The organism is Staphylococcus simulans (assembly GCF_003043455.1).
Lineage (GTDB): Bacteria > Bacillota > Bacilli > Staphylococcales > Staphylococcaceae > Staphylococcus > Staphylococcus simulans_A.
In genome coordinates this window covers 1-51,826 of record NZ_PZGG01000013.1, presented here as the reverse complement: position 1 = coordinate 51,826, position 51,826 = coordinate 1, and the positions used below count along the sequence as shown (strand labels likewise).

Here is a 51,826-nt window from a genome sequence, read left to right as displayed (position 1 = left end):
TTGCTATACTAAATGGTACAAAACTTTGCTATAATGAGTCGAATGTGAGAGAAAAACAAACATTTTGAAACATTATTATTTTATGTACAAAAGTACTAAACGGAGGACATCATGAAAAAATCAGGCAACAAGCGTTTAGACTTCTTACCGAATATTCATAATAAATATTCAATTCGTAAGTTTACAGTCGGCACAGCTTCTATCTTACTCGGAACTACTTTATTGTTCGGCGCAAGTCGTGACGCAGAAGCATCAGAAACTGATGCACAACAAGCAGAGGAACCTGCCGAACACGGAGCAGATCAAGCAGCTTCAGCTGAGGCCCCTGTTGTAAATCAAGAAACTCAAACGCAACAATCAACACCAGAAGTTTCAACAGCACAACCAACGAATGAATCAAATCAAGCAGCTGTAACATCGGAAGCAAAACCTTCAGATAATACAGCACAAGTAGCACCAACAAATCAAGAAGGTGTTCAAAAGGTAGAAAAAGCTGAGGCAACTTCGCAAACTGAAGCGACTCCTAAAGCTGACTCAACGACAAAAGAAACAGCACCATCTAATGAAGTAAAAACTTCAGAAACAGCTCAAGTAAGCAGTGTACCTGAAAGTACAGTAGATTACTCAAGCTTAAACGATGGCGCAAAAGCACCTGTTGAATTTGTTGAACAATATTTACACTCATCAGATAAAGAAGGTTTAGTTCGTAATCTATTATCTGAAACATATAAGGCACAAGATGTAGACGGCATCTTAAGTAAGTTGAATGTTGATTATAATGCAGTATCAGCAGAAGACTTATTCCAAGATGTCCTACGTGCAGGCATTGAGTATGCCAATGAACAAACATCTAAATATACGGTGTATGCGGTGCGTGCAGCAGCAGATGATCCTAATGCACCGACTGCGGCAGATAGTTTAGCACCTCAAACAAGTCGTGTAGGAGATCCTAATACATCTTCAAATATCGAAATTCCAACAAACGCTTCAGCACCTGAAGCAATCGGTGCACTTAAAGCAAGTGCTTCAATTGATCCGGAAAGAGGGATCATCATCACTGGTTATGGTAAAACGTATATGGGACAAAAACCAGCGAGTTATATTGTTACGGCAAAACCAGACAGAGTTAACAATAAAATGGACTTTGAGATTAAATATTATGCGACCGCTAATACAGGACAAACTCATGCTATTGATTTAGGTGGATTTAGATTTGGTGATGCTTTCCAATTACCAACAAACGTAGAAGGCATCCCAGCAACCGTAGAGATGGTCGGTACTAATGGAGGCCCTACAAAGTCAGTGTTAAAAGAAGGTCTAGCTAAACCTGGTTATCCAGAAGGTTATGCATTAAATGGCCGTCCTTTCCTTACTGATACAGCAATTAAAAATAACGGGTATGCGGATGTTAAATTCAGCTTGCCAGTTAAAAACTGGAATGGTGATTTAAGTGTAGATGGATTTGTAATGATGTTCCCAAATGGAAGTAACTATAGTTCAACACCGGATCCATATTCAACAGCCAACTATTTCAATGAAAAAATGGAAATTGTTTTAGATGGTAATGTTGATTTTTTATATCAGACAAGAGGATCAAAAAATCCAAGAAGCGATTCCTTTTACTAAAGAATATAGAACATCCACAAAAATTCCGGCGGGTACACAACGTGTAGCAAGACCGGGTGTTAACGGTATTAATGAGATTACCAGTACAAATTGGTACTACAAAAATGTTCAATTAGGTAGTACTGTTAAAACCGAAACAAAAATTAAAGATGAAATTCCTGAAATTATTGAATTAGGCGTGGCTGCACCTGCAGATGCAGCTAATAGTTTTATTTTACCTCCGGTTGTAGATCCGAAATTATCTGGAGAAACTGTTGTCACAGGTGAAACAATGCCTTATGCCCCTGTAACAATTACAGTAGGTCTTACAACTTATCAAACAACAGCAGACGCACAAGGTAAATTCACTCAAACTTTAGCTGCACCGTTAAAACAAGGTGAAGTTATTTCAGCAATTACTACTAAGGATGGAAATACAAGTTTACCAGGCAAAACAATTGTGCCTAGAGATGGTCATACACCAGAACTTGCCTATTCTAGCTTGAAAACAGAACAAAATGGTCAACCAGGTACTTTAGTAACAATCACTAATAAAGCAACTGGTGAAAAACTTGGTGAATTCTTTGTTGCAGATGGTACTTCTGTAACTGTTAAGTATACTCAAAGATTACCAAATGGTGATACTAAAGTTACCTTTAGTGATAATAACTCAGTATCTGTTCCAAAGGGAGACCCAGGTGAAAGAGGTCCAGTAGGTCCGATGGGCGATTCAATCACTGTTAAAAGCCAAACGAAATTACCTAACGGTGACACTCTAGTTACATTTACTGATGGTAAAACAGTCACAATCCCGAAAGGAGACAAAGGTGATTCAATTAGAGTAGTTGCAACTCCTGAATCTGATCTTGGTACTACTGTAGAGTTTTCAGATGGCAGTTCAATATTTATCCCTAAAGGTGAACAAGGCCAACCTGGTAGAGATGGTAGAAACGGTAGAGATGGAAGACCTGGAACATCAATCACTGTAGTTTCAATTGATGATTTACCGAATGGTGATAAACAAGTAACATTTTCAGATGGTAACACAGTTGAAATCCCTAAAGGAGATAAAGGTGACACAGGTGCTCAAGGAGCTAAGGGTGACAAAGGTGATACAGGAGCTACAGGTGCAGCCGGAAAAGACGCCGCACCATTAATAGTGACTGGTGAAACAAAAGATGCAGCTGGCAATACAGTTGTTCACTTCAGTGACGGTTCACAAGCTACAATTTCTAAAGGCGACAAAGGGGATAAAGGGGACAAAGGTGATGTTGGTCTTACAGGTGCAGCTGGAAAAGATGCCCTTCCATTAAAAGTAGTAAGAGAAACAAGAGATAGAGACGGTAATACAGTGGTACATCTCAGTGATGGATCATATGTAACAATTTCTAAAGGTGATAAAGGTCAAGATGGTTTAAACGGTGCAGACGGCCAATCAATCACAATCACATCAACAGAACCGCAAGCGAATGGTGATATCAAAGTCAACTTCAGTGACGGCAAATCAATCGTAGTACCAAAAGGTGCTAAGGGTGACAAAGGCGAAGATGCCGCACCGCTAACAGTTGTCAATGAAACAAAAGATGCAAACGGCAATACAGTGGTACACTTCAGCGATGGCAAAACAGCTACAATCTCTAAAGGAGATAAAGGTGATACTGGTCTACAAGGCGCGAAAGGTGAAACAGGCGCAACAGGCGCTGCAGGTAAAGACGCCGCACCATTAACAGTAACTGGTGAAACAAAAGATGCAGCTGGAAACACAGTCGTTCACTTCAGTGACAATTCAACAGCTACTATCTCTAAAGGAGACAAAGGTGATACGGGAGCCACAGGTGCAACTGGTGCTAAAGGTGAAGATGGCAAATCAATCACAATCACATCAACAGAACCGCAAGCGAATGGCGACATCAAAGTCAACTTCAGTGACGGCAAATCAATCGTAGTACCAAAAGGTGCTAAGGGAGATAAAGGCGAAGATGCTGCTCCATTAACAGTTGTCAATGAAACAAAAGATGCAAATGGTAACACAGTGGTACACTTCAGCGATGGCAAAACAGCTACAATCTCTAAAGGTGACCGTGGTGAAACAGGGGCAACAGGTGCTGCAGGTAAAGACGCCGCACCATTAACAGTGACTGGCGAAGCTAAAGATGGCCAAGGCAATACTGTTGTTAGCTTCAGTGATGGATCACATGTAACTATTTCTAAAGGAGATAAAGGCGACAATGGAGCTCAAGGAGCTAAGGGGGACAAAGGTGATACAGGAGCTGCAGGTGCAACAGGTGCTAAAGGTGAAGATGGCAAATCAATCACAATCACATCAACAGAACCGCAAGCGAATGGCGACATCAAAGTCAACTTCAGTGACGGCAAATCAATCGTAGTACCAAAAGGTGCTAAGGGCGACAAAGGCGAAGATGCTGCTCCATTAACAGTTGTTAAGGAAACAAAAGATGCAGCTGGCAACACAGTGGTACACTTCAGCGACGGCAAAACAGCTACAATCTCTAAAGGCGATACTGGCGCAACAGGTGCTGCAGGTAAAGACGCTGCTCCATTGACAGTAACTTCATCTGAAAAAGATGGTCAAGGTAATACATTAGTTCACTTTAGTGATGGTTCTACAATTACTGTAGATAAAGGTGACCGTGGTGAAACAGGGGCACAAGGTGCTAAAGGAGATCCAGGTAAAGACGGTACTTCTATTGGTATCGATAAAATTGAAACATTAGCGGACGGTACAACTAAAGTAACCTTTACTGATGGAAAATCATTTGAAATTCCTAAAGGTCAAGATGGTACTTCAGTTACAATTACTGAAACTAAAACACTTCCTAATGGAAATAAAGAAGTAACATTCTCAGATGGTAAGAAACTTGAAATTCCTAAAGGAGATAAAGGCGATACTGGTGCAACAGGTGCTGCAGGTAAAGACGCCGCACCATTAACAGTAACTGGTGAAACAAAAGATGCCCAAGGTAACACAATTGTGAACTTTAGCGATGGTTCTCATGCGACAATCTCTAAAGGTGACAAAGGTGATACGGGTGCAACAGGTGCTACCGGAGCTACTGGTGAAAAAGGCGGCAAAGGTGATTCAATTTCAATCACAAGTATCACACCACAAGCGAATGGCGATACAAAAGTAGTCTTCTCAGACGGTAAAGAATTAACAATTCCTAAGGGTGCGAAAGGTGACACAGGTGCAGCTGGCGCAGACGCCAAACCACTTACAGTTACAAGCACAACTAAAGATGCAGAGGGTAATACAGTCATCCACTTTAGTGATGGTCAAACAGCGACTGTTTCTAAAGGGGATAAAGGTGAAACAGGTGCGACTGGTGAAAAAGGTGCAGATGGTACTTCAGTTACTATCACAAACACTGAAACAACACCAACTGGTGATACAAAAGTTACATTCAGCGATGGACATGTGATTACTATTCCAAAAGGTAAAGATGGTCAATCTGTAACAGTTGAAAGTTCTGCTCCAGATAAAGACGGTAACACAGTTGTACACTTTAGTGATGGCAGTAACGTTACAATCCCTAAAGGCGACAAAGGTGATACAGGTGTAGCAGGTAAAGATGCAGCCCCATTAACAGTTACAAAAACTGATAAAGATGCAGCTGGCAATACAGTTGTTCATTTCAGTGATGGTTCACAAGCAGTTATCTCTAAAGGAGATAAAGGTGCTACAGGTGCAACTGGCGCTACTGGTGAAAAAGGTGAATCTGTCTCAATTAAGAGCATCGAACCACAAGCGAATGGCGATACAAAAGTCATCTTCTCAGATGGTAAAGAATTAACAATTCCAAAAGGTGCGAAAGGTGACACAGGTGCAGCTGGTAAAGATGCTGAACCACTTACAGTTACAAGCACAACTAAAGATCCAGAAGGTAATACAGTTATCCACTTCAGTGACGGTCAAACAGCAACTGTTTCTAAAGGGGATAAAGGTGATACAGGCGTAGCTGGTGCAAATGGTAAAGATGCAGCACCATTAACAGTAACTGGTGAAACTAAAGATGAAGCTGGCAATACAGTCGTACACTTTAGTGACAACTCAACAGCTACTATCTCTAAAGGAGATAAAGGTGATACAGGTGCGACAGGCGCAACTGGAGCTACTGGCGAAAAAGGTGAATCGGTTTCAATTAAGAGCATTGAACCACAAGCGAATGGTGATACAAAAGTAGTCTTCTCAGATGGCAAAGAATTAACCATCCCTAAAGGTGAAAAAGGTGACACAGGTGCAGCAGGTAAAGATGCTGAACCACTTACAGTTACAAGCACAACTAAAGATCCAGAAGGTAATACAGTTATCCACTTCAGTGATGGTCAAACAGCGACAGTCTCTAAAGGGGACAAAGGTGATACAGGTGCTACGGGTGCACAAGGTGAAAAAGGTGAAACTGGCGCAACTGGTGCAGCAGGTAAAGATGGTACATCTATCACAATCGCAAGTATTGAACCACAAGCAAATGGTGATACAAAAGTTACCTTCTCTGATGGTCAATCTATCACAGTACCAAAAGGTAAAGACGGTACATCTGTGACAATCACAAAAACAGAAACATTACCTAATGGTAATAAACAAGTGACATTCTCAGACGGTAAAACACTAGAAATTCCTAAAGGAGATAAAGGCGATACTGGAGCTGCAGGTGAAAAAGGCGCAGACGGTACTTCAGTGACTGTTCAAAGTTCTGAACAAACACCAGAAGGCACAAAAGTGACATTCAGCGACGGTAAATCAATTACAGTTCCTAACGGTAAAGATGGTGCATCTATTACAGTAAAATCATCTGAACCAAATGCGAATGGCGATACAGTTGTGACATTCAGTGATGGTTCACAAGTTGTGGTTCCTAAAGGCGCGAAAGGTGACACAGGCGCTCAAGGTGAAGCTGGTAAAGACGGTGCTTCAATCACTATCACAGGTACAGAAACTACACCTGAAGGTAACACGAAAGTGAACTTCTCTGATGGTCACTCTATTACAATCAACAAAGGCGACAAAGGTGAAACTGGCGCAGCTGGTGTAGATGGAAAAGACGGCCAATCAATCACAATTACTTCAAGTAAAGTACTTGATAATGGTGATAATGAAGTCACATTCTCAGATGGAACTAAGATTACAATCCCTAAAGGTGCGAAAGGTGATGCAGGTGACTCAATCACAGTTCAAGGCACTAAACCTTTAGAAAATGGCGATATCGAAGTGACATTCTCAGATGGAACGAAAGTAACGATTCCAAAAGGTGCTAAAGGGGATAAAGGTGACACAGGTGCACAAGGTGAAAAAGGTGCAGATGCTACACCATTAACTGTTCAAAGTACTGAAAAAGATAAAGACGGTAACACAGTGATCCACTTCAGTGATGGCGGAACTGCGACAATCTCTAAAGGAGATAAAGGCGACGTTGGTGAAAAAGGCGCGGATGGTACTTCAGTAACTGTTGATCAAATCAACAAATTACCAAATGGTGATTCTGAAGTTGTCTTCAGCGATGGTAAAAAAGTAACAATTCCTAAAGGGGACAAAGGTGATGCTGGACAAGATGCTAAACCTCTTACAGTCACTGGTTCTGAAAAAGATGCTGATGGTAACACAGTCATCCGCTTCAGCGACGGCAGCACTGCCACTGTTTCTAAAGGAGACAAAGGCGATACAGGTGCCGCAGGTGCAGACGGTAAAGATGGTACATCTGTCACAATCACAAGTGTGACACCACAAGAAAACGGTGATACAAAAGTTGTCTTCTCTGATGGCAAAGAAGTAACTATTCCTAAAGGGGCAAAAGGTGACACAGGTGCAGCTGGTAAAGATGCCGCACCATTAACAGTCACTGAAACAACAAAAGACGACGCTGGTAATACAGTCGTTCACTTCAGCGATGGTTCACAAGCTGTCATCTCTAAAGGAGATAAAGGTGAAACTGGCGCAGCGGGTGCGAACGGTAAAGATGGTCAATCTATTACAGTTCAAAATGTTGCTCCTGATAAAGATGGCAATACAGAAGTTACATTCTCAGACGGATCTAAAGTCGTGATTCCGAAAGCCAAAGACGGTGTAGATGGAAAAGACGGTAAAGCAATCACAATTACTGCTACTGAGACAACACCAGAGGGCAATTCTAAAGTGACATTCTCTGATGGTACATCTATCACGATTGCGAAAGGTGAAAAAGGAGATAAAGGTGAAGCTGGTAAAGATGCCGCACCGCTTACAGTCACTGGTACGTCTCAAGATCCTGAAGGCAATACAATCTTAGACTTCAGTGATGGTTCACATGCGACAATTCCAAAAGCCAAAGATGGTGTGAATGGTAAAGATGGACAATCAATCACAATCACTGAAACAGCTGTTCAACCAGATGGTTCAACAAAACTTACATTCAGCGATGGTCATCAAGTCATCATTCCTAAAGGAGAAAAAGGCGACAAAGGTGATCCAGGTACTTCAATCACTATTACAAGTACTGAAACAACACCTGAAGGCGCTACAAAAGTCACATTCTCTGACGGTAAAGTCATCACAATTCCTAAAGGTGCTGATGGTCAATCTGTAACTGTAGATAGTTCAAAACCTGATGCAGATGGCAACACAGTTGTGACATTCTCTGATGGCAAAACAGTTACAATACCTAAAGGTGTGAAAGGTGATACTGGTGCACAAGGTGAAGCAGGTAAAGATGCGGCTCCATTAACAATCACAGGTTCAACGCAAACACCAGAAGGTAATACAGAAGTCACATTCAGCGACGGTTCTAAAGTTGTCATTCCGAAAGCGAAAGACGGTGTAGACGGTAAAGACGGTCAATCCGTTACAGTGACTGGCAGTGAAGTTCAACCAGACGGTTCAACGAAAGTTACATTCAGTGATGGACGTGAAATTGTGATCCCTAAAGGAGAAAAAGGCGATAAAGGTGATGCAGGACAAGATGGTAAGTCTATTACTGTAGAAAACTCTGCACCAGATGCCGATGGTAATACTGTCGTTAACTTCTCAGACGGATCTAAAGTCGTGATTCCGAAAGCCAAAGATGGCGTAGATGGCAAAGACGGCAAATCTATTACAGTCCAAAGCACTGAAACAACACCAGAAGGCGATACGACAGTAACGTTCTCTGATGGTACTGCAATCACAATCGCGAAAGGTGATACAGGTGCTGCTGGCCAAAATGGCGCTGACGGTAAATCAATTACTGTTCAAAGTGTCCAACATGATAAAGATGGCAACACAGTTGTGACATTCTCAGATGGATCAAAAGCTGTCATTCCAAAAGCGAAAGATGGCGTAAATGGTGTAGATGGTACATCAGTTACAATTACTGGAACTGCTATTCGACCAGACGGTTCAGTGAAAGTGTCATTTAGCGATGGTCATGAAGTTGTGATTCCGAAAGGTGCGAAAGGCGACAAAGGTGACGCTGGCCAAAATGGTGCAGATGGTCAATCAATTACAGTCGCAAAAGTAGAACCGCAACCAGATGGTTCAACTAAAGTAATATTTAGTGACGGTAAAGAAGTTACTATTCCTAAAGGAGAAAAAGGAGATGCTGGGGCTCAAGGTGAAGCAGGTAAAGATGCGACACCATTAACAGTTACAGGATCTACACAAACTCCAGATGGCAACACTGAAGTCACATTCTCAGACGGCACTAAAGTTGTCATTCCTAAAGGTGCGAAAGGCGATAAAGGCGATACTGGTGAAGCAGGCGCTGCAGGTCAATCTATTACAGTTCAAGGCACTGAAAAAACACCAGAAGGCGATACAAAAGTAACATTCTCAGATGGTACTACAGTCACAATCGCAAAAGGTGACAAAGGTGACACAGGTGCACAAGGCGTCGCAGGACAAGATGGTAAAGATGGCCAATCAATTACAGTTGCGAAAGTAGAACCACAAGAAAATGGTGATACAAAAGTCATCTTCTCAGATGGTAAAGAAGTCACTATTCCGAAAGGTGCGAAAGGCGACAAAGGTGATACGGGTGCGAATGGCGCAGACGGTACATCTGTGACAGTTAAATCTTCTGAAGTCCAACCAGATGGCAGCACGAAAGTAGTGTTCTCTGATGGTCATGAAGTGACTATTCCTAAAGCACAAGACGGCAAATCAATTACGGTTGATAAAACTGAACCTGATGCTGAAGGTAATATTGTTGTGACATTCTCAGATGGTTCATCAGTCACAATTCCAAAAGGTGCGAAAGGTGATACTGGCGCTCAAGGTGAGGCAGGTAAAGATGCAACACCATTAACAGTTACAGGCTCAACACAAACACCAGACGGCAATACAGAAATCACATTCAGTGATGGATCTAAAGTCGTGATTCCGAAAGCAAAAGATGGTGTAGATGGTAAGTCAATTACAGTTCAAAGTACTGAAAAAACACCAGAAGGCGATACAAAAGTAACATTCTCAGATGGTACTGCAATCACAATCGCTAAAGGCGATAAAGGTGACGCTGGTGCGCAAGGTGAAGCAGGTCAAAACGGTGCAGACGGTAAATCAATCACTGTACAAAGTGTTCAACCTGATAAAGATGGCAATACAGAAGTTACCTTCTCAGATGGATCAAAAGTTGTCATTCCAAAAGCGAAAGACGGCGTAAATGGTATAGATGGAAAATCTATCACAATTACTGAAACAGCTGTTCAACCAGATGGTTCAACAAAAGTGACATTCAGCGATGGACATGAAGTTGTCATCCCTAAAGGCGCAAAAGGCGATGCTGGCGAAGCAGGCCAATCAGTCACAATCGCTAAAGTAGAACCACAAGAAAATGGCGATACAAAAGTCACATTTAGTGATGGTAAAGAGCTTACTATTCCTAAAGGTGAAAAAGGAGACAAAGGTGATACGGGTGCGAATGGTGCAGACGGTAAATCCGTTACAGTACAATCATCTGAAGTCCAACCAGATGGCAACACGAAAGTAGTGTTCTCTGATGGTCATGAAGTGACAATTCCAAAAGCACAAGACGGTAAATCAATTACAGTTGAAAAAACTGAACCAGATGCAGACGGTAATACAGTCGTGACATTTAGTGACGGTTCAAAAGTAACGATTCCAAAAGGAGACAAAGGTGATACTGGTGCAACAGGTGAAGCAGGACAAAATGGTGTAGATGGAAAATCTATCACAATTACTGAAACAGCTGTTCAACCAGATGGTTCAACGAAAGTGACATTCAGCGATGGACACGAAGTTGTCATCCCTAAAGGCGAAAAAGGCGACGCTGGCGAAGCAGGTCAATCAGTCACAGTTGCGAAAGTAGAACCACAACCAAATGGTGATACAAAAGTCACATTTAGTGATGGTAAAGAACTTACTATTCCTAAAGGTGAAAAAGGTGACGCAGGCGCTGCAGGTCAGTCTATAACTGTTCAAGAAACAGCTCCTGACGCTGATGGTAATACAGTAATCACATTCAGTGATGGTACTAAAGTTGTTGTTCCTAAAGGTGTGAAAGGTGATAAAGGTGATGCTGGCGAAGCGGGTCAAAACGGCACAAATGGTCAATCTATCACAGTTCAAAGCACTGAAAAAACACCAGAAGGCGATACGAAAGTAACCTTCTCAGATGGCACTACAGTCACAATCGCAAAAGGTGATAAAGGCGATAAAGGTGATTCAGTTACAGTTGCGAAAGTAGAACCACAACCAAATGGTGATACAAAAGTCACATTCTCTGACGGTAAAGAAGTTACTATTCCTAAAGGAGAAAAAGGAGACAAAGGTGATACTGGAGCACAAGGTGAAGCGGGTCAAAATGGCGCAGATGCGAAACCATTAACAATCACAGGATCTACACAAACACCTGATGGCAATACTGAAGTGACATTTAGCGATGGCACAAAAGTCACAATTCCGAAAGCGAAAGATGGCGTAGATGGTAAGTCTGTGACTATTACTGGTAACGAAACATTACCAAGCGGTGATATCAAAGTTACATTCAGTGACGGACATGAAATCATTATTCCTAAAGGCGCTAAAGGAGATGCAGGTGCATCAGTTACTGTAGTTAAAACTACAAAAGATCCAGATGGCAACACAGTAGTTGACTTCAGTGATGGCAGCAGCGTCACAATCCCTAAAGGAGACAAAGGTGATAAAGGTGAAGACGGTACATCAGTGACTATTACAGGCACAGATGTACAACCTGACGGCTCTACTAAAGTAACCTTCTCAGATGGTCGTGAAATCAACATTCCTAAAGGATTAGACGGTAAATCAGTCACAATCACTAAAGCTGAACCAGATGCAGATGGTAATACAGTGATTGAATTCAGTGATGGTTCTAAAGTCACTGTGCCGAAAGGTAAAGATGGTGTAGATGGCAAATCAATTACTATCACAAATACTGAAAACTTACCTAATGGCGATGTTAAAGTGACATTCAGTGATGGACACGAAGTTGTAGTACCTAAAGGTGCTAAAGGAGATAAAGGTGAAGATGGACAATCTATCACAATTACATCTTCTACAGTTCAACCAGATGGTAATACGAAAGTAGTCTTCAGTGATGGACATGAAATTGTCGTACCAAAAGGCCAAGATGGTAAATCAATCTCTATTGTTTCAACAACGAAAGATCCTAACGGTAATACAGTTGTAGAATTTAGCGATGGTACTTCAGTCACAATTGCGAAAGGCGATAAAGGTGATCAAGGTTTACCTGGTAAAGACGGTATAGACGGTAAATCAGTTACAGTAACAGGTCAAACAATTGATCCGAATGGCAACACAGTTGTGACATTTAGCGATGGCAATACAATCACAGTACCAAAAGGTAAAGATGGTACTTCAGTAACAGTCAAAGACTCACATCCGGACGCAGATGGTAATACAGTTGTGGAATTCAGTGATGGTTCAACGACTACAATCGCGAAAGGAAAAGACGGTCGCGATGGCAAAGATGGCCGTGACGGAGTAGACGGCAAATCAATCACAGTGACTGGCCAAACAATTGATCCGAATGGCAACACAGTTGTGACATTTAGCGATGGCAATACAATCACAGTACCAAAAGGTAAAGACGGAACTTCAGTAACAGTCAAAGACTCACATCCGGACGCAGATGGTAATACAGTTGTAGAATTCAGTGATGGTTCAACAGCTACAATTGCGAAAGGTAAAGATGGCCGAGATGGCAAAGACGGACGTGATGGAGTAGACGGCAAATCAATCACAGTGACAGGCCAAACAATCGATCCAAACGGCAATACAGTCGTGACATTCAGTGACGGCAACACAATTACAGTACCAAAAGGTAAAGACGGCACTTCAGTGACAGTTAAAGGTACAAGCCAAGATCCAGAAGGTAATACAGTAATTGAATTTAGCGATGGCTCTAAAGTGACTGTTCAACGTGGTAAAGATGGCCGAGATGGCAAAGACGGTAAATCAATCACAGTGACAGGCCAAACAATCGATCCAAACGGTAACACAGTTGTGACATTCAGTGACGGCAACACAATTACAGTACCGAAAGGTCAAGACGGTATTTCAGTAACTGTTAAAGGTACAAGCCAGGATCCAAATGGTAATACAGTGATTGAATTCAGCGATGGCTCTAAAGTAACAGTTCAACGTGGTAAAGATGGCCGAGATGGAAAAGACGGTAAATCAATCACAGTGACAGGCCAAACAATCGATCCGAATGGCAACACAGTTGTGACATTCAGTGACGGCAACTCAATTACAGTACCAAAAGGTCAAGACGGCACTTCAGTGACAGTTAAAGGTACAAGCCAAGATCCAGACGGTAATACAGTAATTGAATTCAGCGATGGCTCTAAAGTGACTGTTCAACGTGGTAAAGATGGCCGAGATGGTAAAGACGGCAAATCAATCACAGTAACAGGCCAAACAATTGATCCGAATGGCAACACAGTCGTGACATTCAGTGACGGCAACACAATTACAGTACCGAAAGGTCAAGACGGTATTTCAGTAATTGTTAAAGGTACAAGTCAAGATCCAAACGGTAATACAGTGATTGAATTCAGCGATGGCTCAAGAATTACAGTTCCAAAAGGCCAAGATGGTAGAGACGGTCGAGATGGTCGTGACGGCAGAGATGGTCGCGATGGAAGAGACGCTCAACCAACACAACCGGTATATATCATCAATAACTACATTGATAAAGATAATACGAATGTGATTATCTTCAGCGATGGTCAACGTGTTGATATTCCTTGTGATGTGAACGGTAATGCGATTGTGATTATTGGATATAATCATGATGTGAAAGGTAATGTAATATTACAATGTGCAGATAATACAAGAATTATCGTACCTTGCAGAAAACCAGACACACCAAAAGTAACGATTCCAATGATTCCTTTAGTTCCAGCACAACACAATACTGTGACACCACCAGTACCAACACCAACACCGGTACCAGTACCGAACACAGTGCCAACACCAAATACAGTGCCGGTACCGAATACAGTGCCAACACCAAATACAGTACCAGTACCGAATACAGTGCCTGTATCAACACCAGATACAGTTACACCTGGTGGAAACAGTGGTACACCAACATCGGATACTCATGGTCATACTGGATTCATTGATGTAAATAATGAACATAGTCATAAATTCGTAGGTAAACAAACTACGCATAAAGTGGTTTATCATAATGTAGAACAACCACAACCTAAAGCAACAACAAAACCTAAACAAACAGCTAAAGCTTTACCTGAAACAGGTTCAGACGATACAGCAGCATTAGTTTATGGTGCAATCATGGCTGGTTTAGGTGCAACAACAGTACTTGGATCAAGACGTCGTAAAGAAGAATAAGATTAAGTTCTAAGTATTTAAGAACCGGGCTTCGGCTCGGTTCTTTTTGTTGTAGATAATGTAATCGCTTTCTTATTTTAGATTTTTTGAATTGAATAAATTTATCTAAATTTCTGAAAAATAATGTTGACTTTTTCTGTCAGAGTTTGTAATATATGGAATATAAATGAATTGAATAAAACTATCTTATCCAGAGAGGCGGAGGGACAGGCCCTGCGAAGCCTCGGCAACAGGATTAATTATGAAGATTAATTACTGTGCCAATTCCTACAGTGAAACACTGTGAAGATGAGACGAGCCGATATATGTATCCCGTGGACTTGTTTCATCAGTCCTCGGGATTTTCTTTTTATAAAATTATCTCAAAATAGTTAAGATTCATTTATTTCAAATTATTAAGGGGGATTTACCTATGATTGAGTTCAAGGATGTCAATAAAACATTCCGTAAACGCTCAACGGAAATTCAGGCTTTGAAAGATGTCAGCTTTACTGTAGAACGCCAAGAAATATTTGGAGTTATCGGGTATAGTGGCGCTGGTAAAAGTACGTTAATCCGATTAGTCAATAAGCTTGAAAATGTGACATCAGGAAACATTATTGTGGATGGTCATGACATCAATCAATACAGCAAAAATGAATTGCGTAAAGTGAAGAAAAATATAGGCATGATTTTCCAGCATTTCAATTTATTAAATTCTAAGACAGTATTCAATAATGTTGCGATGCCGCTCATCCTTGAAGGTAAGGAAAAGTCATACATAAAAGAGAAAGTTGACGAAATGCTTGAGTTCGTAGGTTTAGGAGATAAAGGTTCACAGTATCCTAATGAGTTGTCGGGTGGTCAAAAACAAAGAGTTGCGATTGCGAGAGCTTTAGTTACAGATCCTAAAATTCTATTGTGTGATGAAGCAACAAGTGCGTTAGACCCAGCAACCACAGATTCAATCTTGCGATTGTTGAAGAAGGTCAATCGAACATTTGACGTTACGATTTTATTGATTACCCATGAAATGGGCGTGATTCAACAAATCTGCGATAAAGTTGCGGTTATGGAACAAGGTTGTGTTATTGAAATCGGAAGCGTGTTAGAGGTGTTCAGCCATCCTAAAACGAAAACTGCAAAAAGCTTCGTATCTACAGTTATCAGTACAGATATCAGTGATAAGATGATTCATCAATTACCGACTGATGCGGATTATGTGGATGTCAAAGTGTATCTAGAAGGTTCGCAAATTGGATTGTCAGTGATCCAAACATTGATTAAAGACTTCAACTTAGATGTAAATGTTATTTATGCATCGATGTCCGATATTCAAGATACTTCAGTCGGTTATTTAACATTGCGTATCAAAGGTTCAGATGAAAGTAAGCAACGTGCATTTGACTATATGAAACAAAATCATATTGAATTTGAGGAGGTCGTATAACATGCTTGGATCTACATTAGATTCGTCTCTATTAATGGAGGCGCTGTATCAAACGTTATTGATGGTCTCCATTTCATTAGTAATTGGTTCTTTAATCGGGATTCCACTTGGTGTACTGCTTGTAGTCACTAAGAAAGATGGCATTTGGGAAAATGTAGTGATTTATCACATTCTCAATCCTGTCATTAACGTATTGCGTTCGGTACCCTTCATTATTTTATTAATTGCGATTGTACCGTTCACAAAATTAGTGGTAGGTACTTCGATTGGGACAGCAGCCGCAATCGTACCGTTAACAGTTTATGTCGCACCTTATATTGCGAGATTAGTTGAGAACTCATTGTTAGAAGTGAATTCAGGTGTGATTGAAGCTGCGAATGCGATGGGTGCATCACCCCTTCAAATTATCCGTTACTTCTTATTACCTGAAGCATTAGGTTCATTGATTTTAGCATTAACAACTGCAATTATCGGTTTAATCGGAGCAACTGCTATGGCCGGCGCTGTCGGCGGAGGAGGTATTGGTGACTTAGCACTTGCTTATGGTTATCAACGTTTCGACACAATCGTCATTGTGATTACAGTAGTAATTTTAGTTATTATGGTTCAGCTGATTCAATCTTTAGGGAACGTATTAGCTAAGAAAATTCGTAGAAATTAAACAAGTAAAGGGGAAGTCATTGAATGAAGAAATTATTAGTATTAGCAATCGCATTTGTAGTGCTTTTAGCTGCATGCGGGAAGAAAGATGATAGTAAAACAGTTACAGTCGGCGTAGCATCTAACGAAACAAAAGTATGGGATAAAGTTGCAGAACTTGCGAAAAAAGATGGTATTACAGTGAAAGTTAAACAATTCTCTGATTACAACGTACCAAACAAGGCGCTAAACGATGGGGATATCGAAATGAACGCATTCCAACACTTTGCATTCTTAGATCAATATGAAAAAGCGAATAAAGGTACAAAAATCACACCGATTCGTACAACAGTATTTGCGCCATTAGGTATTTATTCTAAAAAGATTAAAGACATTAAAGACTTAAAAGACGGTGCGAAAGTTATCATTCCAAACGATGTTTCTAACCAAGCACGTGCATTAAAATTGTTAGAAAAAGCAGGTTACATCAAACTTTCTAAAGACTTCGGCTTAAAAGGCGGCATTAAAGATATTGAAGAAAACAAAAAGAACTTAGATATCAAAGCAGTAGATGCACAACAAACAGCACGTGCATTAGATGATGTAGATATCTCAGTTATTAACAATGGTGTGGCAACTAAAGCAGGTTTAGATGCGAAAAAAGACCCAATCTACTTAGAAAAAGATGATACAAAAGCATCACAACCATACATCAACATTATCGCAGTGAACTCTAAAGACAAAGACGATAAAACATTGAAAAAAGTTGCGGCGCTTTACCACTCTAAAGAAGCTCAAAAAGCTCTAAAAGAAGAAGTTAAAGATGGCGAAATCGTTGTTGATTTAAAACAAGATGAAATCAAAAAAATTCAAGACAGTTTAAAATAATAACATAGCTATCATTTAAATGGTCGGCAAATCTTCTAGGTTTGTCGGCTTATTTTATGTGCGATTAATTCAGAAATTAGAATTAATTGATACATAAGTATGGCCAATTCAGTGAAGTGTGGGTACTGACAAAAGGGGGTAAAGAGTTAGTGCTAGAAAATCACATTCACTTAGGAGTGATTATCAATGGAAGTATTATATTATGGAGACCATGAAGAACAACTAATTGATGTTTATGCATCAAATGATAAAAATGGAAAACATGCTGATAAATGGCTTGTGTTAGTTCATGGCGGTTATTGGCGCCAAAAATTTGATCGTTCATTAAATGATAAAATGAATGAAGTTTTAACAAACAAAGGCTATAACGTCGCAAATGTTGAATATCGTCGTGGGGAACATAAATGGCCTATACCAGAAGAAGATGTTAAAAAAGCAGTTCAAACATTTAGAAATTCTGAATTTGTAGGTGAAGGTGAATCATTAATTCTTATAGGACATTCCGTGGGTGGACAACTTGTATTAAATAATGAAGATGAAGCGGATAGAATTGTCGCATTATCACCTGTCACTGATGTGCCTTATACAAAAGCGAAAGAATTAGGACGAAACGCAGCAGAAGAATATTTTGGAGATGTGTCAGAAGATATATTATATGCGGCATCACCAATTTCACGTTTACCATTGAATACGAAAACACTAATCATTCAAGGCTTTGATGATAAACAAGTGGAAATTGACACAACGATAGATTATGTTTCAAAAAACACTCAAAACACGATAGATTTATACGCATTTTCAAGCTTGTCTCATATGGATAATATTGAACCTGAAGGTAGACATTTTGACCTCATGTTAGAGTGGATTGATCAAGAACAAGAAGATGAGGCAAATTAAATTGATTTAAGACAATTTTAAAAGTAGTACATGTTAGGAATGGAGAGATCCATTCCTTTTTTATGTGATGTTATTTATACTTCAAAATTCATAGGTAGACATTTTTTATAAAATAACATAAGGAAAACGAACCAAAATTTTTGTTACGTACAATTAGATAAGTGATATAATTAATTTGGTGCTATGTAGAATGATAAGAAGAATTCGAATCTGTAATTTTCAAAGAAAGCAAGAAGGGGTGAATTGGATTATTCTTGTTATTATTTTGCATGCCTAAATTAAAATTAAGGAGTGTCTAGGTTGAAAGATGAACACACATCTAAGAACAAAGCATCTTTCCAACCGGATAGAAAAAACAAATATTCTATTCGTAAATTCACTGTAGGTACTGCTTCTATTCTAGTAGGAGCTATCTTACTATTCGGGGTGAATACACAAGATGCGAAAGCAGCTGAAACATCAACCACATCTACAGTTAACGCAACAACACCAGACAAAGACACTAATGTTGAAGTGAATCATGCAGATGCAGTTGTTAATGAAACTGCAGTAACTACATCATCTGAAACAACAAAAACAGATGAAACAAAAGAAGTATTACAAACTGAGGTTGAAACAACACCAACAAATGAAAGTAAAGTTTCAACAGAAAAAGTAACTTCTGCTAATCAAGAAGTTGTAGCTCCAACAGTTGAAAAAGAAGCAGCTTCAACTCCGAAACCACAAGAAGTTTCGACAGAAAAAGCCTCAGTTGAAACAAACACAGCAGTTCAAAAAGTAGCTGAAACACCTAAAGTAGAAGTACCTCAATCTATTTTAGAAATTCAACAAGTTCAAGATTTGAATACAGCTGCTGAATTTTATGCGCAATCTTCAGGTGTTTCTATAGAAGAAGCGCAAACTTTGATTCAAGAATTGAATTTAGATAGTCAAGCAACACCAGAAGAAATTCAACAAGCTTTACTTTATCAATTATCTCATGAATATGAAACTTGGTATAAACCTGCTGTACGTGAAGATTTAACTACAGAAGCAGAACAAGTGGCAGATAATCCAGACTTTGTAAAGTATGCGGTAACACTTCCAATTGAACCAATAATTATTGATGCAGATGCGATTAAAAATGGTTATGTCCGTTCAGGTTCAGATGAATTGAGTAAAACTAACTTGATTTCCGGTCGTGCTTGGATGGCTGATCAAGGTATCCCATCTGTAGGTACGAATGGTTTAGCACCAGTACCTGTTAATACACCAGTATATTTACAATGGATGGATAAAGATGGATCAATCTCACCAATTTATCGTGCTTATACACATAATAGAAACCGTGATGATAGTGCTCAAGATGGTCCAGGTGCCTATGCCTTTGACTTAAGACAAGGTTGGACAGATGCGACAGGTAAACACCATGTATATAAAGCTTTTAAAGGACAAAAATATCGTTTTGCAATTCCAGATTTCACATTACCTAACGGCAACAGAGCAACAATGTTACGACAAGCTGGTGGTTTCTATCCAGGTGTGTTTGTAGACACATTTACTGATAACAATATGGGACAAACTCCAGTAGTAGGTAAAAACATAGGACGTACAGGTATCTTTATGGCTGAAGTGCCAGTCGGTAATTACATGACGAAACCTAAAAATCAATGGATTACAAGCGAAGGTAACCATAGTTTTCCAGAAATATTAGCTATTGATGGTTATAATGTCGTTCGCGGTAAAGTTTGGATAGAAAGTTCAGGTGGAGATAGAGCTAACTCAGCAACCGGTCCTAACTATAACCCGAACTTAGGAGATAGAGTTGCAGCGGGTTATAAAGTTGTATTAAGCTCATTAACTTCACAAGGCGCAGCAGCTTATAGAAATGAAGTACAACGTGTACCTGTACATGAACGTGCTGCAGCTGCGAAAAGATTATTAACTGAACATCCAGAATATATTTCAGCTACTGTTGTTTCAGTGGTTGATGGAAATGGGGTTTACGCAGCTAAATTCCCTAACGGTACTTTGGATGTGGATCATATTTATGGTTTTGTTTTAAACACTAAAGGTAAACTCGTCCAAACTTATTCAGGATTTACCTCACCAGAGTTTAGAAAAGCAAACCAAAACATATCTTTCGCACCAATTTCAGCACCTTATTCAGGGGTACAACAATGGGCGAATGTCAACTTCGCAGTAGTATTGAGTCCATCAGATACCATTGATCTTCACACTGTTCCGTATAATGCGACAAACAACCCAGCAGCACCAGGCAGTCGTGTTAATGTTAAATTGCCTAATGGTGATGTACCACCAATGCCTACACACATAGAATGGAGAGATCCTAGCGGACAAACAGTGCATAGAGGTCCGGACTTTACAACACCAAAACGAGGAGAACAAGTAAGCGGATTTACTATTCCTAAAGAAGCTCAGGAAGGTGATATTTATACTGCAGTACTTGTTTCTGGTGGTAACGATATCGCTGGTTCATCTGTAATTGTTCATATAACAGAAGCTAATAAATATCCACCAAAAGCACAAACAGTAACTAAAGAATTCGGACAACCAGCAACTGAAGAAGATGTTATGAGTCATGTCACATTCCCTAAATATCCGACTCATCTTAAAAAACCAACAATCACAATAGATCATCCTGACAAATTACCAGATGGAAATACGCCTGGTAAAGTTCTAGTACCTGTTACTGTTACGTATCCAGATGGTTCTGTTGCACACGTTAATGTACCGGTAGTCACAAAAGCACAACTTGATAAAGACAAATATACGCCAACTGCAGGTTCAATTGAAAAAGACTTCGGTCATAAAGCAACTGTTGATGAAATCAAAGGAAAAGTATCTGTACCGGACTTCCCAGCTGGTGGTAATCAACCAACTTATACAGTGGATGAAACAAAAATTCCAAATGGTCAAACACCAGGTACAGTGAATGTACCAGTGACTGTACACTATCCTGATAATTCTACAGAAGTGATTGAAGTACCAGTTACCACAAAAGCACAACCTGATAACGATAAATATCAACCGACAACAGAAGCAATTCATAAACCATTTGGACAAAAAACGGATGAAAACGAAGTGAAATCAAAAGTCTCAGTTCCTAATTTCCCAGGAAATGTGGATCAACCGACTTATGCAGTGGATACTTCAAAAATTCCAGATGGTCAAATACCAGGTACGGTAAATGTACCTGTTACAGTGACATATCCAGATGGTACAAGTGAAGTTGTTAACGTGCCTGTTATTACAGGACCAAAAGATTCAGATACGTACCAACCAACAACAGGAGAAATCACTAAACCATATGGTCAAGCAACAACTGAACAAGAAGTGAAAGCCAAAGTCACAGTACCAAACTTCCCAGCAGAAAAAGGCACACTGACAATTACAGTTGATACAAGCAAGTTACCAAATGGTCAAACAAGCGGTGAGTTCCAAGTTCCCGTTACAGTGACTTATCCAGACAAAACAACGGACACAGTGAATGTCAAAGTGACAGTAGGAGTTCAACCTGATAACGATAAATATCAACCAACAGCGGGAGAAATCACAAAACCTTATGGAACTCCGACTACTGAAGAAGAAGTCCAAGGTAAAGTAAGTGTTCCTGACTTCCCTAAAACAGGTGAACAACCAGTAATTACTGTAGATACAAACAACTTACCAAATGGTCAAACAAGCGGTGAGTTCCAAGTTCCCGTTACAGTGACTTATCCAGACAAAACAACGGACACAGTGAATGTCAAAGTGACAGTAGGAGTTCAACCTGATAACGATAAATATCAACCAACAGCGGGAGAAATCACAAAACCTTATGGAACTCCGACTACTGAAGAAGAAGTCCAAGGTAAAGTAAGTGTTCCTGACTTCCCTAAAACAGGTGAACAACCAGTAATTACTGTAGATACAAACAACTTACCAAACGGCCAAACAAGTGGCGTATTCCAAGTGCCTGTCACAGTCACATATCCAGATAAAACAACAGATACAGTGAATGTGAAAGTCACAGTCGGACCGAAAGACTCAGATACGTACCAACCAACAACAGGTTCAATTACGAAACCATTTGGTCAAGGCACAACCGAACAAGAGATTAAAGCCAAAGTCACAGTACCAAACTTCCCAGTGGAAAAAGGCACACCAACAATCACAGTTGATAATCCAGGCCAAATTCCAAACGGCCAAACACCAGGAACAGTAGATGTCCCTGTAACCGTAACGTATCCAGATGGTACAAAAGATCATGTGACAGTTCCGGTGACTATAGGAGAACAACCACAAAAAGATAAATATGAACCGGCAACAGGAGAAATCACAAAACCTTATGGAACTCCGACTACTGAAGAAGAAGTCAAAGGCAAAGTAAGTGTTCCAGATTTCCCTAAAGAAGGCACTCAACCTGTAATCACAGTAGATACAAGTAAATTACCAAATGGCCAAACACCAGGAACAGTGGATGTCCCAGTAACCGTGACATATCCAGATGGCACAAAAGACAATGTAAAAGTTCCGGTAACTGTAGGAGAACAACCACAAAAAGATAAATACGAACCAACAGTGGGAGAAATCACAAAACCTTATGGAACTCCGACTACTGAAGAAGAAGTCAAAGGCAAAGTAAGTGTTCCAGATTTTCCTAAAGAAAAAGGAACACCAACAGTCACAGTCGATAATCCAGCCCAAATTCCAAATGGCCAAACACCAGGAACAGTGGATGTCTCAGTAACCGTGACATATCCAGATGGCACAAAAGACAATGTGAAAGTTCCAGTGACTGTAGGAGAACAACCACAAAAAGATAAATACGAACCAACAGTGGGAGAAATCACAAAACCTTATGGAACTCCGACTACTGAAGAAGAAGTCAAAGGCAAAGTAAGTGTTCCAGATTTTCCTGAAGAAAAAGGAACACCAACAGTCACAGTTGATAACCCAGCCCAAATTCCAAATGGGCAAACACCAGGAACAGTAGAAGTCCCTGTAACCGTGACGTATCCAGATGGTACAAAAGATCATGTGACAGTTCCGGTAACTGTAGGAGAACAACCACAAAAAGATAAATACGAACCAACAGTGGGAGAAATCACAAAATCTTACGGAACACCAACAACTGCGGAAGAAGTTCAAGGCAAAGTAAGCGTTCCTGACTTCCCTAAAGAAAAAGGCACACCTGTAGTAACAATAGCTGATCCAACAAAATTACCAAATGGTCAAACTAGTGGTGTATTCCAAGTTCCTGTCACAGTCACATACCCAGATAAAACAACAGACACAGTGAATGTGAAAGTCACAGTCGGACCAAAAGATTCGGATACGTACCAACCAACAACAGGAGAAATTACTAAACATTTCGGTGAAAAAGCAACACCGGATGAAGTGAAATCAAAAGTAACTGTTCCGGGATATCCAGAAAATGGCCAACCATATACAGTGTCAGTAGATGAATCGAAAATTCCAGATGGTCAAACACCAGGAGAGGTAGAAGTTCCGGTTACAGTCACATATCCGGACAAAACAACAGATGTTGTAAACGTGAAAGTGACAACTGGACCGAAAGACTCAGATACGTATGAGCCAACAACACAACCAATCACAAAACCATATGGTACACCGACTACAGCGGAAGAAGTCAAAGGTAAAGTAAGTATTCCAAACTTCCCTAAAGAAGGGGACCAACCAGTTATTACTGTAGATACAAACAACTTACCAAACGGCAAAACAAGCGGAAAATTTGAAGTGCCGGTAACAGTAACTTATCCAGATAAAACAACAGATACAGTGATTGTGAAAGTAACAGTAGGTCCGAAAGATTCAGACACTTATGAACCAACAGTTCAATCAATTAAAAAACCATACGGTCAAAATACAACAGAACAAGAAGTCAAAGATAAAGTTACAGTTCCAAACTTCCCAGTGGAAAAAGGAACACCGACAATCACAGTCGATAATCCAGCACAAATTCCAAACGGCCAAACACCAGGAACAGTAGAAGTCCCTGTGACAGTGACATATCCAGATGGCACAAAAGACCATGTGAAAGTTCCGGTAACAGTAGGGGAACAGCCACAAAAAGATAAATATGAACCGACTGCAGGAGAAATCACAAAACCATATGGTACACCGACTACTGAAGATGAAGTCAAAGGAAAAGTGAGTGTTCCGAACTTCCCTAAAGAAGGTGTTCAACCAGTTATTAGTGTTGACACAACGAAAGTACCTAATGGTAAAACGAGTGGAGAATTTGAAGTACCAGTTACAGTAACTTATCCAGACAAAACAACAGACACAGTTAATGTGAAAGTCACTGTTGGACCGAAAGACTCAGACACTTACGAACCAAAATTTGAAAATATCACAAAACCATTTGGTCAAAATACAACAGAACAAGAAGTAAAAGATAAAGTCACAGTACCAGATTTCCCAACGGATAAAGGTACACCAGTGGTAACGGTGGATGATCCAACTAAGATTCCGAACGGTCAAACACCTGGCGTATTTGATGTTCCTGTAACAGTCACTTACCCAGACAAAACAACAGATAAAGTCACAGTTAAAGTAACAGTCGGTGAACAACCGGATAATGTAAAATATGATCCTAAAGCAGGAGAGATTAACAAACACTTTGGTGAAAAAGCAACACCGGATGAAGTGAAATCAAAAGTAACTGTTCCAGGTTACCCAGAAAATGGTCAACCATATACAGTAACGGTAGATGAAACGAAAATTCCTGATGGCCAAACACCAGGAGAAGCAGAAGTTCCAGTCACAGTGACATATCCGGACAAAACAACGGATGTTATCAATGTAAAAGTGACAACAGGACCAAAAGATTCAAATGTTTATGAACCAACTACAGGAGAGATTAACAAACCATATGGTACACCTACAACTGAAGACGAAGTCAAAGGTAAAGTAAGTGTTCCGAACTTCCCTGAAGAAGGCACTCAACCAGTTATTACTGTGGACACAAGTAAAGTACCAGATGGTCAAACAAGTGGAGAATTTGAAGTTCCAGTTACAGTAACATATCCAGATAAATCAACAGATGTTGTGAAAGTTAAAGTAACAGTTGGACCGAAAGATTCAGTTACGTATGAGCCAACAACACAACCAATAGTAAAACCTTTTGGTACACCAACTTCAGAAGATGAGGTTAAAGGAAATGTTACAATTCCTAACTTCCCTAAAGAAGGTACTCAACCAGTTATTACTATCGATGACGAAACAAAAGTACCAAATGGTCAAACACCTGGCGTATTTGATGTTCCTGTAACAGTTACTTACCCAGATAAAACAACAGATAAAGTCACAGTTAAAGTTACTGTAGGCGAACAACCGGATAACGTGAAATACGATCCTAAAGCCGGAGAAATCATTAAACATTTCGGCGATAAAGCAATACCAGATGAAGTGAAATCAAAAGTGACTGTTCCAGGTTACCCAGAAAATGGTCAACCATATACAGTGACAGTAGATGAAACAAAAATTCCAGATGGTCAAACGCCAGGAGAAGTAGAAGTTCCAGTCACAGTGACATATCCAGACAACACAACAGATATTGTCAATGTAAAAGTTACAACTGGACCGAAAGATTCAGATACGTATGAGCCAACAACTCAACCAATCACAAAACCATACGGTCAAGGCACAACAGAACAAGAAGTTAAAGACAAAGTAACAGTACCAAACTTCCCAACAGATAAAGGAACACCGGTAGTAACAGTTGACGATCCAACGAAATTACCTGATGGAAATACTCATGGCGTATTTGATGTTCCAGTTACGGTTACTTATCCGGACAAAACAACAGACAAAGTAACAGTTAAAGTCACTGTAGGCGATCAACCTCAAAAAGATATATATGAACCAACAGCGGAAGAAATCACAAAACCATATGGTAGCGCGACTACTGAAGACGAAGTCAAAGGTAAAGTGAGTGTTCCGGACTTCCCTAAAGAAGGTGACCAACCAGTTATTACGGTTGACACAACTAAAATACCTGACGGTCAAACACCAGGTGAATTCGAAGTTCCAGTGACAGTTACTTATCCAGACAACACAACAGATACAGTGAATGTGAAAGTAACAGTAGGTCCGAAAGATTCAGACACTTATGAACCGGTAACACAACCAATCACAAAACCATACGGTCAAGGCACAACAGAACAAGAAGTGAAAGATAAAGTTACAGTACCGAACTTCCCAAATGATAAAGGCACACCAGTGGTAACAGTGGATGACCCAACTAAATTACCTGATGGAAATACACATGGCACATTTGATGTTCCAGTTACGGTTACTTATCCAGACAAAACAATAGACAAAGTAACAGTTAAAGTCACTGTAGGCGATCAACCTCAAAAAGATATATATGAACCAACAGCGGGAGAAATCGTAAAACCATACGGAACTCCAACTACTGAAGACGAAGTCAAAGGTAAAGTGAGTGTTCCGAACTTCCCTAAAGAAGGCGATCAACCTGTAATCATAGTGGATACAACAAAAGTACCTGACGGTCAAACACCAGGTGAATTCGAAGTTCCAGTGACAGTTACTTATCCAGATAAAACAACAGACACTGTTAATGTGAAAGTCACTATTGGACAAAAAGATTCAGACATTTATGAACCAACAGTTCAACCAATCACAAAACCATTTGGTCAAGGCACAACAGAACAAGAAGTGAAAGATAAAGTTACAGTACCAAACTTCCCAGCGGATAAAGGTACACCAGTAGTAACAGTAGATGACCCAACTAAGGTTCCGAACGGTCAAACACCGGGTGAATTCGATGTTCCGGTGACAGTAACATATCCAGATGGCACTAAAGATCACGTAACAGTCAAAGTTACAGTGACTCCGCAACCGCAAAATGATAAATATGAACCGACTGCGGGAGAAATCACAAAACCATACGGAACTCCAACTACAGCGGGTGAAGTCAAAGGCAAAGTAAGCGTTCCAGACTTCCCTAAAGAAGGTGACCAACCAGTTATTACGGTTGACACAACGAAAGTACCTGACGGTAAAACAAGTGGCGAGTTCGAAGTTCCAGTGACAGTCACTTATCCGGACAAAACAACGGATACAGTAATTGTAAAAGTTACTGTTGGACCAAAAGATTCAGACACTTATGAACCTAAATTTGAAAACATTACAAAACCATTTGGTCAAGGAACAACAGAACAAGAAGTAAAAGATAAAGTTACAGTTCCTAACTTCCCAGCGGATAAAGGCACACCAGTAGTAACAGTGGATGAACCAACTAAATTGCCTGATGGAAATACTCATGGGGTATTTGATGTTCCAGTGACAGTAACATATCCAGATGGTACAAAAGATCACGTGGTAGTTAAAGTGACTGTAGGTGACCAACCAGAAAACGTAAAATACGATCCTAAAGCAGGAGAAGTAACTAAACATTACGGTGAAACAACAACACCTGATGAAGTGAAAGAAAAAGTTACTGTCCCAGGATATCCAGAAAACGGTCAACCATTCACAGTGACAGTAGATGAAACAAAAATTCCAGATGGCAAAACAAGTGGAGAATTTGAAGTGCCGGTGACAGTTACTTATCCAGATAAAACAACCGATGTTGTGAATGTGAAAGTAACAGTAGGTCCGAAAGATTCAGACACTTATGAACCAACAGTTCAACCAATCACAAAACCATTTGGGCAAGGAACAACTGAACAAGAGGTTAAAGACAAAGTGACAGTGCCGAACTTCCCAGCGGATAAAGGCACACCAGTAGTAACAGTGGATGACCCAGCCCAAATTCCTAATGGTCAAACACCAGGAACAGTGGATGTCCCTGTAACAGTGACTTATCCAGATGGTACGAAAGATCACGTGATTGTTAAAGTTACAGTGACTCCGCAACCGCAAAATAAAAAATACGAACCGACTGCAGGAGAAATCATAAAACCATACGGAACTCCGACTACTGAAGATGAAATCAAAGGTAAAGTAAGCGTTCCGGATTTCCCTGAAGAAGGAGATCAACCAGTTATTACGGTTGACACAACGAAAGTACCTGATGGTAAAACAAGCGGCGAGTTCGAAGTTCCAGTAACCGTCACTTACCCAGACAAAACAACGGATACAGTAAATGTGAAAGTAACAGTAGGACCGAAAGACTCAGACACTTACGAACCAATAACTCAACCGATTGAAAAACCATTTGGTCAAGGAACAACTGAAGAAGAAGTGAAGGATAAAGTCACAGTTCCTAACTTCCCAGCGGATAAAGGCACACCGGTAGTCACAGTGGATGATCTAACTAAGGTTCCGAACGGTCAAACACCGGGTGAATTGGATGTCCCAGTGACAGTCACTTATCCAGATGGCACAAAAGACCATGTAACAGTCAAAGTTACAGTGACTCCACAACCGCAAAATGCTAAATATGAACCGACTGCGGGAGAAATCGTAAAACCATATGGTAGTGCGACTACTGAAGACGAAGTCAAAGGAAAAGTAAGTATTCCAGACTTCCCTAAAGAAGGCGACCAACCGGTTATTACTGTAGATACAACTAAAGTACCTGACGGTAAAACAAGCGGCGAGTTCGAAGTTCCAGTGGCAGTCACTTATCCAGACGGTACGAAAGATCACGTAACAGTTAAAGTTACAGTGACTCCACAACCGCAAAATGATAAATACGAACCGATTGCAGGAGAAGTCGTAAAACCATACGGTACACCGACTACCGAAGACGAAGTCAAAGGAAAAGTAAGTATTCCAGACTTCCCTAAAGAAGGCAATCAACCTGTAATCACAGTGGATACAACGAAAGCGCCTGACGGTAAAACAAGTGGTGAGTTCGAAGTTCCAGTGACAGTCACTTATCCAGACAAAACAACTGATGTTGTGAATGTGAAAGTAACAGTAGGTCCGAAAGATTCAGACACTTATGAACCGGTAACACAACCAATCACAAAACCATTTGGTCAAGGAACAACTGAACAAGAGGTTAAAGACAAAGTCACAGTCCCTAACTTCCCTGCTGACAAAGGTACCCCAACAGTCACAGTGGATGATTCTGCTCAAGTTCCAGATGGACAAACACCAGGAACATTCGAAGTTCCAGTGACAGTGACATATCCAGATGGCACAAAAGATCATATGGTAGTGAAAGTAACAGTAGAACCGAAAGAATCAGACACTTACGAACCAACAGTGAAACCGATTGAAAAACCATTTGGTCAAGGAACAACAGAACAAGAAGTTAAAGATAAAGTCACAGTCCCTAATTTCCCAGCGGACAAAGGCACACCAGTAGTAACAGTGGATGATCCAACTAAGGTTCCGAACGGTCAAACACCAGGAACATTCGAAGTTCCAGTAACCGTCACTTATCCAGATGGTACGAAAGACCACGTAATAGTCAAAGTTACAGTGACTCCGCAACCACAAAATGATAAATACGAACCGATTGCAGGAGAAATCACAAAACCATATGGAACTCCAACTACTGAAGACGAAATCAAAGGTAAAGTAAGCGTTCCAGACTTCCCTAAAGACGGCGACCAACCAGTTATTAGTGTAGATACAACGAAAGTACCTGACGGTAAAACGAGTGGTGAGTTCGAAGTTCCAGTTACAGTCACTTACCCAGATAAAACAACTGATACAATAACTGTGAAAGTTACAGTAGAACCAAAAGATTCAGATGTATATGAACCAGTAGTGGAAGAAATCACAAAATCTTATGGCACACCGACTACTGAAGACGAAGTCAAAGGAAAAGTAAGTATTCCAGACTTCCCTAAAGACGGCGACCAACCTGTAATCACAGTGGATACAACGAAAGTACCTGACGGTAAAACAAGCGGTGAGTTTGAAGTTCCAGTGACAGTGACATATCCAGATGGCACAAAAGACCATGTGGTAGTGAAAGTAACAGTAAATCCGAAAGACTCAGACACTTACGAACCAATAGTGAAACCGATTGAGAAACCATTCGGTCAAGGTACTACAGAACAAGAAGTTAAAGATAAAGTTACAGTACCGAACTACCCAGCGGATAAAGGCACACCGGTAGTAACAGTGGATGACCCAACTAAAGTTCCGAACGGTCAAACACCGGGTACATTCGAAATTCCAGTAACAGTCACTTATCCAGACGGTACGAAAGATCACACAACAGTCAAAGTTACAGTAGAACCAAAAGATTCAGATGTATATGAACCGGTAGTGGAAGAAATCACAAAACCATATGGCACACCAACTACTTCAGAAGAAGTTATTGGTAAAGTAACTGTTCCAAACTTCCCAACAGATGGTGGTAAAGTTGTAGTTACAATTGATGACCCAACGAAAGTACCTAATGGAAGCACATCAGGGGTCTTTGAAGTACCAGTAACGGTTACTTATCCAGACGGTACAAAAGATCATGTAACAGTTAAAGTTGTTGTAACACCACAACCGGAAAATGATAAATATGAACCAGTATCAAAAGATATTGAAAAACCATATAATCAACCAACAACAGAAAGCGAAATTGTTAATCAAGTAACTGTACCTGGTTACCCAACAGAAGGTAACCAACCAAAAGTTACCGTAGACAACCCAACGCTAATTCCTGATGGCAAAGTTCCGGGTGAATATGAAGTACCAGTTACAGTGACATATCCAGACGGTACAAAAGATCATGTATCTGTGAAAGTAGTCGTTGGTCCGAAAGATTCGGATGTCTTTGAACCAGTTGCTGGAAAAGTAGAAAAACCATATGGTGCACCAACTACAATTGATGATGTTGTTTCAAAAGTAACTGTACCTGGTTACCCAACAGAAGGTAACCAACCAAAAGTTACCGTAGATAATCCAACGTTAATCCCAGATGGTAAAACTCCGGGTGAATATGAAGTACCAGTAACAGTGACTTATCCAGATGGCACAAAAGATCATGTATCTGTGAAAGTAGTCATTGGTCCGAAAGATTCAGATGTCTTTGAACCAGTTGCTGGAAAAGTAGAAAAACCATATGGTACACCAACTACAATTGATGATGTTGTTTCAAAAGTAACTGTACCTGGTTATTCTAAAGTGGATAATCCTTATAAAGTTACCGTAGACAACCCATCTGTATTACCTAATGGAAACACACCAGGTGTATACGATGTTCCGGTTACAGTCACATACCCAGATGGTTCGATAGACCATGTAACAGTTAAAGTTACGGTTAATCCACAACCAGAAAATGATAAATATGAACCAGTATCAAAAGATATTGAAAAACCATATAATCAACCAACAACAGAAAGCGAAATTGTTAATCAAGTAACTGTACCTGGTTATCCAACAGAAGGTAACCAACCAAAAGTTACCGTAGATAACCCAACGCTAATTCCTGATGGCAAAGTTCCGGGTGAATATGAAGTACCAGTCACAGTGACATATCCAGATGGCACAAAAGACCATGTAACAGTTAAAGTTACGGTTAATCCACAACCGGAAAATGATAAATATGAACCAGTATCAAAAGATATTGAAAAACCATATAACCAACCAACAACAGAAAGTGAAATTGTTAATCAAGTAACTGTACCAGGTTATCCAACAGAAGGTAACCAACCAAAAATTACCGTAGATAACCCAACGCTAATTCCTGATGGCAAAGTTCCGGGTGAATATGAAGTACCAGTCACAGTCACTTATCCAGACGGTACAAAAGATCATGTATCTGTGAAAGTAGTCGTTGGTCCGAAAGATTCAGATGTCTTTGAACCAGTTGCTGGAAAAGTGGAAAAACCATATGGTACACCAACTACAATTGATGATGTTGTTTCAAGAGTAACTGTACCAGGCTATTCTAAAGTGGATAATCCTTATAAAGTTACCGTAGATGACCCATCTGTATTACCTAATGGTCAAACACCAGGTGTATATGATGTTCCGGTTACAGTCACATATCCGGATGGTTCAACTGACCATATTATTGTGAAAGTTGTTGTTGGTCCGAAAGATTCAGATGTATATGAACCAACAGCTGAACCAATTGAAAAACCATATGGCAGTCATACAACGATTGATGAAATTGTAGGTAAAGTAACTGTTCCAGGTTACCCTGATACTGAAAAACCATATAAAGTGACAGTGGATGATCCATCATTAATCCCAAGCGGTTCAATTCCAGGCAACTATGATGTACCTGTTACAGTCACTTATCCTGATGGCACAAAAGATTATATTAATGTGACAATTACTGTTCATCCACAACCAGATGCTGATGTATATAATCCTGGTTATAACGATGTCCAAGTGAACCCTGGAGTATCAATTGAAATTCCTCAAGTGAAAGATGATGTTCCAACTGGCACACACTTTGAAATTCCGAACGAATCAGGAGTGGATAAAGATTGGACAGTCACAGTAAATCCTGATACTGGTAAAATTACAGTGACAGTACCAGAAAATGCTACTGAAGGAGATGTTGTGACAGTTACAGTTAAAGTAACATATCCAGATGGTTCAACAGAAAATGTTACTGTTGATGTCACAGTCCATGATTCAATTGCACCAGAAGCACCAGTCGTGAACCCTATTGAAGCAGGTGATAGAACTGTCACAGGTACTGGCAATGAACCAGGTACAACTGTAACAGTGACATTCCCAGACGAATCTACCGTAACAACTAAAGTAGATAAAGATGGTAATTGGAAAGTAGATGTTCCAACAAATGTAACATTGAAAGATGGAGACACTGTAAAAGCAGTTATTACTGATGAAGCAGGAAATGTTTCAAAAGAAACAGTAACATCAGTCAAAGATACAGTTGCTCCAGAAGCACCAGTTGTGAATGGTATTCATACTGGAGACAAAGTAGTTACAGGTACTGCTGAACCAGGTACAACTGTTAATGTAACGTTCCCTGATGGCACAACAGTTACAGTTAAAGTTGGACAAGATGGTACATGGTCAGTGGATGTTCCTTCTAATGTAACGTTGAAAGATGGAGATAAAGTAACTGCAGTCGCTATTGACGAAGCAGGCAATGTTTCTAAAACATCTACTGCAATTGTTGTAGGCGACAAAGAAGTTGCACCTGTTCCGAATAAAGAAAAAATTAAAACACCAAAATCTGATGTAAATGTAACAAGTACTATTAATACAAACCATAAAGCTTCTAACGTTGAAGTATCAAAAGTGAAAGATAAACCTTCAAATAAAACAGCTGAAAAAGCAAAATCAACAGCTAAAGCTTTACCAGATACAGGTAAAGAAACTACAAATAGTGGTTTATTATTTGGCGGATTATTCGCAGCCCTTGGCTCAATCTTGTTATTCAGAAGACGTCGTCATCACGATGAAAACAAATAAAACTAAATCATAAGTAGTTTTTAGACCGTACACTTTATTGGGTGCGGTCTTTTTTATACATATAGGGAAATCCCCGATTTTGTAATTAAGTACAATTGAATTTAGAAAAAAGTATTCAACTTTTACGATTAATAAGCTATGATAAACAAAGTTAACTCTCATAAGAGCTCCCTTTTTAATTCCTAATACAAACATTTTCTAGTTTGTTTCGACACTTTTAATTCACTTCTAACTATCACTTTTTAATCCATTTTTTTAGCACTTTTTCTTAATTTTAATGACTCGATAGGAGAATCAATGATGGACTATACCTACAATATTTTTACTTCATCCGTATGTAATTTTGACTTAATGCACGATAACCAATACATTACTGTGTACTTTGTGATAAGCGGTTTAGCAAAAGTAACCATAGACGAAATTGAATTAGAATATGGTGCTGGTGATATCTTTGTCACAACACCAGAAATGAAATATTCACAAATCCAAAGTATCAATGGCAGTATTGTTTGCCTTTCTATCAACAAAGTGCACTTTAATAAATATTATTTAAGAAATGCGCGCAACATCACTAAAACCGATCAAACACAACTGAGTATGAAAAAGGCATTTATGAACTACATTCGTTTTATGTATGAAGAAGATTTATTTATGGCAGATATCAATATCATCAAGCTTATTAACTATCTGCACATATATTACAGTGAAAGTGAAAGCTACATTTTTAATTTCACTACAAATGAGAATGTGTTGAAAGCTGTCTCGCATGTTAATCATAATTTTAAAGCACCATTAAAGTTGAGCGATGTAGCACAAGTGATTTATGTAAATAGCAGCTTTCTTTCAAGGAAGTTCAAAGAAGAAATGCAGATAGGGTTTAATGAATATGTAAGACGTCTCAAACTTTATAAATTAGCCGAAGAATTACTTATTCGAGGTAATGAGAATGAGCTTTGGAAAGAGTATAATTTTGCGAGTTACCGTACATATCTTAAAAACTTTAAAAACCAATTTCATATGAGTCCCAAAGAATTTATTAACCAAGCCCAATACTATAAACGGGCAGAAAATATGATATCCGAATTGATTTATAGAGAAGCTTTGGCCTATTTAGAAATGGTAAACAACTAAGATTTTAATTAATATTCATCGCTTACACTTTTTTTACTTTTGGCATGCACTTTTTTTACTATTCCTTTGATGTCTATTTATTTTCGAAAAAAATCAGTTAATATAAATTTTGTTCTCTTAAAAAGAGGATGTCAGCAAATGATTTTTTAGAAAAGAACACTCAGCATATAGACAAAGACACATCGGAGGAACAGCAATGAAACAACCCAATCGTAGACTTGATTTTTTGCCTAATAAGCAAAACAAGTACTCTATCCGTAAATTTACGGTAGGAACCGCTTCTATCCTTGTAGGAGCAACACTCATGTTTGGCCTCAGCCATGACGCCCAAGCAGCAGAAGAACAAACATCTAGTACAGACACCACTCAAACTCAGTCTGAATCACCAAAACCTAACTCAGACACAACGTCTCAACCAACTCAAGAGACACAAACAACAGCAGTCGTTACACCACCTGTAACAACAGAAGCTCCTGCCTCTGAAAATACTGCTTCTCATAATCCGGAATTAAACCAAACAACATGAGAAGCACCGACAACTACAGAACAAGCACCACAACCAGAAGAAACAAAATCAACAGAAAAAGAAACAACTCCAGAATCTACACCAACGATTGAACCAACAACAGAATCAGCTCCATCGACTCATACACGTACAAAGCGTTCATTAGACACAGACCCACCAGTTGAACAAGTTAAAGCACCCGTCAATAATGAAACGTACAATGGAAAAATCATTGATTATAATAGCAGTAATCTAGTGAAGAAGGTAGCGAATCCAGGACAAACAGTGGCCCCAGATTATATTGATTTTTCACCTAAATTTAAAGATTATGACAGTAAATCTTATTCTTTCCTGACAAACAAAGAAACAGTGACAAGTACAAAAACTACAATTACAAATGGTGGCGGTATTCACGCCTACTTTGGTGATTACATTAAACTCGATGATAAACAACCTGAAGCTTATGTATATATCAATAATGTAGGTACAGCGAATGGTCATAAAGTAGATGCCTTGGTACATGTCAAAATGGATCCACCATCTAAAAAGTTTCCAACAAATATAAGATATTTCTTCACATCAGGTCGAGATATGTTATCAATGACTTCTCAAGATGGGGGCGGTGCAACAGCTAACATTAAATTCATGTCTAATATCGATAAGACAAAACTAGACGGTTTTTATAATAAAATATCTAATGGTACGTCTATTACTTCTGTTATAGAAGGTTTAAAGAATCTTAATGATACACTTCACCCTGTAAGTGGATTATTAAATATTTATGACCTTGATGATTATGATCGAAATAAAGAAGTAGATGTTAGAAAGTCTGTCACTTTTAATCGAAACGAAATCAACGAACTGTATATTAGTAATAAAACTCATTCAGAGGCAACAGCTAATTTAGAGTTAAAAGACAACAAAATTATTATTTCTACAGGTGAACATCCAAAAGGTCCTGTTGAAGATTATCCAAATAGAGTAACTGCTACTTTCAAAGATAAGAGTGAATTGACTTATAGTATGACTGGAAGAAATGTATCAGGTACAGCGTTTCATGTAAAAGGTATCTTATTAGTACCGGTACAACCTTATACAGTTCAAGTCGATAATCCGACAGGTAACGATGATGCGAAGGTTACAATCACACAATATATTCCAACAAGAGAAGTTCACCAAACAGCAACTTTGCCAAGTAAAATTGAAATGACAGCAGAATTTCCTCAAGACATCGTAGCGAATGTACAACCTAATACAAACTACTTTACTGCTACTCAAAATAATACAAACAAAGTAGTTCTAACTAATAGCAACACTGCATTAAAACAACAAAACTTCTACGACAAAACTTATACGCCTTCAATCACTTTGAAACATAGTTTAACAACTGAAGATATCAGCACAAATTCAGAAAAATGGACAAAGTTAAAAACGTATTACGATGGTAATGTATTAAATGTTCCTGTGAAATGGTCATTTGATAATGGGACAAAGCATATTGAAAACCTAACAACAGATTATCAAACCGTTGCATTAAAACTCTCTGATGAACTTAAAAAAGAAATTGATAAGCAAATTATGGCAGAAGCAACCGCTTCGGTTGAAGAAGCTAAAAAAGCGCATGCCCAAGCAAAAACAACAGCTCAAACAATCGCTGCCGACCAACTTGTAAGCAAAAATGAAATAGACGGTTTACAAAATGAAATTCAAACAGCAACAACTAAGAAAAATGATGCGCAAGCAAAAGTGAATCAATTGCCTGAACGTTTAAAAGCAACATTACAACAAGAATTAGATCAATTAACTGAAATTGTCTTACCAAAAGTAAATGATGAGAATAACAATTCAATCTCTGACGATCAAGATAAGTTGATAGCAGAAGCTGAGCAACTGTTAAAAGAAGCACAAGAGGCTGAAAGCAAAGCGAAATCAACACTAGAAACAGCCAATGAAAACAATGCGATTTCTCCAACTGAACATGATAATTTATCAGCACTTCAAAAAGAATTTGAAACTAAGAAAAAAGCAGCAGAAGCAAAAATTAAAGAAGTTAATGAGAAATATCAATCTCCTTTAATTGAAAAATTGAATAAGCTTGTGGGTATTGCAGTTCCTGTAGTAAATGACAAGAACAACAATGGTAAACCAGACGAACAAGATGAAAAGGAACAACTCACAGCAGCTTTAGGTAATGTTGAAGACTTAGTTAAGAAAGCAGAAACTGCAGACCAAACAGCTCAGTCACAATTACAAAAAGCAAAAGAAAACAACCTAATTAAGCCTCAAGAACATACAGAATTAACCGCTGCAAAAGAACTTGCAACATCATCAAAGTCAACAGCAGAAGAAGCAGTTAAAACATTACCGTTAGAACAACAACAATCATTCTTAGACAGATTGAATTCTTTAAATGGAATTGTTGTACCAGAAGTTAATGATAAAAATGAAAATGATATCCCAGACACTCAAGATGAGTTAATCAAGTTGGCAGAGGCAGCGATTAAATTAGCTGAAGATGCTGAGAAAAAAGCAGTTTCTGAATTAACAACAGCACAAGAAAATCAGGCTATCAATCAAGAAGAAAATGCGAAATTAACAGAACTTCAAAAAGAATTTGAAACTCAAAAACAAGCAGCAACAGAGAAAGCTAATGCAGTTGATAAGAAGTATAACGATAAGCTATTACAGCAAATCAACGCATTAAAAGGAATTGAAGTTCCGGATGTTAACGATAATGATAATAACGGAAAACCGGATACTACTGATCGTGCTGAAACGAATCAATTGTTAGCAGAAGCTAAAGCAGCTATAGAGAGAGCAAAACTTGCTGATAAAACAGCACAAGATAAATTAACTGAAGTAAAACAAGATGATGTAATCTCACTTAAAGAATTAGAGGGATTATATGTTGTTGAAAATCAAGCTGACGAAGCAAATTCAACTGCAAGAGGTTTAGTAGAAACACTTCCAGAAAACATGCAAGCGCCTTTATTAGATGAGCTTGATGCATTGAACGGTATTGAAATTCCATCTATTAATGATACTGATAACAACAACATCCCAGATGAACAAGATACATTAATCGCAGAAGCTCAAGATTTATTAGCCGCAGTTAAAGCGGCAGATCGAAAAGCTAAAGATGAATTAACTAAAGCTGAAGAAGATAAAGCAATCAATCAACAAGAGCACGACAACTTAGAAAACTTACAACAAGATTTTACAACGAAGAAAAAAGCAGCTAGTGATAAAATCAACCAGATTGAAGAGAAATATCGTGGTGATTTGCCGACACAACTTGAAGCATTAAAAGGAATTACAGTTCCTGCAGTTAATGACACAGATAATAATGGTAAACCTGATAATCAAGATGCGAAAGAACAACAAGATGCAGCATTGAAAAACGCAGAAGATTTAGTTAAGAAAGCAGAAGCCGCAGACCAAGCAGCACAAACACAATTACAACAAGCCAATGCAGACAACTTAATTAAAGAAAAAGAACATCAAGATTTAACTGTCGCAAAAGAAAATGCAGATACAACAAAAGCAACAGCGGATACAGCAGTTAAAGCATTATCATCAGAATTACAAACATCATTATTAGAAAGATTAGCTAAGTTAAAAGGTATTACAGTACCAAGTATCAATGACAACAATGATAACAACATCCCAGATGAACAAGATACATTGATTGAAGCGGCTAAACTTTCTATAGAAGAAGCTAAAGCAGCAGATAAATCAGCTAAAGATGAATTAGCTAAAGCAGAAGCTGATAAAGCCATCAATCAACAAGAACACGACAGCTTAGATAAGCTACAACAAGATTTTACAACGAAGAAACAAGCAGCTAACGATAAAATCAACCAGATTGAAGAGAAATATCGTGAAGAATTACCAACACAACTTGATGCGTTAAATGGTATTGTAGTCCCGGAAGTGAATGATAAAGACAACAACGGTAAAACAGACGACATCGATCAAGCTGAACTTGAAACATTGATTAAAGCAGCACAAGCATCTTTAGATAAAGCAAAAGCAGCAGATTTAGCAGCAAAACATGATTTAACAAACGCAACACAAGATAAGTTGATTAATCCAACAGAACATCAAGATTTAACAGAAGCTCAGAAAACTGCTGTTTCAACAAAAGCAGACGCAACAGAAAAAGTGAATGCATTACCTGAAGCATTACGTGCACCTTTAGAACAAGAATTAACGAAATTAGACGGCATTAATGTTCCAGACATCAATGACAACAACAGCAATATGATTCCAGATATTCAAGATGATTTAGTTAAAGCAGCAGAATCAGCAATTGAAAAAGCAATAGAAGCTGACGCTTTGGCAAAAGATGAACTAGCAAAAGCAAATGAAAACCAAGCTATTTCACCAGAAAAACATCAGACACTAGCAAACTTACAACATGATTTTGAACAAAAGAAAGCAGCAGCACAACAAGCAATAGATGCAGTTGATTCAGCATATCAAGGTGTATTGCCTGGGAAATTAAAAGCATTAACAGGTATCACAGTTCCAGAAGTAAATGATAAAGATAATAATGGACGTGCAGATGATTTAGATTTGAAAGCACAACAAGAAGCAGCTTTATTAGCAGCAACAGCATTAGTTGAAAAAGCAGAAGCGGCGGATAAGACAGCAAAAGAACACTTACAAACAGCACAAGCTAACCAACTGATTACACCAAAAGAAAATACAGATTTAACTTCAGTTGAAGATGAAGCCGCTTCAATCAAAGCAGAAGCTAACAAGGCAGTTAACGACTTGCCAACTAACATGCAAGAACTTTTAATGAATCGCTTAGCAAAATTAACAGGTATTACAGTACCATCAGTAACAGACAACAATGAAAATAACATTCCTGATGATCAAGATAAGTTGATTTTAGAAGCGGAAGATTTATTGAAAGATGCCAAAGCCGCAGATCAAGCAGCAAAACAAATGTTAGCTGAAGCACTGAATCCGAACGAATTAATTGATACAACAGAACATCAAGCATTATTAGCAGCACAAGCTAACTTTGAGCAAAAGAGAGCATTAGCAAACGAAAAGATTAATGCGATTCAAGAAGCATATCGTAAAGGCCTGCCACAACAACTTGCAGCATTAACAGGTATTACTGTTCCTGAAGTGAATGACGAGGATAAGAACGGGATTCGTGATGACGTGGATCAAGCAATTGTTAAAGCGAAAGAAGCAGTTGAAGCTGCCAAAGTAGCTTATAACAATGCATTGATACAAATGGATGATATACAAAAAGACAATATCATTACACCTGAAGAAAGCTCAGAATTAGCAAAAACGATTGCATTAGCAGAAGGTAAAAAAGCTGATGCACAAGCATTGGTAGATGCATTATTATCAGAACCTACTAAAAAAACATTACAAACAGAACTCGATGCGTTAACGCCAATTGGACCACCACAAGTCAACGATGAAAATCATAATGGTGTGCCAGATAAAGATGACAGTTTGTTTGAAGAAGCGGCCAAAGCTTATGAAGTAGCTAAAGAAGCTGAAGCAACTGCACAATCAAAATTAGAAGAAGTTCAAGCAGATGGCGTGGTAAACCCTGATGAACAGACACAATTAAATGCGTTGCAAGAAGAATTTAAACAAAAGAAAGCATTAGCTGAAGAAAAGCTTGAAGCAGTTGACAGTAAATACAGACAAGATCTGCCTGAAAAAGTACAAGCGTTAACAGGAATTTCAATTCCATCTGTGAATGATAAAAATCAAAATGGTATTCGTGATGATATTGATACATTAATAGACAAGGCACAACAATTAATTAATGCGACTAAAGATATGTCGCAATTAGCACAAGCTAAAGTAGATGAAGCATCAGCAGATGGTTTAATCAATCCGAATGAATTAGAAGCATTAAGCGGTGCTAAAAACTTAGTAGAAGCTAATAAAGCTGCGGCGCAAGCGGCAATTGATACTTTACCAGCAGCGTATCAAAAAGACTTGCAGTTACAATTAGATGCGATTAATGAAATTACTTTACCAACTGTCAATGATCAAGATAATAACCACATTGATGATCATACAGATGCATTGAAAGCCGCTGTACAAGATTTAATTGATGAAGCAAAACGTGCCAATAACGTTGCACAACAACAACTAGAGTCAATTCAACAAGATCAATTAGTCACATCAAATGAACAGTCTGAGTTAAATCATCAAGTCAACTATGCGAAGACAGCGAAACACTATGCTCAAAAAGCAGTGGACATGATTGCTGAAAACTTAAGACCAGAGTTCCAACCACAATTAGATGCATTACAAGCAATCGACATTCCAGAAGTAAACGATAAAAATACAAATGGTATCGATGATAAGCAAGACCAATTGATAAGTGATGCATTACAAGCACTTAAAGCAGCACAAGCAGCAGAAGCTGTTGCGAAAGCTGGATTAGCAACAGCTCAAGAAAATACTGTCATTAATGATGATGAACATGATATGTTATCAAATCTTCAACACGCATTCTTAGCACAAAGAAATATTGCTGAGGATAAGGTCGCTTTAGTTGATGACGCATTAAAAGATGAGCTTTCAAAAATGCTTGATGCTTTAAAAGGTATTGAAGTACCAGCAGTCAATGATCACAACCATAATGATGTAGATGATACATTAGATCAAACGCTACAAGAGTTAATAAATGCAGTAAAAGCTGTACATGAAACAGCACAAAGTGATTTAACAAAAGCGAATGCAGATCACTTAATTACACCACAAGAACAAGACACATTGATTGAATCACAAAATCATGCATTAAAACTAAAAGCACAAGCAACTGAGACGATTCAACAAAGTAAGATTCCAACAGCAGTTAAAGATGAATTAATGAATGCTTTAGTGCAAATGCAAACTATCTCTATTCCTACCATCAATGATCAAAATGATAACGGTATCTCAGATGATATTGATACCTTACTTGATCAAGCAGAAGTACTTGTGGCACAAGCTGAAAAAATGAATCAAGATGTACAATCTGAACTTGATACAGCAAATGAAAATGGGTTGATTACTCCACAAGAACATCAAGCATTGTCACAACATCAATCCTTGTTTGAAGGTGCTAAAGATTCAGCACAACAAATTGTAAATCTACTACCAGAAGCATATCAGGCACCTTTTGAAGCACGTTTAAAACAACTTCAAGGCATCACAGTTCCAGCCATTAATGATCAAAATGCCAATAATATTTCAGATACAGATGATGCTGCATTAACTGAAGCAACAGAGTTTGTCAGAGTCGCACAAGCAATGGATGCTAAACTTCAAGAAAAACTAGCAATGAATACTGTAGATAGTTTAGTTACACCAAGAGAATATGAACAATTAGCACAATTACAAGCAATTTACGACGATGTGAAGGCACAAGCAAAAGAGAAGGTGAATCAATTACCATTAACATTACAAGGTAATCTTCCGGATGATTTAGCATTCCTTAAAGGTATTACATTACCAACAATTAATGATCAAAATGAAAACGGCATTGATGATAATGTAGACGCATTAACTAATGAAGCGAGAGATGCGGTAAAAGAGGCACAGTCAGCTGATAAGTATGCTCAAACATTATTTGATTCTACTGTCTCCGATAAATTAATTACACCACAAGAAAAAACATCACTAAAAACTGCACAAGAACAAGCGCAAACATTAAAAGCAACAGCAGAGACAAAAGTAGACGCATTGCCAAATGAATTAAAAGGGGATTTACCAGCATTATTGGCTCAAATGAAAGGTATCGACATCCCAGAAATCAATGACGCTAATGCGAATGGCACGAACGACATCCAAGATCAATGGTTAAGTGACACAGAAGTAGCAGTGAAGAAAGCGGAACTTGCAGATACAGCAGCGCAATCAGCATTGAAGATGGCAGTTTCCGACAACTTAATCACACCGCAAGAACAAACATTATTGAAATCTGCACAAGAACAAGCGCAAACATTAAAAGCAACAGCAGAAAGAAAAGTAGACGCATTGCCAAGTGAATTAAAAGGCGATTTACCAGAGTTATTAGCACAATTGAAAGGTATCGACATCCCAGAAATCAATGACATCAATGCGAATGGTACGAACGACATCCAAGATCAATGGTTAAGTGACGCAGAAGCAGCAGTGAAGGCAGCAGAACTTGCAGATAAAGCAGCACAATCAGCATTGAAGATGGCGGTTTCCGACAACTTAATCACACCACAAGAACAATCATTGTTAACGTCAGCTCAAGAACAAGCACAAGCATTAAAAGCAACAGCAGAGACAAAAGTAGACGTATTACCAAGTGAATTAAAAGGCGATTTACCAGAGTTATTAGCACAATTGAAAGGTATCGACATCCCAGAAATCAATGACATCAATGCGAATGGCACAAACGACATCCAAGACCAATGGGTAAGTGAAGCAGAAGCAGCATTGAAGAAAGCAATATCAACAAATAATACAGCTCAAATTGAACTTGAAAAAGTACTTTCAGATTATCATGTACAGGCAGAAGAACAAAAATCATTAATGATTGTTCAAGAGAAGGTAAAGACAACAAAAGAATCAGCACAAACAGCAATTGCACAGTTACCAACAGAATTAAAAGGCAACTTGATTTCAGAGTTAAACAACATAGAGAGTATTGAAATTCCAGCAGTAACTGAAGATACAACAACTTCTCTTGAAACAACTCCGAATGGAATGTCACCGGAAACATCTGCTACAGCAACTGTACAACCAGAAGAAACACATCAAGAAAATACTGATAAATCTTCTCTTAAGCAGTTAGGTTCTGAAATAACTTCATCAGTTGATTTAACTCCTGCCAGCGAAGTTAAACAAGAAATTAAAACAGAAAATACAAATAAACATCAAGTGATTACAAAACAAGAAGTAGTATCTTCTGAAAGTGCTTCAATAGATGTAGAAAAACATAACGAAATTACACCAGAGCAACAAACATCTAAAGATGACAACACTTCTGATGAATCAACAAATGAACACCAAGCTAATTCTCGAACTTTCAACGAACAAATATATCAAAATGATAAAGAGAATTCATCACAAACATTAAATGACTCATCAACTAGAACCACACAACCAGAACAAACAGTTTCTAATCAACATCAAAAAGCATTACCAAATACAGGTCAGTCACAATCCAACAGCATCCTTGTAGGCGGATTAGCCGCATTGATCGGTGCCGCATTCTTAGTAAGCAGTCGCCGTAGAAAAAATTAATATGTAAATAAAAGTCGTACTCATAGTGAGTGCGGCTTTTTTAATATCAGGGTGTCACGTTGTGTTTACACATTTTGACTGAACAATCACAATAGTATGCAGACAAAGATTCACCATAAAAAGAACCCCCATTCTATATCGGTAGAGTGGGGGTTCAGTAATTCTGAATTAAATGTTTGTTATTTAGTTTATAACACAATAGCGGGTGAAAACGTAAAAGTCATCATGAAACTTTTACATCAGATTAATAAAAAAGGATGAGACACTATTCAGTATCTCATCCTTTATCGTAGCGGAGAAAGAGGGATTCGAACCCCCGCGAGCCGTTAAGCCCCTGTCGGTTTTCAAGACCGATCCCTTCAGCCGGACTTGGGTATTTCTCCATAGCTTTTTAACACAAGATTTATTATATAGGAGAATGTGTAACGCGTCAATAATTTTTTTAATGAAATCCACAGAAATCATAAAGTAATTTTACATATACTTAAAGAAGGAACCAGAGTCTTTCTGGTTGAATGAAACAGATAAAAATATAACATTTTAGCACAAAAACTTACAATAAAGCATTCAATTTTCTGAACATTTAGTTTATTATAAAAAGGTGTAGTCTTATTTTGGATAATTTCATCAGTTATGAAAATTATCTACCTCAATCATCACTTCTTTCACACTTCTATTTTACTACTTGCTTTTCTATTGATATTTAAGAGAAATCATTCACATTATCATTTTATTAGGGGGGATATTTTTGGATTACAGTTACAATATTTTTCAAGGTTGGTCTTGTATAAAAGATAATTCGAAAAGCGAGGAGTACGTTAATATTTATTTAGTTTTATCAGGCACAGTCTTCGTTAAAAAGGGGGCACAGAACTTTACCTATAAAACAGGAGATCTTTTTGTTCAAAAACCGCATTTCACAAATATGGAAGTGGAGATAAAAGTAGGGAAAGTAGTCTGTTTATCAATTCACTACGTATATTTTAAGCCAGCCTGCTTAAAAGAAATCAATCATGTTGAAAGCAATTTTGAAATCCACCATATCATTAAAAATGATTATATCCAGGCATTACGTTATGTATGTGAAACAAATTTTGTGAAAGCGAATGCGACCATTGTTCGACTGGTAAGATACTTACGTGTTTACTTGGAAAACTTCGATATCTACTTATTCAATATGACTAATAATCCAACAATTAATCACATTATTGAGTACATTAATCACCATTCAGATGAAGCGTTAAAGTTAACGACTATTGCTGAAAGCTTTGATTTAAATATCAGTTATCTATCACGTGTATTTAAAGATGCAGCACGTATTAACTATAATGATTATGTCCAACAAGTGAAAATCTTTAATGTGGCAGAATACCTATTGCTGAACGGTGAAGATAATCAAAAAACAAAGGAAGTTTGGAAAAGATATTCTTACTCAAGCAAACGTTCCTTCCTGAATAATTTTAAAAAACAATTTAACATGGTGCCTATGGAGTATGTGGCTCAATCTCAAAAAAGACGTATCAAAAATAACGAACGTTCTCAAAAAGTCTATGATGAAGTCTTGAAATTCATGAATGACTAATTCCTATAAAGCGTGTACATCAGTACCGCTTTTTTATTTTGAGTTATACAAATCTAAATTAGTATTCAATCTAATAAAATCTTAATATTATTTTGCGACTGATAGGGTATAAGTTACTAACTTAGTGTATAAATTAAAACTATGGGGGAATTAACATGAAGATCAATATCGCACATGCTTTAACTAAAAGATTGGGCAAGTTAGAAAGCAACTTTAAACACTACGCAGATGATATGGCGTATTTAACTTTAGTATCAGGCATCGATAAGTCATTAAAAGATTTATTAGGAATTCAAGTTTTACGTCAAGCACAGTCAGAAACTGTTGCTAGAGAGATGTCACGTTTAGATTTAGCAGTCTTAGATCAAAATGAAATGACAGATATGGTGAAACTGAGAACTGTTTATGTACATGACTTTGAACCAAGCACTAGTGGTTTGGCAGGTCATGCGGTATCAACGATTCAACGTGACTTTACTGAACACTTAAAGAAAATGATGAATCCGCCTAAATCTTGGGTTTATAATGTTTCTGACCAAACAAAGTTCCATTATGCGGCAGTTTATATCGATGTCAAAGCTAAAAAAGACTTTGAATTACCAGAAACTAAAAGCGCATTTTTAAAACAATACCCTGAGTTGAAAGATGCTGATTTAATTTATAAAAGTATTCAAAAACACCAACAAGAACGCGACCATTCTATCGAAGAAATTGTAGAAGAACCTATACAAACAAATGTAATAGAACCTGCGTTAACAGAACATACTGATTTACAAGCGCGTCAAAGTGATATTCAAGCACTTTATAAAGGTGAGTATAAAGATTTCAAAGTGACTGTTTACTTACAAGTCTTAGAGTTGGGTTACCAATTAGACGAAGAAGATGAAGAAGTAGAAACAACACTTAAAACAGATGACAATGGTGAAGTCATCACAGTAGGTGAATTAGAAGAAGATTTCACTGCTGTGAAGGAAGAACCAACAAAAGAAGACAAAACGTCTTCAGAAAATGAATCTTCTGAAGATGACAAGTCTGAATCAGAGACATCAAAAGACGAAGAACAAGGCAAAGAAGATAAAGAAAAAGTAGAATCAAAAGACAAGAAAGACAAAGAGACAAAAGAGAAGAAAGATAAAAAAGGAAAAGATAAGAAAGGCGACAAAGGCAACAAAGGCAAGAAGGACAAGAAAGAGAAAGATAAGAAATCTAAGAAAAAAGATAAAAAGAAAGACGATAAAAAAGAAGATTCTAAAGACAAGAAGAAAAAGGACAAGAAGAAAAAAGACAAAAAGAAGAAAAAGAAATAACAGCGTTTAACGAATCCAATGAAGTTGAAAACAATAAAAATGAATTGGACAACCTTGTTTTAGATGAACCGCAATTTAATTGAAAGTGGGCTATAAATTTGGTAAGCTTTAGTTGTATTAAAATAGCCCTCAGTCTTATTAGACCGAAGGCTAGAGTAAAGGCTCACAATGCACAATTGTGATTACCAAACGAACCGAATGAGAGACTAGTTATGTTGCAGCATAGCTAGTCTTTTTTGTCGTTCTTGCTGATTAGAAATTTGATTGCGGTTGCTAAAAGTGTCACTTGCACAATTGAAGAGAAATTAATCGTGAGTTCATGGATTATAATGTCCATCCATATCACCTCACTTTCTTGCAGTTCAAGGCACGTGAGGTACTCACAATATAGTAGAACGACCTTTACTCATGAATTAAGTTTAGCATTTTACGAACGCGTTTTCAAAGAAAAAGCGAACAAATGTTCGATTAAATTTTAAAGTATATTAAGGGTGCTAAAAGAGTATGTAAAAAATCCTCTGCCTTATTTTGAAGACAAAGGATTTTAAATCATATGAACTATTAGATAAATAAATTATGTTTGGCATGTTCTGTATCGCCGATATACGTACCAACCCCGCCGATTTGTACATCATCACGTAACTCTTCTCGTTTAATACCCATGACATCCATGCTCATGGTACATGCGATCAGCTTAATATCGTTTTCGACTGCTTTATCGATTAAAGCAGGTAATGAATCGACGTTCTTTTGTTTCATTAAAAGTTTCATCATGAAACGGCCTAAACCGAACATATTCATTTTAGATAATGGCATGCTTTCAGGACCTTTAGGTAACATGAAATCAAAAAGTTTTTCTAATCCTTTTTTCTGAACTTTAGGCGCATCTGTACGTTTTAAAGCGTTCAATCCCCAGAATGTAAAGAAGATTGAAACTTCACGACCAGCTGCACGTGCACCATTCGCAATGATTAAAGCAGCTAAAGCTTTATCTAGTTCACCGCTGAATAACACAATCGTTGTGCCGTTATCTGATTCATGGACAGACATCGCTTTATCAGAAGGTTCTCCTTTTTCGATGATTGCTGTGACTTGTGACTCATCTGATTTTAAATCAATTAAGTGATGACCTGTTTGTTTTACCCAGCTTTGGATATCACTCGCAAAGCCTAAATCCGTAACAATTACTTCAACTTGTTCGCCAGGTTGCAGTTGTTGTATAACTTGGCTTAAATTCACAATCGGTCCTGGACATTGCAAGCCACTGTAGTTTAATTGTTTGCGTTCTGGTTTGATTGTTTTCTCAGGGTCAGTTGTTTCTGTTGTTTGTTGCGTGCTTGTAGATTGATTTTGTGGTTGTGATTGCGCTTCTTGTTGAGATAGATAGGCTTCATAACCGCCATTTAAATTAATCACATCAAAACCGCTGTCACTTAACATTTGACTGGCTTGTTGACTGCGTCCGCCTTTTTGACAATAGATGTAATACGTTTTGCCTTGGTCTAATGGAAATTTGGTATTTAACGTTGAAAGTGGATAATTCAGCGCATCTTCAATATGACCAGCTTCATATTCATCAGCTTCTCGTACATCAATCAGTTGATCTTGTGCCCCCATAGCTTGTAAGTCTTCATCAGTTAAGTCTGTGATTTGAACAGTTTTAAATCGAACCATTCGATCATCTCCCTTTTGTTCTATATTGATGTCATTGTACAAAGAATAAAGGCAAAATGCACAAGTTTCTATTTGGTTCCGTTTAGGAGAAATCATTAATCCTCGCTTTAGGTCTTTTATAAGACTTGCTATAATAAAGTTAATTATCAGAAAACAACATTTTGAAGTAAAGGACTGTAAATCATGACTGCACATAATAATGACTATGATCATCTCTTGTTCTATTTTGCCTATAAAACATTTATTCATACTGCTGATGAGATTATAGAGAAGAAAGGAATGCGCCGCCAGCACCATCGCTTCTTATTCTTTATCGATAAAGTCCCTGGTATTACCATCAGAGACTTATTAAGAAGTATGGAAATTTCTAAACAAGGCAGTCATCAAACGCTGAAAAAATTAAAAGATGAAGGTTTAGTAATTGAGAAAAAGTCAAAAATAGATGGCAGAGTGAAAGAACTCTATGTCACTGATAAAGGTCATGCATTAGTAACTGAAATCAATAAAGCCCAAAATAATTTACTTCAAAGTATTAAAGCAGACGTTGGAAATGATTGGAATGCGATGATGGAAGAACTCGCAAGCAAACGTCCAGGATTCCAAGAAGTAAAATATTTAAAAGGGGAACTTAAAGAGTAACCATAAAGGCCCTTAATATAGAATAAGTTTAGTACCGTCTTGAAAATTCAAGGCGGTATTTTTATATGCGTATAGCCATTCTAGTTAAGTCAACTTACTTGACCTAAAATATATGGAAGCGTTATCCTAGAATTGTATAAGAGAAAGAGAAAAAGGTGGAATGAATATGAATAAACGTGTTGGAGAGTATTTAATGGACTGCCTGAGTACTGCAGGCGTAGATAAAGTATTTGGTGTACCTGGAGATTTCAACTTAGCTTTCTTAGACGATATTATCAGTCGTGATGATATTGAATGGATTGGTAATACGAATGAATTAAACGCAAGTTACGCAGCAGATGGATATGCGCGCATGAATGGTTTAAGCGCAATGGTGACTACATTTGGTGTAGGTGAATTATCAGCGGTCAATGGTATCGCAGGTTCTTATGCAGAACGTATTCCAGTAGTCGCAATTACAGGCGCACCGACACGCAGTGTGGAACAAGCAGGAAAATATGTTCACCACTCACTAGGTGAAGGTGAATTTGATAACTACCGCAAAATGTTCAAAGAAATTACAACAGCACAAGGTTATATCACACCTGAAAATGCACAAGAAGAAATTCCGCGTCTGATTAATGCAGCCTTAGCTGAAAAAAGACCGGTACATTTACACTTGCCGATTGATGTCGCAATGACAGAAATTGAAGTAGAAGACGCTTATCAATTACCAGAATTCGAAGCGAAAGATGTCTCAAATTATATTGAGATGGTTAAAAATAAATTAAGCAGTGCTTCTCAACCAGTGATTATCGCAGGACATGAAATTAATAGTTTCAAACTGCATGACAAACTAGAACAATTTGTAAATCAAACACACATTCCAGTTGCGCAATTGTCATTAGGTAAAGGTGCTTTCAATGAAGAGAACCCTTACTATATGGGCATTTATGATGGATCAATCGCAGAAGAAAATATTAGAAATTATGTAGATCATAGTGATGCGATTTTAAATATCGGCGCGAAATTAACAGACTCTGCCACAGCAGGATTCTCATATGAATTCGATATTGATGACGTTGTAATGTTAAATCAACATAATTTCAAAATGAATGAAACAGAAGACCAAGATGTGACATTACCTGATTTATTAGAAGGTCTGTTAGAGATGGACTATGTGACTGATGTAGATTACCCACAATATAAACGTCCAGAAGCGGGTCAATATGAATTAACGAATGAACCTTTAACACAAGAAACGTACTTCAAAATGATGCAAGACTTTATCGCACCAGATGATGTGATTCTGGCTGAACAAGGAACATCATTCTTCGGTGCTTATGATTTAGCGTTATATCAAGCGAATAAGTTTATTGGCCAACCATTATGGGGCTCAATCGGTTACACATTACCAGCGACATTAGGTACACAAATCGCTGATCCAAATCGCCGTAACTTATTATTAATTGGTGATGGTTCACTTCAATTAACAGTTCAAAGTATTTCAACGATGATTCGCGAAAAATTGAAGCCTGTACTCTTTGTCATTAATAATGACGGCTATACAGTAGAACGTAAAATTCATGGTGAAAACGAACCATACAACGACATCTTTATGTGGGATTACAAAGCAATACCAGCAGTATTTGGTGCGAAAGATGACGTGAAAATCCATGATGTTTCAACAAGCGAAGAATTGAAACAAGCTTTTGAAGCTATTAAAGCGTATCCAGAAGTGATGCATTTTGTAGAAGTGAAAATGGCAATGCATGATGCACCGCATAAATTAGAAGCTATCGGTAAAGCTTTCGCAAAACAAAACAGCTAAAACTTATCTTAAAAAAACAAAACTCATAAAAATTACTGAGGTGTTTCACACTTTCAGTTTAAATCCCTGACTTTTAACGTCGGGGATTTTTTATATGTTTTTTGATTAATACGACGTTACCTTACCAAAAACTGTGCGATTTTAGAGTCTGATTTCAGTTTTTCTAAAAAAATATTTATTCGTATTAAATGTATATTAATGCATAAAAACATCTGATTAAGTTCGTTCAATTCGTTAAATTTAAACTTAACATAGGATTATAAGCGATTAGGACGCTTGAATTACTAATCTGAAATATATATT

General features: G+C 38.2%; 13 protein-coding genes, 1 tRNA gene, 2 pseudogenes and 1 riboswitch. Of the genes and pseudogenes, 14 read left to right on the top strand and 2 right to left on the bottom strand.

Translation table 11 applies throughout. The annotated features are described in order from the left end of the window. Positions 1–111: 111 nt before the first annotated feature. The 10 genes and pseudogenes from BU038_RS12825 to BU038_RS03820 form a co-directional block, all read left to right on the top strand. Positions 112–231: pseudogene (locus BU038_RS12825) on the top strand (YSIRK-type signal peptide-containing protein); the annotation flags it as partial. 1,327 nt (positions 232–1,558) lie between these two features. Further along, entirely contained in the window at positions 1,559–14,431 is a 12,873-nt protein-coding gene (locus tag BU038_RS03860) for an LPXTG cell wall anchor domain-containing protein (protein ID WP_107604897.1), read from the top strand. 183 nt (positions 14,432–14,614) lie between these two features. Continuing rightward, positions 14,615–14,726, top strand: a riboswitch (SAM riboswitch). 117 nt (positions 14,727–14,843) lie between these two features. Then, complete coding sequence (locus BU038_RS03855) at positions 14,844–15,860, top strand: methionine ABC transporter ATP-binding protein (protein ID WP_107604896.1); 1,017 nt, start codon at positions 14,844–14,846, stop codon at positions 15,858–15,860. Between the two features lies 1 nt (position 15,861). After that, positions 15,862–16,521 (top strand): methionine ABC transporter permease, encoded by a 660-nt coding sequence (locus BU038_RS03850; RefSeq protein ID WP_107604895.1) that lies wholly within the window; start codon positions 15,862–15,864, stop codon positions 16,519–16,521. Positions 16,522–16,544: 23 nt separating this feature from the next. Next, complete coding sequence (gmpC, locus tag BU038_RS03845) at positions 16,545–17,387, top strand: dipeptide ABC transporter glycylmethionine-binding lipoprotein (protein WP_002480032.1); 843 nt, start codon at positions 16,545–16,547, stop codon at positions 17,385–17,387. Positions 17,388–17,573: 186 nt separating this feature from the next. Continuing rightward, the gene (locus BU038_RS03840; RefSeq protein WP_107604894.1) at positions 17,574–18,284 is read left to right on the top strand and encodes an alpha/beta hydrolase; all 711 of its coding nucleotides are present in this window, start codon (positions 17,574–17,576) and stop codon (positions 18,282–18,284) included. 300 nt (positions 18,285–18,584) lie between these two features. After that, positions 18,585–33,617 carry a Rib/alpha-like domain-containing protein gene (locus BU038_RS03835; protein ID WP_107604893.1) on the top strand — a complete coding sequence of 5,011 codons (15,033 nt, stop codon included), beginning with the start codon at positions 18,585–18,587 and terminating at the stop codon, positions 33,615–33,617. A 300-nt stretch (positions 33,618–33,917) separates the two neighbouring features. Continuing rightward, positions 33,918–34,748 (top strand): hypothetical protein, encoded by an 831-nt coding sequence (locus BU038_RS12470; RefSeq protein ID WP_199219681.1) that lies wholly within the window; start codon positions 33,918–33,920, stop codon positions 34,746–34,748. A 196-nt stretch (positions 34,749–34,944) separates the two neighbouring features. Continuing rightward, positions 34,945–35,044: pseudogene (locus tag BU038_RS12820) on the top strand (YSIRK-type signal peptide-containing protein); the annotation flags it as partial. Between the two features lie 464 nt (positions 35,045–35,508). Then, entirely contained in the window at positions 35,509–44,511 is a 9,003-nt protein-coding gene (locus BU038_RS03820) for a GA-like domain-containing protein (protein WP_107604891.1), read from the top strand. 293 nt (positions 44,512–44,804) lie between these two features. On the opposite strand, the gene BU038_RS03815 is transcribed toward BU038_RS03820, so the two are convergent. Then, positions 44,805–44,894, bottom strand: a tRNA-Ser gene (locus tag BU038_RS03815). A gap of 365 nt (positions 44,895–45,259) precedes the next feature. Here BU038_RS03815 and BU038_RS03810 point away from each other — a divergent pair. Together BU038_RS03810 and BU038_RS12390 are read left to right on the top strand one after the other, a co-directional pair. Beyond that, complete coding sequence (locus tag BU038_RS03810) at positions 45,260–46,093, top strand: helix-turn-helix domain-containing protein (protein ID WP_107604890.1); 834 nt, start codon at positions 45,260–45,262, stop codon at positions 46,091–46,093. Between the two features lie 155 nt (positions 46,094–46,248). Further along, the gene (locus BU038_RS12390; protein WP_142402588.1) at positions 46,249–47,400 is read left to right on the top strand and encodes a hypothetical protein; all 1,152 of its coding nucleotides are present in this window, start codon (positions 46,249–46,251) and stop codon (positions 47,398–47,400) included. A gap of 561 nt (positions 47,401–47,961) precedes the next feature. Here BU038_RS12390 and BU038_RS03805 read toward each other — a convergent pair. Continuing rightward, positions 47,962–49,074 (bottom strand): DsrE/DsrF/DrsH-like family protein, encoded by a 1,113-nt coding sequence (locus BU038_RS03805; protein ID WP_107604889.1) that lies wholly within the window; start codon positions 49,072–49,074, stop codon positions 47,962–47,964. 183 nt (positions 49,075–49,257) lie between these two features. Between BU038_RS03805 and BU038_RS03800 the strand changes: the two genes are divergently transcribed. Next, entirely contained in the window at positions 49,258–49,713 is a 456-nt protein-coding gene (locus tag BU038_RS03800) for a MarR family winged helix-turn-helix transcriptional regulator (protein ID WP_107604888.1), read from the top strand. 166 nt (positions 49,714–49,879) lie between these two features. Beyond that, positions 49,880–51,523 carry an alpha-keto acid decarboxylase family protein gene (locus tag BU038_RS03795; RefSeq protein WP_107604887.1) on the top strand — a complete coding sequence of 548 codons (1,644 nt, stop codon included), beginning with the start codon at positions 49,880–49,882 and terminating at the stop codon, positions 51,521–51,523. Positions 51,524–51,826 lie beyond the last annotated feature (303 nt).

Bases quoted from the DNA above. Each gene is read 5' to 3' on its own strand.
- BU038_RS03860 (WP_107604897.1), top strand. From the start codon at position 1,559: ATGGTAATGTTGATTTTTTATATCAGACAAGAGGATCAAAAAATCCAA.
- BU038_RS03855 (WP_107604896.1), top strand. From the start codon at position 14,844: ATGATTGAGTTCAAGGATGTCAATAAAACATTCCGTAAACGCTCAACG.
- BU038_RS03850 (WP_107604895.1), top strand. From the start codon at position 15,862: ATGCTTGGATCTACATTAGATTCGTCTCTATTAATGGAGGCGCTGTAT.
- gmpC (WP_002480032.1), top strand. From the start codon at position 16,545: ATGAAGAAATTATTAGTATTAGCAATCGCATTTGTAGTGCTTTTAGCT.
- BU038_RS03840 (WP_107604894.1), top strand. From the start codon at position 17,574: ATGGAAGTATTATATTATGGAGACCATGAAGAACAACTAATTGATGTT.
- BU038_RS12470 (WP_199219681.1), top strand. From the start codon at position 33,918: ATGGACTATACCTACAATATTTTTACTTCATCCGTATGTAATTTTGAC.
- BU038_RS12390 (WP_142402588.1), top strand. From the start codon at position 46,249: ATGAAGATCAATATCGCACATGCTTTAACTAAAAGATTGGGCAAGTTA.
- BU038_RS03805 (WP_107604889.1), bottom strand. From the start codon at position 49,074: ATGGTTCGATTTAAAACTGTTCAAATCACAGACTTAACTGATGAAGAC.
- BU038_RS03800 (WP_107604888.1), top strand. From the start codon at position 49,258: ATGACTGCACATAATAATGACTATGATCATCTCTTGTTCTATTTTGCC.
- BU038_RS03795 (WP_107604887.1), top strand. From the start codon at position 49,880: ATGAATAAACGTGTTGGAGAGTATTTAATGGACTGCCTGAGTACTGCA.